Below are 57,671 nucleotides of genomic sequence, written 5' to 3'. Positions count from 1 at the left end.
ACGGCAGACTGGCAATTTGTACAGAGGTCAGCACAGTGCCGATCGGCATCGATCTGAACACTTCGTTGACATGGCTGGCGATATCCACCTGAGGCGGGGCAGGAGGTGTTATTCGAGGTCGGTCGTTCGGCGTGGGTCGACTTGAAGGGACCGAGACTGGAACAGGGATGGAGAGCGGGTGCGGCCACTCTTTGCAGAAGGAATCGGCAAGTCTGACACTCCGCTGCAGAATTTGCTGGGGCCCGAAATCGAGTGGAAGCAGTTGGTTGACTCCAGATGGGGTGGTCTCCAGAATCAATGACCGTCGTTTCTCCCAAGACGCAGTGGAAGCTGTTGCGCCAAGCTTCTTCGGCAATAGCGTTAGGTTGCCTAACGTGTCGAGAATTTCGTCTGGAGCGTCCCGAAGATTGGGTGCTAGAAGGTATTCGATAGCCAGGTCAGAGGTAGCGGACTCTTCCGTGGGTGCCAGCGCTCGATTGCATCCACCCAGCACGAGTCGAATTCGTGCTCGGGTCAGTTGGCGGTAAATCGGTTGCGTAAGGAGTACATCTTGAACGGCCTCGTCGGTCGGCCAAAACCCGGATTCCGCGGACTGGTTTAGCAGGTACTCGCGGATCGTCGTGGTAGGAGGTTCTGTTCGCCGCTTCAGTAGGTGGAGGAGCTCAAGCATCATGCGGTTGTAGTTTTTGCTGGTCAGTCTGGATACCATTCGGCGGACCAGCCATGATTCGAGCAGTTGAAGGGCTGCACTTCTCTCGTGTGATGGATAGCTGTCAAATAAGAACAACAATACTGGTGTGATCACGGTTGTATCAAGCACGCTCAGGCGGGAGAGGAAGAGTGTCTCATCGGAACTTTCACCCTTCGATTCCGTGAGGTTCTCGTAAATGCTGCTGAATCGCTTGATCTCGGACATCAGATCCGGAATTCTTTCGCGACTAAGCGTTGCTGTGAAGGTGCGAAATTGAGTGAAGAGTGCTGGTGCCAGGATCTCCTTGCCCAGCCGCATCGTCAGATAGTGGGCGAAAAAGGCGTCGAGCCGCGATCGGTTCAGTCGGCCTTGCCGGATCTCTGATTTCCATGCCTTCGATTCCAACGGTTGCCAGTAGAGGTTGTAAAGGGTCTCGGGGTCATGGCCGTAAGACTCTGCTAGTTGGAATAGGAGATTCTTGATGAGATCGCTCGGAAGCAGGGGTGTGCCACGGTCATTGAGGCTCTCAAAGATCACTTGTGCATTGTCGTGCTGGCTGAGATTGATGACGACTAGTTGCAGCCCATCGCGGAGGACGTTTACCAGCGAATTGGCAGCGGAATCTTGGGCCTCGGATCCAACGAACTCTTCGAGCCATTGGAGGGCACGTCGAAAGAAGTACCTGTATGCGTCAAGGAGTACCGAATCAGAATCGCTGTCGGTGAGTAGTTCGTCGATCTGGTGCTGAGTGTCCGCCACGATGATGGTTGAAAACGGACCACGATCGGTTAACGTCGGCCAGACTTTGAAGCGTGCATGGCGGTCAGTGGATAGTTCGTCTTGGTTACGTGTGAGCTGGCGCAGTGCATTTATGTATCGGTCGGGAACACCTCGCGTCGTAAATGCATCTCTCACTGCTGCAAGTAGCACTTGCAATGTGGTGAGGCGCTGTTGACCGTCCACAACTTGACGCGACGGAATCGAGCCTTTCGTGGCCTTGAGATGATCCAGAACTACCGCCCCGAGGAAGTGAGGATTGGCGTCGTCGTCATCCGCGAACAGCGTCACCATGCTCGCGACGTCGTTCCATAGAGGTTCCCAGTTACGATCTTCTTTCCATACGTATGGTCTTTGAAAGATCGGGACGATCAGACACTCGTCCGAACCAAATATTTCTCGGATGGTGTGGGGTCGAGCATCCATTGCGCATCCTTGGTGTCGGTGTGTGGTGATATCTCTAGGGAACAAAATGACACGTTAGTCGAGCTGTCTGACATGAGGGAGGGGCGCCAAGTGCTAACCGTGTCGTCGCGCGTGCTGAACTTGCTACGGGAAGTCCCCGAGTCTTCGGTAGAGGAATTGGTAGGCCGGCTCGCGGAATCGAGTTGCACGGCCAGTCTGGTGGAGCGAATATTGTTCGACCACCCGGACGTGTTTGATCATGATGGCGGCATGTCTCGCAAGTGGCATGTGCTGAGCGGGAGGGCGTTCCCGATTGCACGCAACTACCTTGAACAGCCACTAAGAAAGTGGCAGGAACATGCGCTTCAGGAGTGGATTGTGGCGGGGCGAGGTGGCGTTGTAGAAGCTGTCACGGGAACGGGTAAGACGGCCGTCGGCGTGGCTGCGATTGCAGATGCGTATTCGAGAGGGCTCCGGAGCCTGGTTCTAGTGCCTGGAATAGACCTGATGGAGCAATGGCATTCAGTCCTTCAGCGAGCTGTCCCAAACACAAAAATTGGTCGGCGAGGTGACAAGTTCAGGGATACGCTTGACTCGCATCGCATTTTGATCTCGACCGTTCAATCCGCAGTTCGCGGTGAATCGTTCCCTGCTACCTCCGGTTGTCTGCTGGTGGCGGATGAAGTGCACCGTTACGGGGCTTCGGCTTTTGCGCGGGCACTGACCGATGACTTTCAGGAGCGGCTCGGTTTGACGGCGACCTATGAACGCAGTGATGATTCGATCGATACAATACTGAGTCCCTATTTCGGATCGACCATCGACGGTTGTGACTACCGGCGTGGTTACGAAGAGGGGATCCTCGCTCCTGTCCGAGTAGTGAACATAGCGGTTCAGTTCACTCCGAAGGAGCGTCACGATTACGAAGATGCTGACGAGCGGGCAAGGTCCGCGCGCACGAAGTTGATCAACAACTGTGGCATCCCCGCCGAGCCGTTCGGGCTATTCATGAAAGAAGTTGATCGACTATCGAATGACGAAAATGCCGGTCCTGCAACATTTCTGGCGCGAAAGTTCATGAAGGCATTCAATGATCGGCGCTCTATTCTCGCTCAGAGCCATGCAAAGCTGGATCTGCTCAGACAGATTGGCTCCGCAATGCGGGGGCCTGCTCGGTCGATTCTCTTTTCTGAGACAGTGGCGGCCGCTGAAGCGGCGGCAGCGATGATCGCAGACCAAGGTGTTGCTGCGGAAGCGATGACTAGTGGGATGAAACCTGCTGAACGAGCAGCGTTGCTGGGACGATTTAGGGTCGGCGAGGTGGTTGCACTTGCGACGCCGCGGCTTTTGGACGAGGGAATTGACGTACCAGAAGCAGAACTCGGGCTCATTCTCGCGGCAAGTAGAAGCCGGCGTCAGATGGTCCAGCGGATGGGCCGGATCATTCGGCCCAAACATGATGGCCGCCATGCGATCTTTGCAATTGCGTATGTCGAAGGTACCTCGGAGGATCCGGCGTCGGGTGCGCATGAAACATTTCTTAGACAGATCTTGGACATTGCCGACGAGGTACGTTCAGTAAGCGGTGCAGATGCAGCAGCTTTGCTGAGACGTTGGTTGTTGGAGCGTCCAGAAGACGTAGAAATGAACATTGCTGCAGAAGTACTAGATGCGGCTGTGAAAAGCGATCCGACCGAGTTCGATCCGGATCATGCAGCCGTGACTGCGTCGGAGTCCAATAGCTGGACGAAGGAAGCCATCCTCGACGTTTTCGACGATTTTGAGGGGCTTGCAACTTGGGATGAACTGATTGAATTATTGCCTGATGACGAGATCCGAAAAACTCTTATGGCAGGAAACTTGGAAGGACGCATCAGCTGGACCTTGGTTGATGGCGTGTTGGTCGGTGACGGTGGGCAGGACCGGACGAGTCGGAAAGATCGTGTTGCGCGGCTGTGGGCGCTCAGGGATACCCGAGCAGCTATCGCGCCCAATCCCGGACTGAAGCAGCTGCGCTGTGCTGCGAATGGCACTCCGCTCGAGAGTGTTTCTCTTCAAAGGTTGGCAGAACTATGGGAGTCTTTGGCAGGAAGTAGCTCTCAGGTACTCGAATCACGGGTCGACCATTCGGCGCCCGGCGTCGAGGTCGTTGCTGATAAACCTCCTAAGCAAGCAGTCGTGCCCCCAAGTGATCAGGAACTTCGCGCCCTGATCGAAGCAATCGAAGCGCAGGGCGGTGGAGCCACTTTGGTCGAGAACTCACGTCGGACTGCTTTGACTGTCATTGGCTCAGACGGTATCCGTCGCGTTGCGCGAGTGCTGGCCCCCACAGCAGGTGATTGGTTCGCATCGAAAGATGACGGAAATCGATCGCTTGATGACACTCACGCCACGTCGTGGATCTTTGTCGATCCCTCTGAACAGCCCCAGGCCCATTACATATGTTCGGCCTTCGATATTTCACGGTCGGTCCGCAACGAAATCGACGAATGGATGATCGCGAATCCGGGACTGACACGTCAAGTGCATCCGATTCCGCGATCGATTGTGGTGAGCGGCCGCGATCGCTGGGACTACATTGGGTGTGGCACTGGTGGTGTTGCAAAGACAAATATCGCAGTCCCACGAATTGCTCTGACGTCGCCGTTGCCTAAAACTCCGGCGAAGCATGCGACCAACTCGAATTCAGTAGGCCAGAATTCATTGTCGCTGAGAGCAAGCACTCGGAAGGTCGTCGTACGGACGCTGGCGACCAAGAACAGCATTCGCATCTATATGGATGTTGAGGGATACCGTGTCGTGGCGCTCTACGACCAGGTTGGGGGCGGAGTAAAGGTCACACGCGCTGCTGGGTTCCAAGTACTGGAAGGGCGAACGTTCGCAGATCCGGGTGGCGCGGCGACTGCTGCCAAATCGGTAATTGCCGGCGACGACGTCGAATGCAATGGATGGATCGATTGGATAGTTGACGACGGATCTGGAATTTCATTGGCACAATCAGTCGGCAAAGGGCGCTAACGATTAGTAATTTGGCGCCTGGCCCGGGTCGAAAACCGACGTGTCGGCCCCATGCGCGATGATATCCAGGTGAGATTGGTGCCCGCAGTCGAACAGCTGATGGGCGTTATGGGAGGTACCGAATGACTAGTGCGTTGAGCCACGCCGAGACGCTTCGTCTGCCTGCGGACCACCGCTGGGTTGTTCTCGACGTCGAGACGTCGGGGATGCGGTCGGCATCCCATCGTGTGCTCAGTATCGCCGCATTAGTACTGCGTGAGGATGGTTCCGTAGAGCGTCAGTTCTCGACTCTGCTCAATCCAGGATGCGATCCGGGGCCCGTCCACGTTCACAACCTCACTCCCGACCGCTTGGCTGGTGCGCCGCGTTTCGAAGACATTGCTGAGGAATTCGCCGACTTGCTCTCAAGCCGGACCATGGTGGCACACAACGCGTCGTTCGACTACGGCTTCCTCGACGCAGAGTTTCAACGCGCAGGTTTTGGCACCCCGATAGAGAAGCGGCTGTGTACTTTGGCGCTCTCGCGACGCCTGGAGCTGGACGTACCCAATCACAGGCTCGCAACACTGGCCGAGTATTGGAAGATAGAACAGGTCAATGCGCACGACGCCTACGACGATGCGCGGGTACTCGTCGAGGTCTTCGGCAGGAGCGCATCTCTCGCGGAAACGCTGCAACTTCCGCTTCCAGTGGTGGGGTGTAAGGACCGCCGGGCCACGGTCCACTCTCGCGAGATCAAGCGAGTGCCGTCGTCATTCACCAACCCCGGACGCCTCGATCTGACTCACGGCTTGGTCCAAGGAATGAAGATAGCGATCAGTGGTCCGACATCCGCACCCCGGGCTACGCTGGCTGCCCGCCTCACGGACGCGGGATTCGAGTTCACAAATACCGTGAGCCGACAGACGAGTGTTCTGGTGTGTGACAACACTGCATCTCAAAGCTCGAAAGTACGTAAGGCCGAGTCGGATGGAATTCCCGTGATCTCGGAGCAGCAGTTGGAGCACTTGTTGGAACGTGCAGTGCCGGGTGAGATCAAGATTGAGGGCGCTTCCGTGGGAGTGAGCACTGTTGAACCCGTGCCTGACACGATGACAGCGCCGGAAGTCGAGGTCCAGCGCGAGGTGGTTCTGGTGCCGGAGATGATCGTGTCTGCGCAACCTCGTCCCGACGAATCGACCTCCGGGGTACGGCCATCATCGATCGCGACTGCATCCCCGCTCGCGAATCGCAAGGCGAAGGCGTGGCAGGGGCGTCGCGTTCTGATTCTCGGCGGTACCCATCTCGACGGCGTGATCATGCGGTCGCGCATCCTGCAGCTCGGTGCTCGTCCGTCTCTCAACTTCACAACCGCGGTCACCGAGGTTTTGGTGTTGGAAGGCGGTGAATCCGACAAGCGGATGGCGAGGGTCACGGATCGAGGGCTTCCTAAGATCACGGAATCCGACGTCAACGAGGCGTTGGTCTCGGGTGTAGTTCCCGCCCACATGAGGCTCGAATCACGCTTGTCTGCACCGATTTTGATGCGTGGCGAGGTCGTCGATCTTCCTGCCGCTCAGTCGTCGTGGTCGATCAATGTTGCGTGGCGGGCAGAAAACGTTGGAGACGAATTCGACGTCGATGTGGTTGCCTTTCTCCTTGACGGAACCAACAAGGTCGATTCGGATCAAGATTTCGTCTTCTACAACAACACCGTGGATGAGGACGGCGCAGTCGAGCTCTCCGTCGACGGTGACAGTGAGCAGAGTGTCCGTGCAGATCTCGACTCTTTGCCTGCGGAATGTCAACGTGTTGTCATCGCAGCAGCAGTCGATGGTGACAAGACGTTCGGCGACTTAGGAGCAGTCTCGGTCAGCATTGATGGTTCCGACGGAACATTTGCCACATTTGTACTCGATCTCGGAACGGTCGAGCGGACCATGGTTCTCGCCGAGATCTACCGCCGCGGAAATGTTTGGCGGCTTCGGGCGGTAGGTCAGGGGCATAACCACGGACTCGGTGCTATGGCTGTCGGCTACGGTGTCGAAGTGGACGATTGACCTCGATTTGTTTCTCGAGAGGGTGGAGTGAGGTCCAGTCGCATTGCGGCGGCTGCTTCGGCGTCCACATCCCGATGCTGGAGTAGTTCGATCAGGTCTTCTTGTCGAGGTTGCCCAAATGCCAAGCGGTAGAGGGCAACTCCGGCTTTGGATTTCTCCAGTCGAGGCCCGTCGACGCTCAACTCATACGGCATCAGTTCGCGTATCACCTTGTGAGATCCAGAGTAGATCCAATCCGGTACCAGCCCGCCGAGATCTTCGTCCGGGATGGTGTACGCGGCCGTCCAGGGGTGGACGTCGTGAGCACCCAAAATGCTGATCCGGTGACGCTCGACTAGGTTGCGCCGCACAGCATGGCCACGGAACCGGTTGACGCGACCGTCGCGTTGTTCGAAGTCAACGGGGTTCGACGGTGTATTCCAATGCACCACATGGTGACACCAAGGGTGGAAGTCGATTCCCTCTTGGCCGGCGCTGGTAGAGATGACGATGAACGGCCAGAACGGACTGTTGAATGCATGGCGAATACGGGCCGGTCGAAACGAGTCGTCGCTCTCGGATTTACCGCCGTATTGAACGGCAAGGTGAGTTCGGAAGCGGATGTTATCGGTTTCGTCTATGGGGTCGTGCGACAGGCTCTGACCCACTCGAAGTGACATCGCCTCGGCTGCAGAATTAGCGATGGCGTAGATCTGATCGACGTCGAGAGGCTCACTGTCGTGGGTCGGTGTCAATTGCCCGAGATATTCGTCAAGGACTGCTTGGAGATTACCGTCGGCACAGTACTGCAAAACCTGTCGCCAATACGGTAAGTCCGGATAGAGCTGCCGCAGAAGCACTGCGGATTGCCAACGATTGAACATTGATCGGAGTCCTGACGCGATAGTGGCAGCAGCTCCCCAGATGTCGCCTTCTGCAACGCTCGGAGCAATCCGCAATCGTTTCAGCGATCGCCACGCGCAATTCGCCGGAGAGTGCGCCGCCAGTTTGGCAGTTACCTCGACGAGGTCGGGCGGTATCCGACCGTCGGTCAGCGTTGTGGTGCTCTCGGCGAGGGTCAGGAATGGATCGAGACTAGTTGCCTCGTCAGCCGCCTCGGCATCTGAGTCATGGTGCGACTGTAAGACATTGCGGAGCCATCCTTGATCGTCCGAGCTGAAATCGAACACGTCGAATTGCTCTCGATCGATATGCATCGGCCACGACCAATAGAAGTGTTGTGCCCCGGTCGCAGTCGAAGTTTCGCGACCACGCGGAATGGTCGACTGAAGTCGCTCCACCACAGTGGCTTCGAAGGACACGGTATCAACCGGGTCGACGTGGTCTCGAGCAAGGGCGAGTGGATCCGACATTGTTGCGAGATGTGGCATCGGCCAGAAGAGGGCAAGCGTGGTCATCTGCGGATTGGATCCGCGGTATTCGAGCGGTGAACCGATGGCTCGGAGACTATCCGGATCATTTGGAACTATCGAGGAATGTCCTTGCATCAAGCGATGTTCCGCGTGATAGCTCAGAATTGATGCGACGGCGGGAGGAGTTGACGACCAGCTGGAGAACACGAGTCGCTTCGTTGTCTGTGCCAGATTGGGATCAGCAAACGGACCTCCGGGGGCCAGGTACGGAAGGCTGGGCGGGATCCACAGCAGTTTTTCCCAGCCCGTATCGACGGTATCGTCGCGGAAATTTCGAGTCCGAGCGTTGCCCGCTTCGATCTCAGCGAACTGTCTGACAGCAGCGGCGTCGACTCTGCTGATGTCGAGTAAACGCGACTCGCTACTGCCGACGGTTGCAGCGTACTTCCGACCGAACTGATAGTTGCTCATGAAGTTGACGAAGTAGGGAACGGACTTCCAGTAGTCCACGCTGAACTGGGCGTCGAGTTCCCTGGCGAGGCGGCGCAGGGCCGCGTACCCGAGTAATTCTCGAGGTTCGATTCCAGAGATCGTGGACCTGCGTTCCCGAACCATTGTGTTGGCTGAATTGGCCGGGCGTTCCACGCGACACATCAAGGACAAGAGGAGGTTTCGTAGGTCTGACATCGTTTGCGTGGCTTCGCGATCCTCGATGACGGCATTGCGGAACTGCTCTAGCAGCGCCATGACGTCACTGGATTTCACCAGCTTCGAACCATCAGCGAGGAAATCAATCGTCTTGGTGAAATCGGAGTAGTGATCGGCACCGGAATCGTCGGCCTCGGTATAAGGCTTGTATGGCGTTGCAGACAGAAGAAGTACCCGTGTCCCGTGGTGACCGAACAGATGGCGCGCAAGTTCGCCGGCGGATGTCGTCTCGTCCATCAACTCTGTGAACCGCTGAAACTCGTCCATGATCGCAAGATCGGGCGCCAGTGAATTTACGCTGGCATGAGCAAGTTCGTACCGCAAATCTGCAATGAGGGTCGTGATGGCGGAGTTTCGACCGGGATCGTTGATCGGCTTTTTCATCAGGTCGAACAACCTGTCGGCGATGGACGGTTCGCCGGCGTTAATCGTGGCAACAAACGCTTCCAAGATCGACGGATCAATCGAATCGCCGAATTTCTCCTCGAAAACTGCGACGTCCCTTTCGAAGGTATCCAATGATGCGACGGAACCCTGCAGGATCTTCAGCGCAGCCACGCGTTGAGGCTGGGTGAACTGGAACTCGCGATCGAGCAACAGAAACAGCAGTTGCCTCTCATCGGAACGGCCGGTCCTTTGGCCCGTCTTGAATGATGTATCCGGAGTCAGTGAAACAAGATTGACGGGCACACGCAGGTTGTCATCCGCGGAGTCCAATCTGCGGTTGTGGGTAGCAAGTAGCGTCAACCGGCTGGTATGGGTGATGTCTTTGTTTCCGGTGACATTGAGACGTTCAAGATTCTGTCGCGCGAGGTCGATGTTGGAGCAGATGTACACGATGTTGATCTCGGTGCGTAGCGGGTCCTCTTGGAGGTGTTCGATTGTGCGCGCAATGATTCCGCGCGCCACCATCGACTTGCCTAGCCCGGTTTCGTCTGCGACGAGGAAGTGGCGACTGGGATCCGGTTTGTAGAACTGCTCGAATACATGGTCAACGGTGTCCCGCTGAAAGTCGCGTAGTCCGGCAAGAACTGTATCGGCGCGAAATTCCTGGTTCATGCGTTTCTCCGATCCAGAACGGTTGCAGCAGAGTGAATATCCGTCCAGAGCTCGGAGAATCCCGGCGGCAACAGGTCGCGACGTGCGTCGTCACGATGGAGGCGGCGAATGAAGCCGTCCATATCTGTCAGGACCGTCGGCGCCGTCGCAAGGGCGAGTAGAAGTGACTCGAGAATGCCGGGGAGTGGTCCGGATTGGGATCCGTGGTCGCGGATCATCTGGTCGAACGCTCCGCCTGCACTGTCCCCGCCGTTGGAGATGGACAGCATTAGCGCGATAAAGCGCAGAACATCCTCGGGCTTGTTCAGCTGCGAAGCAAGGATCTCGTCGAGGCGCTCGTCGGGGTCGTTGATTAGGTTGGCAACGACTACTGTGCTGCCAGTCGATCCGCCAGGCTCGGTGACACGAACTGCGAGGAACGGCATTATATCGACCAGTTTCAGCCCGGGACTTATGAAGTCGACAGGGTCGTCGGACGTCATAGCTACGGCAAATCCAGGGCGCGTGGTGAGTTCGATCGTGGCGCTGTAACCATCGGGAAGTTGTATGGGAACATCAGTTTCGATCAGTAGGTCGAAGTATTCTCCAGCGGGTTGGACGGTCGCGCTGAACGGCGTTGATGCAATCGCCTGCAAGGCCTTGTCGAGTTCGCGGCGGATGACATCGGTTTCATCCGGTTCCGCGCCGCCTGTGGCTTCGTATGGGCTGATGATTGATCCGAGTCCGCCGTTGCCAAGCATGGCGTCGATTCCGAACTTCTTCTTGGCGCCGACCATTTCAACCAGAATCTCGACATTCCTGTTGAACGCCGCAGCGGTGGCATTGGCTGAACCTATGAAAAGTCTTGCCCAGTGGTTGTATTCAACGATGTACGCCTTGGCGTGCAATCCGCCCAGTACATTCGCCGAGTCTGATTCGGGGTCAGGAATTCCAGCATCAGAGTTCAGTACGTAGGACGCGCTGAACCACTTCAGGGTTTCCGGGCGGAGCTGTTCCAGAGATTCTGCGCGACTAATGACATCCGCGATTACACGATCGCCCGGAATCAGAGTGTCGAATCCGTCATCGCCCAGAAATGGCGAAATCGCGAGGTGTCGGGTGCCTTCGAAGTTTGGCGCTGGTCTATGGCCCGGTACACCGAACACATGAAATTCGATATCTGAGAGGCCCTCGGGTGCAGTCCATTCGGCATACCGGATGTCGTCGGCCAACGTATGCATACGTCGGCGTCGAGTCGACTCCAACTGTGAGACAGTGGCGTCGTCGGCTAAGTATTGCAGCAATGCCCTCAGCGGCTTGTTAGTCTTGTTTCGAGCGTTCCGCATGGTGCCATCGAGTGCCACAACCATGTCCCAGGAACTGTCTCGTGTCAGGTTTCGGCTCTGGACGAGAAGCCGGAAACTGACAACTTCCTCGTCGTCGATGTACTTCGCCAACCAAATTTTAGGGTGAAAGAGAGCGCCTGGGCGGCTGCGGACGGCGTGCACTGCGGGCTCGAGGAAGGCCATGAGCGCATTCGTTTTCTCAGGAACTCGAATGTGTCCGGCTTGGTGGAATATGTCGATGGTGTTGGCACAGATACGGATAGACGCCAGAATTGCCAGAGGATCCGTCGCATGGGACGGTGACGCAAAGGCGAGTGCAGGTACCAGTGCGGACTGTAGATCGAGGGTGAATGTGGTTCCCACCAAGTGATCGAGCCGTGAGCCGGCCGGTGGCCGCAGTTGATCGACCAGAGTGGCTCGTTCGTCAGGCGCCAGCATTGTTCAGTCCTTGGGAAATATCGCTGAGTATTTGTGATGCTTGTGGCCAACGGAATTGGAGTCGGCTTGCCCCGGACGCACCCTGCCAGAGTCGCAGTTGTTTCTCATTTGTCAGACGTGACTGCGCGCCCTTGTTCTGAAACTCGCGATCGCTGACTAGTCTTCGCAGATCGACGGAATCTGCCGGAGTTCCCGCTCCTAGATCGTTGATACCGTCGATCCAGGTTTCGACAAATTGCCGCGTTCGCGGTGATATTGCCGGGAAACGGCTCCACAACCGTGACCGGTCCCATTTCGGTGCAAGCGAATGATTCCAGTACTGCTCGCTCCACTGCGAGAGTTCGCTACGGTATCGCTGCGCGGGTGCCTCCACGCTTGTCAACTCATGACGCTCGTACGCTTCGCTCACCATCAAGTTGTAGAGCAGTGACGCACCGTGCAGGGCCAGCGAGAACAGCTCGGTGTCTTCAACGAGGTCGTGAAGCTCTTGCGGTGCTGATTCCAGATCGAGATCCCAGAGGTAGTCGACGTTGAGGTCAGGCATCGTCGGTTGGCTCAGTAAATGAGCGAGCAAGGAACCGTCGCAGGTCACGACGATCCGCTCGCGAAGCCAGTTGGCCTCCGCCACAGAGAGATCAAACCCCTGGTCTGTCACATCCGCGGGGAATGACTCAGGCAGAGGGAGCGTCGACCACGGCGAGGTGTCGTGCATCTCGTCGTCATTTGCCTCCCCCTTGCGCGACTGTGGCAGGTGCTGTGGGCGGGTGTCGTGGCGAAGGATCCTGTAGGTCTGCAGTGCATTCCAGTAGATCGCGGAGGGGAGTACCCGCACCGCTGCGCCGGCGACCCGTCCGATCAGCCCCTGAGTGTGGCCGGCCTCGCGGAGTGCGAGCAGTACCTCGCGTTGTTCTCGGTCTGCAGCTTTGACCAGCGCTGCACCTGATTTGCGCAGCGCTGCTCGTTGGAATGTCCACGGAATCAGGACCAGATAGCGGGCCCGCGTCTGGACGGTGGAGATCCCGGGGAACAGGCGGTCTGCGAGTCCGTCTCGGATCTGACCGATACCGAGATTGTCGAGGGTTCCGGGTTCGCTGAAGAGCGCAACGAGTTCGCGCATTCGTCGTTCTTCCTCAGCGGACGTGTCGAGCCAGGCGATCAGCGACAAGTGAGCACTCCAAGATCAAGTCGGGACGAGCGAATCACCCGATTTTGATCGGGTGGTAATACAGAGCGTCGTCGGTTTCCTCGACATTGACGGACACTTCATCGCCAATGCTGAGATACACATCAACATCGATCCGTTTTGTCTCACGGACGGCTTCACGAACAGAGCGAGCAGGAATCAATCCACGACGCCCATCGGGACCGACAGCAAGGGCATATTTGGGCCCGGTCTTCGTGACCCGCGCAGATATGGTTGCGGGGCGCTCACTATTCCCATTTGAGACACGGGCCGGCCCACGTTCAGACGGTGCCAATGGAGAAGTCTGCTGATCAAGCTCTTCAGCGAGACTGTCAGCCATTTCGTCAACTTGCGCCAGCAATCCCGCCATTTGTTTGGCGTAGTTATTGTGAAACTCGTTTGGCTTCAGCGCCTCTCCAGGCTTGTACATGTCTTCGTGCGTCAACTCACCCCATGCGTCTTGGAGTCTGGTCTTGATCTGAACTTCGACCTTTACATCGAGATCGCCTTGATGGGTTGGGACCCGAACGAGGAGAACGGCGTGGTACGCGCGGTATCCGCTGTCCTTGGGGCTGGAGACGTAGTCGATTGGTTCTTCTGCAAAACGCATCGAGCATTGAGACGAACGGCAGGACGTCTCGAGTGCTTGACTGAACGCAAGCTGGTCTCTGGGACTTTTGCACAATACCTTGATGCCGACCAGATCGCCGAGGGCGTCAATCACCGCTTCCGGTGTCGTTGGCACCGCAATCTTTGCTTCGGCGATCTTGCGACGAACTTTGTCTGCGGCGCGTTCGGGCGACTTGATACGCGCGTTCTTGGCGTTCATTCGGTCACGGTCGACGTTGTCCAACAGCTCGTCTGCCAGTGTTTCCAGAAACGTCTGAGTGGTTACCAGCGCTGCGTCCCACGCTCGCGAGCGGCCCCGGTAGAGCTCGTCGACGAGCTTCTGAATGTTGTCTTGCTCCATTGAAGCACCTCCCCCAAGATCAGTATCGAGACTGGCGTCGCCGAATCCCGTTCACCGACACCTTATCCGTCACACAGTTATAAATGCCGAGAGAGAAGTGTTCCGATTGCTGATGCGAGCTTGATGGGCACTGCATTTCCGATCTGCTTCGCGATCGCGGTTTTCGAGCCTACCCACTTGTAATCGTCTGGAAATCCCTGCAATCGAGCTGCTTCGAAGTGGGTGATTGCTCGGTTCTCTGTGGGATGGAGGTAGCGACCCTTTTCTGGCTTGAAGAATTCGGTGCGTATGGTCACCGACGGTCGGTCCGAGTGGAGCCGTCCCATGACGTCGCCGGAACCAGTTGTGTGCCTTCGCCAGCACGGCGCCTTCAGCTCATCGGGCAGATCGAATCTGTTTCCGCCGATCGGGATGCTTGCGAATCGATCCAGCGAGAGCTGCTCGAAGTTTCGAGTTAGATGCAGTTCGGTTGTTTTGAACTCACCGGGCAGCATCTTGCCGTCTTCCAATTCTATGAAGCGACCTTCTGGCAGGAGTTGTTCGGTTACATGGGCTTTGATCCCACGGAGAGCTTCACCAACGGTGACATGTGCGTCCACGTGGGTTTTCTGTGGTTCGCCAGGGTCCTCCATGTCGCGATGCCGTCCAATGACCACAACACGTTTCCGTGCTTGTGGCGCGCCGTAATCTGCAGCGTTCAGCGTGTGAGGTGTCAAGACATAGTCGGCGAGTTCGCCGCCTGTCTCGGTGATCTTGCAGAATATTTGAAACTCAGGCGACTTCAGGAACTGCGGGACATTCTCGAGTACAAAGTACTTCGGGGCGGCAAGGGCCACCGTTTTTGCATAGTGACGCCACATCTGGTTTCTGGCGTCGTCAGCATCCTGACGACCAAGTGCAGAGAAACCCTGGCAGGGTGGCCCGCCGACAACAAGATCGACGTCGGGGACCGTGTGGGTTTGGAGCCAATCCTCGATCCGGCCTTGATGCATGACTTCACCGAAGACCTGTTTGTACGTTTCAGCAGCGGCTCGATCCATTTCGACTGCCCCTGCGACTCGGTATCTCGCACTGGATTCGTGGAGGCCCTGCGTCAGCCCGCCGGCGCCTGCGAAGAGGTCGAGTACCTGGATCGTCGATTCGTTCGCGCGCACACGTGAAGGGTACCTGGTAGCGCCGACTGCGAGGGCATGGCTAGGCGTCGGTTGTCTGTTCATCGGGGCTCGGGAGAATTGGCCGAGCAAGGTGATGAGAAATCGTCTGACAGGTGCCAGTGATCGATTTCCTTGGGTCCAGGTGTTTGGCGTTGTTGCAACAGTCAGCGCTTACTGACCGATATAGATTGAAAGCGCTGCCGCGCTGGGAGCATTACTTTGATCGACGAATCGCGCACCGGGTGCGAGGGCGATTCCTTCGAAACATGACAATATTGACGCATTTGAACCCGAGATGACGATCCATCATTTCGGCGGTTGCGAAAGAGGTAGTGATGAGTGGGCCAGAGTGTGCAATGGAATTGAATGCTCCACAGCGCGAGGTTTCAGACGCTCCCATCGGTGAGCGATTGCTCGTCGTTGCCGGGGCCGGTCAAGGCAAGACCGAAGTGGTGGCGTCACGTATCGGCCGTCTGGTTGCCGAAGAGGAGTTGTCTGCTTCTACCGAGATCTTGGTGTTGAGCTTTTCGCGCGCCGCGGTACAAGCTGTCAAGCTGCGCTTAGATGCGCGAGATATAGCTCGAGCAAATGTACGTACATTCGATTCGCTAGCCGGCCGCCTTTTGCTGGACGCAGATATTGAGCCGGTGGGCTCCTTTGAAGCGCGGATTCGCCAGGCAACGAAATTGCTCGTCGACGGTGACGATGTTCCTTATGAGATCGAGACACTCCGACATGTGGTGATGGATGAGGTCCAGGATTTAGTGGGGGACCGTGCGGATTTTGTGCTGGCATTGCTTCGCAAGTTGGATCGTGATGTCGGTATCACTGCGCTAGGCGACCCGCTTCAAGGGATCTACGATTTTCAACTCGAGGATTCCAAGACGAAGACTCCGTCCTCTGCTGTCTTCGAGGCGCTGCGAGATGAATTCGGGCTCAGGCAAGTTGGGCTAGGCGACAACTATCGTGCACGTGGGTTGGACCCCAAGCAGGTTATCGAGCTCGGGGAAGTTCTGCGTGAGGTAGCAAACGCCGACGAAGGGCGAGCCGTCCTCGACGAATTTGAACAGAACCTCATCGACCGCGGAGACATCGAGGATTGGGCTTCCTCGGTTCACCAAGAAGGCTCGCGCACCGCCATCTTGTGTAACACCAATGCTGAGGTCTTTCGTGTGTCGAGGTACCTGCGCGAAGCCGGTGTGGGCCATGTTGTTCGACGGACTGCACAAGAGTTCGGCGCCGCGAGGTGGGTCGCGCAGGCATTGGGTTCATTGGTGGGGCAGCGTATCCCCAGATCGGAGGTCGAGGAGGCGCTGTCCCAGTTCTGTTCAGCGGAAGTGGCCGAGGACCGATGGTACCTACTGAAGTCTGCAGAAGGTGATTCGCGAAACCATAATCAGCTCAATCTTTCTCGACTGCGTACGTTGATTCGGTCGGGCGCGATTCCATTGACCCTGACCGAACCTGACACGGCCGACGTCATCGTCTCGACGGTGCACAAAGCGAAGGGGCTCGAGTTTGAACGTGTCTTCGTTGTAGAACCGAATTTCTCGCGGAAGGACGAAGACCCGTGGGTAGTGATGCGTGGTCGGTACGTTGCGCTGAGTAGGGCGCGCGATGACCTATTTCTGTGCAGGCTTCCGAAGGACTGGGCGAGTTTTAGATCCGAGTTTTGGTTGCGGGATCGGTTGATGGAGCGGGTGCCGGGCAAGAAGCCAAAGACCAAGCGAACAAGATCTGTGGAATTTCGATACAACGATGTCGAAGTTGATGCCCCTGTCGGTAACGGCAAAGTGAGCGCGGCAGCGATTCAGTCTCGACTTAGTGATGACGCATTGGTTGGTCAGAGACTTGAGGCAACACTCGACCTGGATTTGTCTACGTCAGAGCTGCCGATGTACTTGCTGACGACGGAAGACGGTCACACGATCGGACGGACCAGTGAGACCTTCAACGAGGAGTTCAAGAGGGCATTCAACCTGAAAGGCGGGTCGTGGCCTGCTTCGGTAACCGGGTTGTCGGTTGTCTCGGTGGAGACAGTGGCGGGAGATCCGGCGAAGTCGGAAAAGATGGATGTCAGTTTTGCAGGATTCTGGTTGGCTCCGCGAGTTTTTGGTCTGGCACAACCTGATTGGTCGAATATGGAGGACATGCAGTGAGCTCGCCAGTTGATTCTTCGCTTGACGAAAAATATCGGTTCCGCGACGAGATGGTCGAGGAGCTGTCCCGCGATGTGATCGGTCCGGGGGATGGTGCATCTGAGGTGATCAAGGAAGCACCATTGGATCGGTACATCGTCGGGGTCTTGTGGCCGGCTGATGAGGTATTGCAGGAAGAACCTGAGCCGGACGGGACTGAGCCGAGCGATCAGACTGCGACCGAAGACAGCCCGGTCGCTCAGGCTCGTATGCGATTCCCGTCGTCGATGGGGCTCACGTTCTCGGTGAAGTTGGACGCCGCAACGACGGTCAAGATCTCCGCCAAGGCCGCGTACTACCTTCCGTTGGAGTCGCGAGACGACGGCGGGGAGAAGCCGAAACGCCGCCGGGAAAGTGATTGGCAGCGTCATGAGCTCGACATCGAACCCGTCATTCATGCAGTTGACGTGCCAGGAACTTACCGGCCCGAAATGCCGGAAGGGCTGGAGCTTTATGTGTATGTGCGACCAGTCCGCGAAGGTTCAGTAACGGTATCTGTGGCCTTGCGCAACACCCAGGAATCCGTGAAAGGTGAACTGCGCGACGCGAAAGCGTGGTTCCAAGTCGGGTTGATCATTGACACCGATTCGCCGGCGATCGTTGACCGCTCTCGTCAGCGAAATCTTGGTTCTGATCCTGACCTTGACGGCGCAGCTCTCTTGTACCGTAATATGCGGACTTTCGCGATCGGTCACGGCTGTGCGGTCGAATGGGTGGGTGCAAATGCCGTCGGCGAGTGCATCGCGCAAGTTGCGACAACGTTCCTCCCGACACACGAAGTCCCACGTGCGAGGCCGGGCATCCTTGATGATTCGGTCAATCTGCGCATGTCTTTCCTCTCCGACGCGCCCGATGCGGAGGTTCTGGGGAGCCTGCGCGCAATGTCGCGGCAGTATCGACAGTGGATTGAAAACCTCGAGGCGACGCTCGACGACGGTACCGCTGACGTCGAGACGGACCTGGTGGACATCGCACGCAACAATATGAAAGCTGCGAAGCAGGCGGCCGATCGGATCGATGCAGGAATCTCCCGCTTGCAGAACGATGCTGACACCATGCGGGCATTCCGGTTGTCCAACAAGGCGATGCAGTTACAGCGTGCAAGGCAGGTATGGGTTCGTTCGGGAGCGACAGGCACAGCTGATCAGGGTTTGGATCAGCAGTGGTATCCCTTCCAAATTGCGTACATTCTTCTTAACTTGCCTGGCTTGAGTGATCCGAACCATCCCGACCGTGACATCGCAGACCTACTGTGGTTCCCCACAGGCGGAGGAAAAACCGAGGCATACCTCGGCCTGGTTGCATTCTCGATCTTTCATCGACGTCTGAAAGATCCGAAGGCCGTCGGTGTGGCTGTCATCATGCGCTACACGCTGCGGCTCTTGACAATTCAGCAGTTCGAACGCGCAACCATGCTCGTGTGTTCTCTTGAAACTGTGCGGTTGGCAAACTCAGAACTGGGATCGCGCGCATTCTCCATCGGTCTATGGGTTGGTTCAGGTGGCACACCCAATACCCTGGATGAGGCTAAGCGGTCCTTACGTGACTTGAAATCTGGTCGTGAGTTGACCGAGAAGAATCCGGTTCAACTTACGCAGTGTCCATGGTGTGGAAGTGAATTGGACTATCAGAATTACTCGGTGAAAACTGCGCCGGAACGACACTTGCATATTGCATGTGGAACGGCTGGCTGCGACTTCGCGGACGGCCTACCAGTGCATGTTGTAGACGAGGACATCTATCAGGCTCGCCCTGAGCTGATCCTGGGCACTGTCGACAAGTTTGCGGCAATGGCGTGGAATGCGAACGTAGGCAAGTTGTTTGCTCGTGACGGTATCGGATATGCCCCGGATTTGATCATTCAGGATGAGTTGCACCTCATTTCGGGTCCGTTGGGCTCGATGGTCGGGCTGTATGAAACCGCGATTGATGCTGCCTGCGAGGTGAAGAATTTGGCGGAAGGGACTACTCGCGGCAGGGCCAAAGTCATCGCATCGACGGCCACTATCAGGCGTGCTGAGAAGCAGATCAGGTCGGTATTTGCCAGGGAGGCAGCACAGTTCCCGCCGCCAGGAATCGACCCAGATCAGTCTTTCTTTGCGGAACCGGCACCGCGTGACACCCACGGGACACGTCGATACGTGGGCATCATGACGCCGGGCACAAGCCACGCAACGCTGTTGGTGCGTGTCTATTCGGCGCTGCTTCAGGCGGCAAAGGATCTCGAGGGAGACGACGACACGCGCGATCCCTATTGGACCCTGCTAGGTTACTTCAACAGTTTGCGTGTTCTCGGAAGTGCGTATCTCCAGGTCGAAGGAGACGTTAGAGAACGTCTACGGGTCGTAGCTAATAGGAGCGAGGGAGACCCACGAGAGATTCGTCGACTGAATGAGCTCACCAGTCGTGTGTCATCCTCGGAAATTCCAGGTGCGTTGAAGCAGATGGAAAGAACGGTCAGCGACGGAACACCAGACGACGTCGTGTTGGCGACCAACATGATTTCTGTGGGTGTCGACATCGATCGCCTCGGATTGATGGCGGTGATGGGCCAACCACAATCGAGTGCCGAGTACATCCAGTCCACCAGCCGGGTGGGCCGAAAGTATCCGGGGCTGGTAGTCACAATCTTCAACTCCGCGAGATCTCGTGACCGTTCACATTACGAGAGCTTCATTCCTTACCACCAAGCTCTTTACCGGGCAGTGGAGGCGACAAGTGCGACACCTTTCGCGGCGCGTGCCCGAGATCGAGGGCTGCACGGTGTTTTGGTTTCACTTGCGAGACTGCTGGTTCCAGGACTTGCTGCCGACGGTTCTGCGTATCTGGCGGAAGACAACTGGGACGGTCTCCGGCAGGTGGCGGACATCTTGGAGCGGCGGGTCGCAGAAGTGGCTTCGGAAGAATCTGACGATACGCGCGACCAGATCGACAAACTGCTGGAAGTTTGGGCCGAAGCCGGCGAACAAAAGCCTCGTATGAAGTATCGAAATTCCAAGAATCTGGATGCGGCTCTCTTGGTTGATCCCGCGACCGCATTGACCAACGACACGATTGAGTATTCGCAGGACGAGGCTCCCTGGCCAACCCTTCAGAGCATGCGCGACGTTGATGCAGAAACTGGCCTGTACCAGATTCCGATGAGGAGAAAACAATGACAACTGGCGCCAAAGCACGCCGTAGCCAGCTCCTGAGCACTTACGGAATTGGCGGGCTATTCCCCTCAGAGTCAACAAGTTTCATGATCACAGGCTTGGACGACTGGAATGAGAGTCGAGCGCCAATCGTCAGCGAGCCACGCCTTGCGCGTTCGCTGCGGGTTCGGGAGTTGAAGTCACCGCCCGCAGGAACAGCTCGAGATGTCCCTGTCATCAGATTTCCTTACACTCAGGTATGCCCGTCCTGCCGCAGGATCGGATCGATCTTTGACCTCTCGGGGGATTGGAACGTCGCGAAATGTAATAAATGTAAGGACAAGGCTGACCTGGCACCGTTTCGTCTGATCACTGCATGCAACAAGGGGCACATCGACGAATTTCCGTACTATCGCTGGCTTCACAAGGGACAAAGCAGTGAGGGTGAAGACCATGAGATGCGTATGCAGTCCCTTGGTAAGACTTCGTCGCTGGCTGACTTGGTTCTGACGTGCACCTGCGGCGTGAATCCGAAGTCGTTGGACGGAACCTTCGGCCCTAAAGCTCTTGCCGAATACGGTCACTGCAGTGGTGCGCGGCCTTGGCTGGGGTTCGATCACAAGCAGGATTGCGCGGAGATCCCGAGGGTGCTTCAGCGCGGTGCGTCGAACGTCTGGTTGCCTGCCGTGCGATCGGCGATCTCGATTCCGCCATATTCGGAAGCACTTGCGAAATTTGTAGACCGGCATTGGATCGCCCTGGCGGACCCTGAGGCCGTGACTGATAAACTCTTGACGAATATCGCGGCTTCATCGAATGGAAAGTTCTCGGTCGATCAGATCAATGCCGAGGCTGAACGTCGCCGAGGGGACGAGGACGAGGAACTCACGGAAGACGCGCTCCGAAAGCAAGAGTATTCGGCGCTGATCGATGGCCGTGACGAGAGTCAAGGCTCCGACTTTGTCAGTATCAAAATGGATCGTGACTCGTCACTGCCGGACTGTGTCACGGAAGTGCGTAAGGTGACCCGACTTCGGGAAGTTCGTGCCCTGTACGGCTTTTCGCGGCTTAACGGCGTGAATGAACTTGGCGCCGACGGTCTCTGTGAACTGTCGCATGGCCGGAAAAGCTGGCTTCCGGCGATGGAAGTCATCGGCGAGGGTGTGTTTGTAGCGTTTGATCGGGCTCAACTCGATGATTGGGCGAAGGAGCGATTCGCTCAGGATCGTCGCAAGTTGCTGAAGCGAGCCGCAGATCGACAGGCAGTTGAATTTGGGCGAACGGAGGCTGCCGAGGTCGACATCGTGAAGGTGGCGATTCATACGCTCGCGCATGTGTTGATTGATCAGCTGTCGCTTGACGCGGGGTATCCGGCGGCATCGCTGCGCGAACGGCTGTTTGTCGATGACGAGATGGCCGGGCTGCTGATCTACACAGCAAGTTCTGACTCGGCAGGAAGCCTGGGAGGCGTGGCTTCACAGGCAGAGCCCGAGTCCTTCGCAAGTGCACTCCATGAAGGACTAATCCGACTGTCCTGGTGCTCAGCCGACCCAGTCTGTGTCGAAGCAGGTGCATCCGGAACTGACGCGCTTAACCTGGCAGCGTGTCATGCCTGTGTGCTGGCTCCTGAGACATCGTGCGAGCTGAACAACACCTTTTTGGATCGTGCGTTGTTGTTCGGTTCTCCCGAAAACAACCAGGAGAACGAAGGATTGTTCAGCGCCCTTGTCGCTGCCGGCTAGGTCTGGCATCACATGGTGGGGTGGTGAATGGCACCTCACCATGTGATGTGTCTGGCCGTTGCCTGGAGTGCTGCACGGACGGGTTTGTTTCGCGGGCTAATCTGATCTGGCTGTCCGATATGAGGAGTGACACGTGGCTGATATTGCCGCAGGTGAACGCGTAGTTGTTCGTGACGAGGAATGGCTCGTTCGAGCAGTCCGGAACACCGAAAGTGATGGGGCTCGCGTCGAGGTCACCGGTGTCAGTGAGTTGGTTCGTGATCAGGACGCGGTGTTTTTCGGAGCTCTCGACACGATTGATCGACTAGACCCGCGGGACGGCAAGCTCGTGATCGATGAGTCTGCAGGATTCCGACGTTCGAGGCTCTGGCTCGAATCTGTGCGACGCGGCAGTCCAGTTCCTACAAGCGACACCCGTATCGCGGTAGGGGACCGGGCATTGCTCGACCGAATGGACTACCAGCTCCGTCCGGCCGCGCAGGCGCTACAGAATCTCCGGCCCCGGATCCTGATAGGGGATGCAGTGGGACTCGGCAAGACACTTGAGATCGGTATCTTGTTGTCGGAGCTCATCCGGCGTGGTCGTGGCGAGCGCATCCTGGTTGTCACTCCACGAGCGGTGCTTGAACAGTTTCAGCATGAGCTGTGGACGCGGTTCGCAATACCGTTGGTGCGCCTGGACTCGAATGGAATTCAGAAGGTCAAGCAGACTTTGCCGAGTTCGCGAAATCCGTTCAGCTACTACAAGCGTGTCATTGTTTCGATTGACACACTCAAGAATCCTGCGAAGTACAAGCATCACTTGAAGGATCAGCAGTGGGACGCCGTCGTGATCGACGAGTGCCACAACTTGATCAACCGCACATCCCAGAACAACGAACTTGCCAGACTTCTTGCAGCACAGACTGATGCACTAATTCTGGCTAGTGCCACGCCCCATAACGGGGAATCAAAGTCATTTGCAGAACTGATCAATCTCCTCGATCCAACCGCCATTGCGGATCGTGAGGAGTACACCGCCAAGGATATCGAGCACCTCTATGTCCGAAGGCACCGCAATTCACCCGACGTCAAGTTGGATGTCGCGCATCGGTGGAAGCAACGACGTACCCCACGCGTGATTGAGGTTGTTCCCAATGCAGCCGAGGTAGCTCTGTTGCGCGAACTCGAGGACGTATGGCTTCACCCGACGGGCGATCCTGTCGTCACAGGGCAAGGGCGCCAGCTCTTTCCCTGGACGCTGTTCAAGGCATTTCTCTCGTCCCCGAAGGCCCTCCGTGCAAGCGTCGGTCGACGGTTGAAGTCTCTCGACTCCGCATCATCTCCAGAGGCAAAAGCGCTGGTGCGCTTGGATGCTCTCGCCGAAGAAGCTGATCACCAAGGATCGTCGAAGCTCAAATCGCTCGTCGAACATCTGAAGTCCGTCGGCGTGGGGAAGGGATCCACGACCCGCGTCGTCGTGTTCTCGGAGCGAATCGACACCCTGACGTGGCTGGGGGCTGAGGTCTCGAAGGCACTCAAACTTCCGGCCAAGGCAGTTCAGGTGCTGCATGCTGGACTTCCTGACGAGAAGGTTCAGTCGGTAGTGGAGGGCTTCGGCCAGGCCAATTCTGAAATTCGAGTCCTACTCGCTTCCGACATGGCTTCCGAAGGCCTGAACCTGCACAAGGAATGCCATCAGCTCGTGCACTACGACCTCCCTTGGTCATTCATTCGGATTCAGCAGCGCAACGGCCGCATCGACCGATACGGGCAAATGCACGAACCGCAGATTGCGGCACTAGCACTTACCAGCGACTCCGATGACGTGCCGAGCGACTTGCGTGTGGTCACCAAGCTGCTCCAGAAGGAACACGAAGCGAATCTCGCGTTGGGTGACGCCGGAGTGCTCCTTGATGTGCATGACGCTGACATCGAAGAGAAGACCGTTATCCAGGCGATTCGTGAAGGGAAGGATCTGGATGACGTCGTTCCGGAGCCGACGCCTGCAGCCTTGAATCCGTTTGCGCAACTCCAAGTAACGGCTGGCAGCCATACCGGCGACCCGACACCCGAGCGCGCCCCACGGCGTTCGTTGTTCCAGGACGACGACAATTTCCTCGCGGACGCATTGAAGGACGTCGCGTCCGAACCCGGCGGCCACGGCTTGGATATCTCTCGCGACGAAGATACAGACATGATCGCCTTCAACCCGCCGGCAGATCTTGTGCCGCGGTTTCGTGATCTGCCCTCTGAATATCTCGTCGAACAGAAAATTGTTGAACGCCTACGAGTATCGGGGAGTGTTGAATTCGCCGAAGGCAGGCTCGATAAAGCTCGGAAGTCAACTGACAGTGCGTGGCCGGACGTTCATTTCCTTGCCCCAGTTCACCCAGTTCTTGATTGGGCGGCTGACCGATCGGTGTCTCGGTTCGGACGCAACGAGATACCAGTCCTGTCAGGAGCTGTCAGCGAGCCGGTCTTCTTGACTCAAGCAGTCTGGTCGAATGCCAAGGGGCAACCGGCAATTGCGCACTGGGGCGCAGTTCGTGGGTTGCCTGGCAATCCCGAAATAGGCGATTTCGACGAGACCTTGGACCAAGCAGGAATCAGGGAAGGCGCCTCCAATGCTGGTTTCGGCGACGTAGATTTGGAAGTGCTGCAGGCCCTGGTCCCTGCTGCGGTGGATGCTGCGACTGAACACCTTCGCGACCGCCGCGACGACTTCGAAGCGGACTTGCTCCGACGTATCGATGAGTATCGGAAGAGCTTGAAAGGTTGGGAACAAACAGTTCTCGAGATAGTGACGGACTCGGGACGGCGAACCGGATCGAAGCTCGAGATCTCCGAGACGCTCGACGAATCTTCCGCTCTCATTGACTCACTCGCTGCCAGCGGTGACCCCTTTGTTCGCGTCGTTGCTGTGATTGTGCCGAAAGCAGGTCTGTAACCAATGTTCGATTCAGTCTCCAACGTCAACGACTATCTATCCGAGCATTGGCTTGCCGAGGTCTTCCCCAACAAGCTGAAGGACCTTGCGAAAGGCTGGAAGGAACTCGCTTCCCAGGGCAAGGACACTCCCATAAAGGGACTGTCGGCAATCAGCGGCAGCTACCTGACTGCGCTAGGAAAACTTCCCGAACCGAGTCATACGGATTACGTCGAATCGGTGACAGACCTTCATCGAATGCTGCTTAGTGCAGTCGGTTTCGACAGCACCGTAACTGTTCTCGAAACCTTCCAGGGTGAAACGCCGATTGCCGTCTCTTTGCTCGGGCGATTCGCCAGTGTTACTGCGACGGACGCGCTGCACATCCTGCAGGCCGTACCGGCTATCGACGCCGATGGCCTGTTCTCGAACGACGCGGAATTGATTTCGCCTCTGCAACTGTCGATCACGAGCGTAAAGACTGAGCTGCTGGGATCAGTATCGAAAGCTGTCACGCAGCTTTTTGTCAGTGACAATGCTCCGCGCTATCTCCTCGTTGTTGCGGGTAGCGTCGTGCTCCTGACTGATGCGGCTCGCTGGTCTGAGGGCCGGTACCTGGCGTTCGATATTGCAACGGCATTGGACCGACGTGACGAGAAAGCGACTGGCGAGCTCGCACACCATGCGGGTCTTTGGTCGGCTGACGTGTTGCTCCCGAACGATGACGGCAAGACGGCGCTGGATGCCTTTACCGAGGATTCCGAGAAGCATGCGGTGGGTGTCAGCGAAGATCTTCGTGAGGGTCTTCGTATTTCGATTGAGAAGATTGCCAACGAGGTTCTTGATCAGCGTCGCGCCGCTGGCAGACCGGTCAATGGTATTCCTGAGCTGCCGCGGGATTTGACTATCCAGTCGTTGCGTTTTCTGTATCGAATCTTGTTCCTACTCTTCGCTGAAGCGCGCCCAGAGCTTGGAATTCTGCCGGTCGGCGCACCTGAGTACGGATCAGGCTACGGCCTTGACCGCCTGCGTGAAATCACCCAGGTGCCGCTGACAGGGAAGTCGGCTGGTGGGCACCACCTACACGAGTCTCTGAACCTACTGTTCAGGCTCGTCAATGATGGGCATGGCGCTGAGAGTCGAAATAGCGATGGCCTCGTGTTCGAGGCGATGAGGTCGGACCTCTTCGATCCCGCCCGTACGCCGTTGATTGACGACGCGAAGATCAGCAATAAGGTACTGCAGGAAGTGCTGACGCTGCTACTTCTGTCGAAGCCCTCGAAGAACAAGAACAAGCAGCGAGGTTACATCTCTTACGCGCAGCTCGGTATCAACCAGCTTGGCGCGGTATACGAGGGGTTGATGTCCTACTCAGGCTTGATCGCAGATGACGACATGGTCGAGGTAGCGAAAGACGGCAATGCAGACAAGGGCTCATGGCTCGTGCCGTCCACGAAGTCGGGTGATTATGACGCCGAGGATATTGTTTGGCGTGAAGATCGACTGGCAGGTCGCAAGGATATTGTTCGGCACCCGAAGGGCAGCTTCGTCTTTCGACTTTCAGGGCGGGATCGCCAGCGCAGCGCCTCGTATTACACCCCAGAAGTGTTGACCAAAACGGTCGTCAAGCATTCGCTGGCCGAGTTGATCAGTGACGAGACGACTGCCGCCGAGATCCTTGAGTACCGGATCTGTGAGCCAGCGCTCGGCAGTGGCGCCTTCCTGAATGAGGCGATCAACCAGCTTTCTGCTGAGTATCTGACCCGTCGCCAGAATGAACTCGGCGACCGCATTCAGCCGGAGGACTATGCGACTGAGCTCCAGAAGGTCAAGGCATACCTGGCGCTTCATCGCGCCTACGGTGTGGACCTCAATGCCACCGCTGTTGAACTTGCGGAGGTGTCGCTTTGGCTCAATGTCATGCACAGGGGGCTTCAGGCGCCATGGTTTGGTTTGCACCTGCGTCGAGGCAACTCTTTGATCGGTGCCCGTCGAGCAACGTACGATTTCACCGCACTTGGAAGGGCCAAGAGGAACTGGTTGAAGACACCTCCGACGGATCGACCGCTTTCTGAAGGGCCAGTCGGAGACGGTGAGATCCACCACTTTCTGCTTCCATCTGAGGGCTGGGGATGTGTCGGAGCAGACAAGCGGGCAAAGGAACTTGAGCCGGAGGCGGCCGAGGAGTTGCGGACCTGGCGCAAGCTTGCGGTGAAAAAGCCGGACAGGAAGCAGCTAGATCGACTTCGTGCGCTAGGGCGCAGAGTGGAACGGCTGTGGGAACTGTCGTTGCGCCGGCTGCAGATCAGCGAACACGAGATCGCCCGTGACATCGCAGTTTGGGGCGCCCAGCTGAAGCCTGTGAACGCCGCAGTGTCCCGCGAACAAGTCGAGTCCGCACTGCTCGACCCGGAGGGGCCCTACTTGAGGCTGCGGATGGCGATGGACGCGTGGTGCGCGTTGAGCTTTTGGCCCGTTACCGGAACCGTCGAGGACGAGGATATCCGACGTTCGAGTCCGCCTGACTTGGACGAGTGGATCGATACCCTGGAGTCACTGCTCGGTCGCGACGGGGCGCGGCGAGATGATACTGCGCAGGCGATGTTTCACGAGACGATCGAGGACTTCGGCCAGCTCGCAGAGATGGATGATTTGGAGAAGAGCTTCTACGGTATGAGGGACGTGTGGCGCATTGTCACGGAGCATGAGTGGCTGGGCACCGCGCGGGAGATAGCGCAACGGGAAGGTTTCTTTCATTGGGAGCTGGACTTTGCACATGTCTTCCAAGATGGTGGGTTCCACTTACAGGTAGGGAATCCGCCATGGGTGCGGCCGGTTTGGAAGGACGACGTAACGCTGGCCGAATCTGATCCGTACTTCCTACTTCAGGAGAAGATTCCCGAAAAGACGTTCAAATCGCGGAGATCCGCGTTGCTAGAGGATAAGTGGGCGCGCATGCGGTACCTCGGGGACGTGTCGTCATGGGCGGGGACTGTGGAGCACTTGGGGTCGGCGGTGGAGCATCCAGTGTTGGCAGGGGTGCAGACCAACCTCTATACGAATTTCATGGAAAGGGTATGGAGAAGTTCAGGGAGTGGCGGTATTGTTGGCCTATTGCATCCTGAGGGGCACTTCACCGACCCCAAGGCGGGGAATCTTCGGACAGAAACTTATTTCAGGTTGACAAGGTACTTCAATTTCATTGAGGCCAACCGATGGTTCGATGGAGTCGAAAGTCCATCGCAAACATTTGGTATTCATATTTATGCTGCAGCCGGTCCCATCTCATTTACCATGCTTACAAATCTTCAGTCGATTACAACGATCGAAGGAAGTCTCTCCGGTGTAGGATCGGATGAGATTCCCGGCGTGGCATACCCTTGGGGTGAGCGCGATATTCGATCGCACGGATCGCGTGTGATCTACGTGGACGAAGGGGTTCTCCGGGACTGGGCTTTGCTATTCGACCCAGCGGGTTCGCATGCTAGGAAGGCTCGATTAGTTCGTCCGTTGACGCGCGAGCACGTGGAGATATTGTCGGTGTTTGCTCATCAATCGCGGCGCCTTTCTGATATTGGTTACAAATGGTCGAGTTTATGGCATGAGAAGGCGGCCAAAGAAGATGGTTATATCGAATGGCGTACTGAATATCCAAGCGCATGGGATGAAACGATCTATCAAGGCCCGCATTTTTCTGTCTCAAATCCCTTCGCAAAGGAACCAAACCAGTTCTGTAAAAGCAAAAATGACTACACGACTTGGGATCTGGAGAACCTCCCCGAATCGACGATCGCTCGAACGAACTACCAGCGAGCATGTGACAGGGAATCCTACGAAGCGGCGATTCCGCGGTGGGATGGTCGTCCTGCGACAGCCTATTGGCGGGTCGCATGGCGGAGTATGACGCAGTCCGGGCTTGAGCGGTCGTTGCATGCAGCACTAATTCCGCCGGGCGTAACACATGTCCATACCGTGCACACGTGCACGGTATCGACATGTGTTACGCATGTCCATACCGAAAAGAATCTAGCAGTGGAGCCCGGGGAGTCTCTCAACACTGCGCTTGTTGCTGGACTTTGGGCTTCCCTGCCGTTCGACTATCTTGTGAAGGTAAGTGGGATGAGCCATGTTCACGCTGAGCTCGTTGATCGTTTTCCCTCGCCGCTAGATCACCCGGCCTGGTCATTCCTACTATTGCGGACACTCCGGCTCAATTGTCTGACCCGCGATTACGCGCCGCTTTGGGAGGGGCTCTACGCGGACTCGTTCGTTAGTGATTCGTGGACTCCGGCGTCCCGGCAGCTGCAGAATTTGGGTGCCGTCGAACTACCATGGACTGTTGGTACGCCGTTGAGGACGGATCTTGAACGTCGGGCGGCCCTTGTCGAGATCGATGCGTTGGCCGCGTTGATGTTAGGCCTCTCGGCTGAGCATCTGGCATTGATGTTTCGAGCACAGTTCCCAGTTCTGCGTAAGTACGAATACGAGATGTATTTTGATGCTCGGGGCAGGAAGGTCGCGAAGGAGCATCACGCCCAGGGTGTTAGGCAGCAGAAGAACGACTACAAACTCTTGCAGGCATATCTTGAGGGTGAAGACAGTGGAGATCTCCTTAGTCGCTACGAGCCTTTCCCTCCTGACGAGAAACACGATGTGCCGTGGTTCTACAAACCGGATCGTGAGGCCGAAATGCGCGCCGCCTACGCCGAATTCGAGAGGAGGCTTGGGCTAAATGGCTAAGGGCACCTCCCCGACATTTCCCTCGCTCCTGGCAGAGGAAACCCGGGATTCAATTACGGAGTACCTGTCCACCACCTTTTCGCTGGCAGATGCCAACGCGGGCAAGGCACTCAGCGAGTTCCTTCGTGATCCCGAGACCGGGATCTTCCGTGGTCCGTACCTCAAGCTCCGCACGCCTTACCAGCAAGTGGCGACGAGTTGGAAATCGCCGCTGGAATGGATGCCAAAGGGCTTTCAACCTTTTCAGCATCAAGCGCAGGCGTTCGATCGGCTTTCAACGCATGGGCGAGGCGCGCAGCCCACGATCGTGACTACCGGAACTGGCTCGGGTAAGACGGAGTCCTTCCTCGTCCCGCTTCTTGACCACGCTCGGCGATCGGCAGCCCGTGGGGAGCGCGGGATCAAAGCGATCATCTTGTACCCGATGAACGCATTGGTCACTGACCAGGCTCGTCGTCTAGCGAACTACCTCCACGACGATCCTCAGCTCAGTGAGGTCACCGCCGGCGTTTACATCGGTGGCGAAGGCCGACGTAGGACTCGAACCCGCAACCAGCTGGTGGACCACCGCGACGAGCTACGGAAACGCCCGCCTGACATCCTGCTCACCAACTACAAGATGCTCGATCTGCTGCTGCTTCGCTCAGGCGATAAACCTTTGTGGGACAACGCTGCTGCATCACTGCAATATCTCGTGCTCGATGAGTTTCACACTTACGACGGGGCTCAGGGAACCGATGTAGCGATGCTCATCCGTCGGCTCGGCTCGCGAATTGGAGTGGCTGAGGACGGACGGCCACTGGGGCGTATCACTCCCGTCGCAACATCCGCGACACTTGGTGGAGGCACTCGCTCAGATGAATTGCGAGAGTTCGCTGAAACGATCTTCGGCACTGAGTTCGCACCCGAATCGCTGATCACCGAAACGTCACTGTCCGCTGCAGATGTTGTGCCGCACGTCGACTTTGGGCTTGAGATCCCCTCGGTCGACGCGATCCTGGATGCTCCGGAGGTAGATGCTTCAGTCACAGGATCATGGGAACCGTTGGCGCGAGCCGTGCTTCAGCCCTCGGTGGAACCTGGCGCGCACGCGGCTGAGATTGACTATGCCGACCCCGTAGAAATTGGCGAAACTCTGCGGACTCATTTCCTGACTCGCGTCGTGATCGACACTCTTGGTGGTGAGCCCCTCACACCGGCCGATGCGGTCACGAGGATCACTCAGGCCGGTGTTCTCCCCTGGGGGGTGCATAACTCGACGAAACCTCTCGAGGTGCAGCAGGCGTTACTCAAGTTCCTTGCATTGATGTCTGTTGCGAGAATCAAGGATGACAACGGCAACCTGCGGCCGATGATCAACGTCCAGGTTCAGCTCTGGGTACGGGAACTTACCCGCATGCTCCGAAGCCTTAGTCGCGAAACAAGATTCGACTGGTGGCACGACGGGCTACCAACCGAAGGCACATTTCTGCCCGCGGCACATTGCCGTGTGTGCGGACACTCCGGATGGATTGCAACGACAACGGAACTCGGTGACGAGCTCGGTCATGATCCCGTCACAATCTGGCGAGACAGTGCCCGACTGACCACCCGATTCAAAACACGTGCCCTGCTACTCGCAGATGAAAGCGACAAAGGCGTCAGCTATCTCGACCCAGATACGCTTGAAATCGGGTCGGTTCCGAGCGCGAATGCGCTTGCAGTCCATTGCACTCCAGACGAAAAGGCGGCATTCGATCAGACATGCCCCTCGTGCGGCGCGAAGAACGCAATCCGATTCATGGGGTCAAGTGTCGCCACGCTGCTTAGCGTCGGGCTAACCAGTGAGTTCGGATCCACTCTTCTAGCCGATAGTGAGAAGAAGACTCTCGTTTTCACCGATTCGGTGCAGGACGCCGCACACCGTGCGGCGTTCATTGAGGGCCGCGCCTTCCAGTTCAACTTTCGATCCGCTCTGCTGGGTGCGACTCACGGCGAACGGACAACTCTTAAGGAAACGTCCGATCGACTTGTCGCCGACATTCCCGTCGATCAGCTTTACTCGATTACTCCGCCGGATTTTGTACGTCGTACGGGAGTTGACGGCGCGTGGCTGGAGAACGATCCCAGAAGCCGCATGCGCGAACTATTGGGGGTGCGGATCGCATTCCAAGCACAGCTGGAAGCGGGGCTGAATGCCCGCGTGGGTCGCACTCTTGAGCTCGCCGGCGCGATGGCTGTCGATGTTGACGTTGACCTGGCGTTATTTTCGCAGCGAGTTCACGACATTCACCAGAACCTGCCACAACTGAGCCTGAATCTTGGAGGGGGACCCTCGGGCCAGCTCAGTCTCGAGGTGCCTGACCAGAGGCCACAACAGCTCGAGCTTGAATCTGAGTCCGTGGGCGGGCCTCGCTATGACATCTGGATCTTGGGGTTGTTGGAGCATCTTCGGGTGAACGGCGGTGTCTACCACCAATGGCTCACGCGTTACATCCGTGATGAAGGCAGACGCTGGTCGATTTGGGGTGGTAGCGCTGAGGGAATGCCCAAATTCCCGCTTGGGCGACCTGCTCCCGGCTTTTTAACTACCGGTGCGGCTGGTGACACAGACTTCATGGCGGTCAATCCGCGAGGTGAGTCCTGGCTGACCGATTGGACGAGGCGGTGCCTTGGCGTGACGGCGCCTGAAGCTAGAGCGCTACTCGCAGACGTAATCGACTCTCTCGCAAGCGAAGACGGTCCCCTCGAACGACGCAGTGGCGAAAAGGGATCCAAGGTTTACGGCCTCGCGCCAGACCGGATCATTCTGGACCCCAACGACATTGCTCGGTTGCAGTGCCCGATCTGTCATCACGTGCAGCCCAGCTCGAAGCAGCGGCAGTCACTGTGGACCGGGGCTCCCTGCCCACGAATGCGGTGTCCCGGCACTCTGACTTTAGTCGAGATGGAGTCCGAAAACTTCTACCGGAAGATGTATCAGTCGGGGCGCATCCGGCGGATCGTGAGTGCGGAGCACACCGGACTGCTCGACAGGGAAGAGCGAGAGGAAGTGGAGGCGCGCTTCAAGAGTGGTGGCTCGCCTGTTGACCCCAACATCCTCGCGTGTACGCCGACGCTGGAACTCGGTATCGACATCGGTGACCTGAGTACCGTCGCACTAGCCTCGCTCCCACGGTCCACTGCCAGTTACCTTCAGCGGATCGGACGTGCCGGCCGTTCGACAGGTAATGCGTTCGTTCTCGCTGCTGTGCCGAGTTCGCCTCGTGACCTCTACTACTTTGCCCAGCCAGGCCACCTGCTCGCCGGTGAGGTGCTGCCGCCTGGTGCATATCTCAATGCGACGGAGTTGCTCTACCGCCAGTTCTTCGCATTCACGTTGGACCGCCTCGCAACTGGTGGTCTCGGCGTCGTACCTGTGATGCCACCCAAGCTCAGCGCAGCGTTGAGCGGAGGTATGGCGGATGGAGCGTGGTTGCGTGCTGTGGTCGACGCTGCGACTGCGGCCGCTGACTCTCTGAGCTCAGAGTTCCTTGGGCTTTTCGGTAAGAAGCTTGTGCCGGAAGCGGAGTCCTCGGTGAAGGACTTCGCCAGCGGAGGGCTCCGTGAGAGCGCGGCGCGAGTAGCACTGGCGTGGCAAACGGACTCTGACGAAATTCGGAGTCGTCTCAACGATCTCGCTAAAACCGTCGCCGAGATCGACAAGCATGGTCATCTCGACGACAAGCAAAAGGACGATCGGAAGCGCTGTATGGGGGAGTCGCGAGCACTTGGCGATCAACTACGTGAGCGCGGACGTCAAGAAACGCTGACGGGGTTGAGTGGGGTCGGTCTACTGCCGAACTACAACCTGCTCGACGATTCCACCACGCTCGACGTGCACCTCTGGTGGACCGCAAACGAGAATGACTCCCCAGAGCCGCAAGCACTCGACCTCACCTACGAACGAAGCAGCAGTAGCGCACTCACCGAGTTGGCGCCGGGAGCGTACTTCTATGCCAGTGGCAAACGAGTGGAGGTTGATGCCGTCGACGTCGGGCCGCTTTCGCAACCACTCTGGGCGAATACAAGGCTGTGCCCTTCCTGCGGTTGGGGGACAACCAACGCGTCGGCGCCATTGACCGCGTGCCCGCGATGCCATAGCTCAGCAGTGACCGATGCCGGTGCAGTGCACAAGGTTCTGCCGTTGCAGCGGGTATCAGCTGTGCACCGTCTCGACGATGTTCTGATTGATGAGGACGCCGACGACAGAACCAAAACTTACTTCGGCCGTGTCACCGGGGTTGATATCGACCCCGCGGACATCGTCGACGCATGGAAGCTGAAAGAAACGGTCTTCGGCGCCGAGTACGCGAGGTCTGCGGTAATACGTTCGATCAACGTCGGGTTAGGTGATGTGTCTGGCAACGAGACGATCATTGCCGGCGAGACACTGTCGGCAGCAGGATTCACTACATGTTCTCACTGTGGTGTCGTGGCCAAGAAGGCGACCGAAAAGGATAAGGCCCGCCACCGGGGCTACTGCGCGACCAGGCGAGGGACAGCTGAAAAGTGGGAGAAGCTGCTGCTCTCTCATGAGCTGAAAACGCAAGCTGTCCGGCTGTTGCTGCCGGTTTCGTTGTTGCATTTCGAGACGACGATGACGTCCTTCAAGGGAGCGTTGCTACTCGGACTGCGGCGAGATTTCGGTGGCGACCCTCAGCACCTTGCGGTTGTTGCGTCGAGCATGAGCGACGGTATGGGTTCGGTGAGGCGCTTCCTTGTCTTACATGACACTGTCCCTGGCGGCACCGGTTACCTCGACCGCTTCGGGCAGCCTGAACGGTTGCGGCATATTCTCACCCTCGCGCGGGATGTTCTTGCCGCGTGCCCGTGCCGACTCGAAGGTCGGGCCGCGTGCCACCGATGCCTGTATGGAGTCCTTCAGTCGCGTGAAATGCCCAATGCATCACGAGAATCGGCACTGGGGCTGCTCGACAACTTCCTTCAAGATTGGGATGTCGAGAAGATTCCGACCGTCAGCACAGTCGACATAGCCAAAGTTCAACTCAGCGAATTGGAACTGCAGTTCCGCGAGGCACTCAAGGAACGGATAGCAGCCCGAGACGGATGGTCAATCGAAGCCGCAATTGGCTCCAAGGGTGAAGAGCTTGACCTACGACTCGCCAATCCGGACGGAGAGCCTCGGCGGTGGCGAATGCGACCGCTGGTTGACGTCAGAGCGGGATCGATTGCGACGCAACCGGACTTCCTCCTGACACGAAGCGATGCGCAGGGTTGCGACGTTGCGGTGTACCTGGACGGTGCGAAATTCCATGCGAGCGTTGAGCACAACCGAACTGATGACGATGCGGTGAAGCGGGATGCACTCCGTCGCGAAGGCCGGCGAGTGTGGTCGATTTCGTGGGACGATGTTCAGGCCTTTATTTCGAATTCTCTGAAGGCTGCAGTGCCGGACCTTGTTCACCAACAGATTCAGAATGCTGCGAGTGTTGGCATCGACGATCCCCGTTTGAAACTGTTGTGGGGCAACCCGATCGACTTCATGATCGAGTACCTGGCTGACCCCGACGCTGCAGTGTGGGGTGATGGTGCGGAAGGGACCGTATTGGCCATTGTGAATCCGGGAAGACACGGATCTGATGCCCCGATCATGGTGAAACCGGGAAGCTTTGATGCGAGCCTGAATTCATTCCTCGCTGGAACCAAGGCGGATTCGGAATCAGACGGAACCGTAATGCTGGTACCCCGGTCGGGCTTGAGTGGATTGCCGCTGATCGTGGTTGCCGATCCCGCGGACCACGTTCCCACGACGGGAGTGCTCAGCGTGCTGGACGACCGCCACACGGAGGTTGGTGGTCCCGAGCACGCTGCGCGATGGCGCGAATGGCTGCGGTGGGCGAACGTTCTGCAGTTCCTCACTCTTCCGCATTTTGGACATCAGATGCCGATGCGGATGGTGGAGATATGGACTCGACGTTGCGTTGATCCTCTGGCGCAGTCGCACATTCCGTTGTCAGCTCCTGCACAATCCACGATATCCGGCCAGATTGCCGAGTTGGCACCTGAATGGGCGGTTGTCCGGGACTACACAGATCCAGTCCTTGCAAAGCTGATCGAGATCATGGCTGCAGCCGCCATGGATGTGCCAGAAGCCGGTGCAGAAGTGGGCCCAGATCAAAGTATCTGGCAGGTTGAACTTGCGTGGCCCGCTGCAAAGGTTGCCGTCGTCGTTGATATCGACGACGACCGTGACCAATGGCTCGCGAAGGACGGATGGACAGTGCAAACCGTCGAGGACGAGAACGTTCCGGATACGCTTGCCCGCGATCTGGAGAATGCCGTGAATGGGAGTAGCAAGTGAAGACACACGTCCTGATGCATGACCTGTTTCAAGACTCCTATGACAGCCTCGACGGCAGCGTGCGTAGCCGCGTGCTCAGTTTCATGGTGAAGCTGCAGCAAGATCCGGATGCAACCGGGTTGGATTTCAAGATCCCGAAGCTCGCAAAAACGAAGCATGTTCGTACCGCTCGAGTCACTGACAACTATCGTGCTGTTCTCATTGCCGCAGGGGAGGATTCGGAAACCAGCACCTTGTACCTCGTCGCAGTGAAGAAGCATGATGACGCGTACGAGTACGCCAGCAAGCTCACGCTTCAGGTCAATCCGAAGACTGGCGCTGCCGAGCTGTTCGACTCATTGGCCCTTGACGAAGCAGTGGACAAAGCACGACAGGTTCAGCAGGCGACCGACACCGTCAAACCCTTGATGCCTGCGAAGGTCCGTCAGAAGGACCTGGAACGATTTGGCGTCGAATCCGAGATCGCCGAGCAATTGAAGAAGGTGTCCGACGAGGACACCCTGGAATCCATTGTCACTGCACTCCCTTCGTCGCAAGGCAGTGCTGTGCTTGATTTGGTGTACGGCAAGAGTCCGGATGATGTGTGGGCAGATCTCGTGGTTGACGAGCCTGGTGAATTCGACGTCGAGGATCTCTCTGCTGCACTGCAACGACCGCTGTCACGACTCAGCTTCACAAGCTTCGACGGTGAAAATGAAGACGAGCTTCGGGCAGTTCTCGAAGGAGATTTCGCGAAGTGGCGAGTATGGCTGCATCCACTTCAGCGTAAACTTGCGACGCACAAGGGTTGGAACGGCCCATTCCGTGTGACAGGTGGGGCTGGCACCGGCAAGACCGTAACGGCGATTCACCGCGCGAGATTCCTTGCTCGACAGCTCGATTCGCAAGAAGCCTCGACGAAGGTTTTGTTCACTACATTCACCAAGAACCTTGCTCGGACCATTGAATCCCAACTCAAACAGCTGGCCGGACCCAAGGTCCTGGATCGAGTTGATGTAGTCAACATCGACGCCGTGGCCCGACGGGTTGTCACAGCGTCGGATGCGGGACGAATCGCAGTCGCAAACACGAAGTTTGTGTCGTCCGATAGTTCCGAGGTGAGAGAACTGTGGTCTTCCGCGGCACTGGTTGCCACGGGAACCTGGGACGCCACTTTCTTGGCAGATGAATGGTCGCAGGTTGTCTTGGGCAACGCGATTGTCGATGAAGCTGGCTATCTCAGGGTGCCCCGAAGCGGCCGGAGTCAGCGTCTGAGCCGACCTCAGCGCGCTGATGTCTGGAAGGTGATCGAGCAATTCGAGAGCTTGATGCGGTCCCAGGGTTTGACGACCTTCACGCAGCTGGCCTCTCAAGCAGCCGCAACATTGCTGTCTGACTCGACGCTCCGGGACCAACTGGGGTATCGACATGTAGTGGTTGACGAGGCGCAGGATCTTCATCCTGCCCATTGGAAGCTGCTACGAGCGTTGGTGCCTGCGGATAGCGACGACATGTTCATCGTCGGTGACGCCCACCAACGCATCTACGGTCGACCGGCACCGCTCTCTCGCTTCGGAATTGAGACGAGAGGCCGATCGCGCCGCCTCACAATCAACTACCGAACATCGAAAGAAATTCTGCAATGGTGCTTGGGAGTCGCAGACACTGAAGTCGACGACCTCGATCTGGCATCGGACACCCTCGCGGGAGCACGGTCAGTCTTCGGTGGGCCGGCGCCTGAGATCCTCATACGCAAGAACATCGCGGACGAGAATAGGGGTCTTTCTGCTCAAGTACAGAAATGGGCCGGCGAAGGCTTCAATCTGTCCGACATTGCAGTCTTCGCGTTGGACAAAGACAGCGTCAAAGACCTAGCTGAATCGCTCCAATCCTCGGGTATTCAGAGCGTCATCGTGACTGATCGTTCAGACGAGGACAAGAGTGGAGACGCAGTCCGAGTGATGACGATGCACCGGGCGAAGGGGCTGGAGTTTCGTGCTGTCGCAATGTGCAGGCTCGGTGAAGGCGAATTCCCGCCCTTCTATGTCAAGAGGTTGACCGGGGTGGATCGGGTTCAAGGGGAACTGAAGCTACGTCGGATTCTTTATGTGGCAGGCTCGCGCGCCCGGGAGCAACTGGTGCTGTTCGGTATAGGGAAGATCTCTGAAATTGTAGGAGAAGCATTGTAAGAGCAGTGAGTTGGCTAGGTCCCCTGAACGCGATGATCGTCAGGGGCCCAGCTGTGCCACTCAACGACGCCATTGCGGCAGGCGGTGAGGGCTGTCTGGGGCTGGTGGCCTAACGAATTGCTTCTATCGCCGCACATGCGGATTTCAGAAGAGGGCTGTCTTCGCCTAGCTTGGACAATGAAATCCGCTGTGTGGACAGGATATCCCGTGCCGGTACTGCCTCGTTTTGCGAAAGGTTGAAGGTGGTTCGTGCGATCTCGACGAATCGAGCCTTCGATTCCGCTGTGCTCATATCGATCGATGTCCCCTCGGTCTCGCTCAATATGGCGGCCTCAGGAACTTTGCCGTCGAGGTAGAAGACGTTCTCTCTGCTCCACTTCAGAATAGTTTGAAGATTGGTGGATACGCTCGCATCGTCAACCTTTGAGCCCATAGTGTCGGCAAAATGGGTAGGTACACAACCGAGTAGGCTAGTCGCGAGATCTTCCCATTTCTTTCGATTTTCTGGCGTTGCGGGCAACGATTCGATAAGGGACCAGTCTGCATTTTCGAGGCGCTGGTCGCCATCCAGAAGTAGTACCGTCTCTGATGATTTAGACAATGCTAGTGCGGGGATTGAATATTTGATTAGATTTCCTGACCCTCCAGGGAAAATGACGGGTTCGACGGTTCCTAGAAGTTCCTTGCAATTCAACCGAATTGCGCATAGCAGAATTTCCTTTACGAGGGAATCCTCGACCATTACTCGCTTCTTTGTCAGTCCAGTCACGTGGCCAATATGAAAGAAGGCGTTGCTGGGATGCGTTTCATCGGAAATTAAGGACACGTCACCCGTTGCCGGATCAGCCCCTAGCAACTTAATCGCATCAGGTGGAAGTTCCTCCACGATTGATGGTGAATGTGTCGAGATTACAATCTGTGTCCCCTTTTGAAGAACCTGCAATTTCAGGTAGTCGAGGAGGTACTTTTGGGCACCCGGGTGTAGGGATACTTCAGGTTCGTCCAGCAGGAGGAGAGCATTTTCTCCCATGTTTGAAATTTCGTCGACCAATCGAACGATCGCAAATTCTCCGCTGCCGGCATGGGCCTCGGAGTATTCAGACCCTGCGAGGGTGAGCTTGGCTGAGTACCCTATCGACGAGTAAAAAGTGTGCTTCACAATTTTGATTGAGGAAAATTGCTTTCCCAGTATCTTCGATATTTCTTTTACGACTTGAGGTTCAAGCTCACGAACGTCTTCGACTACACGGGAAGAATCCGCCGATGTTTTTGCTTTATTGAAGGTTCGCGCGAGCCCAAGTGCTTGATTCAGTACGCGAAATTTCTTTCCATTTGGAATTCGAGTCCATCGATCGTAGGCCGCGTGATACATATACTTGTCGTAGGCAGACAACTCGGATCGGAAGTCCAAGTACACGACCTCTTTTGTTATTGTATTCCATCGATCTTTAGTGTCCGATAGATGCTGTGCAAGATCCGCGTCATTTACAGGAAGCTCCGCCATTGCGTCGCGTTTCACCCGTTTAGTGGGTTCCCAATAGTCAGGGTCCTTTTTGTTTGAGAAAGCCTTCGGGATATCGGACTGTCGGTAAGGTTTACTTCCCCGCGCTTTGCGGCATTCTGAGATGACTTCGCGAGATCCGATGTGGGTTCTATATTTGTAGATGAATCGCTGAAGTGAATCACTGTCGGCTCGCTTATTTGATCGATCGTCTATGTCATCCATTGCGCTTGAGAACCAAAAATCAGAGAGGCTCTTGCCTCCCGGCGATCCGTACAGTGCATGAAGTATCGAAGATTTATTCGATCCATTAGGTCCAACTAGGGCTGTAATTGGAAAAGTAAAACTGATTGTGAGGTTCGGTGTAAGAGCCTTGTAAAGAGGGAATCTAATTTCGGTGATAACAGGGTCAACCTTCTTATCTCCGAAACGCCTCCGTAATGCGTTATCGTTGGCCCTAGTCATTGCAATCCTCCCGTAACGCACCTCATGACAACTTGTCGTCGAATCTAGCAGGTTCGAGGCCAGCCGTTGGTGCAACGTCAGTCGATTCAACTGCCGATTTGCTCATCTCGTCCGTGCGGCGTCACGTCAACTTTCGGGTAGGTCGTACCCAGATCCCAGGGATTGGCGGAAATATCGAGAAAAGTGGCCCTTAGGTAAGGCGAAGGCCGCTGCATTGAATTGTTCTTGGGTTGGGCGCGTCGGACGCTGTCGTGGGTTAGAACGGACTCCTCTCCGAAGATGTGTACGCGATGTGCGAGACTCAAAACGCGAGGCAACGGTCGGTCGCCGTGGAAGCCCACGGAATCCCGCGGATATGTCGGCACGGATGGCTGGAGGTTTGAGGGCCTTCAAGCAGTAATTCGTGCGTGGACTTGAACATTTGCGATGGATCCTCAAAAGTCGAAACAGGCTTCAAAGATGATTTTCCACCCCAGGTTCGGCCACGTAGGTACATCCCGTTCTCGGAATCGAGCAGGATGGTTTCCGCAAATTGAGGTCGACGCTGGATTCCTCGTCCAAGTTGTGTGAATCCAAGTTCGTAGCCTGGGGCCAGCGAACGCACGCCCTCTGGAGGCTCGAATCCGTCGTAATCCATCGGGCAGGCGACGCCAACAGCAGGTTCGTGACCGTACCGGGAAGCCGCCCATGAATCGCGCGGGATTGACAGTATCCAACCTTCGCCGCGGGAGGTTGGATTCTGTCGCTTCCGTTGGTGTTGAAAGGCACAATAAGCGTGAGCGCGCTCAATAGCAGTCGCGGGTTTAGACCTACTTGTTGGACGTCGAGGTGACCGCCCTGATGGCGAGTTCGCCGTCGACGGCGTCTGCATCATCGCCGCACGCACAGTCACAGTCTCCGCCGCAACCGCCGGGATTGCAGTCTCCGGCGTAGCTGTCGTCATCGGCGTCGCAGTCGAGGTCTCCGCCGAAGGATTCAGCAAAATCGTCGTCGAGTTCGTGAGTGAAGTCGTGAACCTCGTCGATCAGGTTCAGCAGATGCTGCGGAGCGAAGGGATCGGCGTCGAGCATCGTGGAGACCAGTAGGTGGTCGCCGCTGAAGGCGAAGCGCAGGCGTGGCCATTCCTGCGCGAGTTCGATCAGTCGAGTCGCAGCGTGCGAGGGATTGCCGAGGCCCGTCAGGGCCGAGGACCAGACGTTGATCTGGGGGCCGTCATCCGCAACTGTCACGTAGACGACAAATCCGTGAACCGGCACGACAATGTCGCCGTCGTCATCGGTGGCAGGCTCACTGCCCAGTAGTTCGGCGAGGGTCTGGACGCACAGGCGAACCAACTCGTCGCGCTCGTCCGTCACCAAGGCAATTGCGCCGTTGATGTGGAGGGGCTGGTCGGCGGTCGTGTCGTGGTCGCTCATGGATCCTCATGTTCTGTGCCAGTCCGAGCAGGCGCTGGGCACTGTTTTCGTGCGGTAGCTGTCAGGTCTACGGTAATCGGCGCACACTATTGTCCGCGCAGTGGATGATTAAAGATGCCTGGGTGCGTCCGCGTTGATCTGGACTTGACAGCCGACCAGCGACGAGGTGCGAGCCCCGACAAATCGGGCAACCTTGTGGCAGTGAGTATCTCGGCTGTCGGCGGGTAGATCTAGCCTCCATGCATGACGGGTCAGAGAGTTCGGCGAGCTTCACATCTGCGTTTGGTAGCTGCATATCGAGCGGCGCAAAGCCAGATGAAGGTCCTTCCGCCGAGGCAGATGCGGAATCAGCGTCGACGGCCGGAGGTGGCGAACTTTGTCATGCGGATCGAAATCGACTGCATCACGCCGCCTATTTGGAGACGGTTTTCGGTTCCGTCGAATATCGAACTGGACCAACTTCATTCGATTGTGCAGGCGGTGATGGGGTGGGGAGATCAACACGCTCATCAGTGGGTGAGTGTCCATCATTCAACGGACAATGGCCCAGATCGGTATATCGCGCCAGAGGTGATCGAGCGCGACGGATACCAGGAAGACGAGTTTGGTGAGGACGAAGTCCGGATCGACGAGGCAGTAACCGCGGTCGGGGAGTACGTCCGTTATGAGTACAACGCCCGCGCAAGGTGGAGTCACACGTTGGTTCTCGAGCAGATTGTCGAAGACCAGCCGATTTCTGAGCCATCCTGTCTCGACGGCGAGAGAGCGTGCCCGCCGGAGGATTCTGGCGGTCCGATCGGGTATCGCGAGTTCCTGAACGTGCAGGCGAGTACCGGACTGTTCGATCCCGAACGTTTTGTTCCCGCAGAGTCCAATGCAGCAGTCACCATTGCAGTGGCATTGCATAAATCACCGCCCGTGGAAAGCTCGCTGTTCGAGAATTTCTTGCGCCGCCTGTCGGTTCATTCCGCGCCGAAACTGTTTGCCGCAGTTGCCAAATCGGAGCTTCGTGGCGGATATGACAACTATTTCGAGGTGATGCGTGAGGGAGCAACCTGCCAACTGCTGTGGCTGCTGAACTCCGCGCGAGGTGGTGGGATTGTTTTGACGGCATCCGGGTCACTGCCTCCGGACCTTGTTGCGTCTGCCCGAGACGAACTCGATTGGGGCAGTGACTGGATCGATGTCACGGCAGGGAGTGACTCGCAATTAGCAGTACTCGTTGAAGTCGCAAAGACACTGAGATTTGTCCGGAGACTCCGAGGCACATTGATTCTGACTCGACTCGACGCGTCAGTGCTTGCATATGAAGGCGAGCTGTGGCGTCACATCGTGACGGCCATGCCATTGGGAAAGGGCGAGTTGGGGCAGGAAGCCGGCCGAATTCTGTTCCTTACGTTGGCTGCCGGCTTGTCGGAGTCCGAACGTAGTGAAGTGATGATCGAAGGCCTCACGGCATTGGGTTGGTCGACAACAGACGGAACCCGCCTCGGCGACGACGATTGGACGTGGATGGTGCGAGACACTCTCGTGTACCTGCGAATGATCGGGGCGATTGTCTCCAATCCGCTGGACGAGCATGTTTCCGCCGATCCCGAGTGGGGCCGACGGTTTGCCAGGATGGTCCTGTCGAAGTAGCTGAGCGGTCGAATCGAGCATCGATTTCAATCGATGCGGAGTTGTTATATGCGCTGGAAGCGCACGATTTTACTGCGGCGGAAACGTGAATATTTTCGGGTGGGAAAATATCGGAGTTTTTGTTCGAAATTGCCATCATGCTATGGTCGATTCTCAGTTGTTGAATTGCGTGGTCGAGCCAAAAGCTTGCGCAGAAGATTTATTTTGTGGAGGTTGGGTTTCCGAAAAGACGAAGTGCGTGTTGCTAGTCAATTGAATATGTGACCGGTGTTGGTATGGCGGTCGCTCCTAGGGCGTGCAGAAACGAAGCGCAAAGATCCTGAACAGGGGTTTTGTGCTTTGTTCTGCCGATTATGTGCGAAGGATGTGGCATGTGACGGGGTCCGACATGGTCCAGTTCAGTACCTTGGTAATTGTTTCACTGCTTGTTGCTTTTTATGGTGGAACTTTTCTGATTTCTCTTCGTATCGGAAAGAAACAGGAAAATGCCGACGGTTTTATGACCGCCGGAAATAAATTAGGATTTGGTGTTTCGGCCGCGAGTATGACGGCCACCTGGATTTGGGCGTCGTCGATGTATGCATCTGCCACTTCTGGTTACACCTATGGAATCTCCGGCCCCATTCACTACGGTTTATGGGGCGCGTTGATGATTCTCTTCATTTATCCGTTTGGCCAGCGAATTCGCAAAGTAGCGCCGAAAGCCCACACGCTGGCTGAGGTCATGTACGCACGGCACGGACGCTCGAGTCAGCTGATGCTCGCGGGCTCCAATATCGTCGGCAGTCTCATCAGTTTGATGTCGAACTTCCTCGCCGGTGGTCTGCTGATCGCATTGCTTTCGCCGTTCAACTTCATCCAGGGTGTGTTCATCGTTGCGCTGGGCGTTTTGCTGTACACGTTGTGGTCGGGTTTCCGTGCTTCGGTGTTGACCGACTTCGTTCAGTTGATCGGAATGCTCGGTGCGGTAGCGGTTTTGGTGCCGTTCATCTTCTTTGCATCCGGATTCCCCGCTGCTTTCGAGTCGGGCGCAGGCAACCTCACCGCAGAGCAGGGCAACTTCTTCTCGAGCGTTGCCTTCTTCGAACAGGGGGCGCCGTACATCGCGGCAGTTCTTGCCTACGCAATCGGCAACCAGACCATTGCCCAACGTCTGTTCGCGGTCCGCGAAGACCTGATCAAGCCAACCTTCATCACCGCAACCGTCGGATATGGCGCCACTGTCATCGGCGTCGGAATGCTGGGTGTTCTCGCGCTGTACCTCGGAATCGAGCCGATGGATGGTGACGTCAACAACCTGATTCCGCAGATGGCTGCGTCGTACCTGCCCGGAATTTTGCTGGCTGTCTTCTTTGTCATGATCATCGGCGCGCTGTCATCGACGGCGGACTCGGACCTTGCTGCGCTCTCGTCCATCGTGATGACCGACGTTTACGGCCAAGCCGTCGCAGGCAAGGCTTATGCGAACCCTCGACGGATGCTGCTCATCGGCCGAGTAACGATGATTGTTGCCACGGCGGCGGCTATCTCCTTGGCAAGTCTGCAATTGAGCATTCTGGATCTGTTGGTGTTCGTCGGCGCGCTGTGGGGCGCGCTGGTGTTCCCGGTTATCGCGAGCTTCTATTGGGGAAAGGTCACCAACAAGGCCTTCACTGTGTCGGTGCTGGTGGCGCTTGCAGCCTTCTTGCCCGTCCGATTCAGTTGGGTGCCGATGGATGGGATGTTCGGGATCTTCTCCGACATCGTTGCCGTTGTCGGTATCGGAGTGGTGCTGGGGCTCATGGCATTTGGATTCTTCGGCCTGAAGGTTGCGCAGATCGTCGGTGGCCTGGCGATCGTGCTGTCCGCGCCGTTCGCAATCGGCTTCCTCCACGACTACCCAACGCTCAGCGGATCTTTGGTGGCCTATGCCGTCAGTACCGTCGTGTGCTTTGCGATGTCCGTCAATCAGCGTGAGACATTCGATTTCGAACTCATCAAACAGCGGACGGGAGACTTCGACGATGACGAGCTTCCTGCCGTGGGAGCGTCCGGAAAGTAACCGTCGAGACAAGTGGAAGGGATACGGATGAGTACAGCTCTACTGACCATTTACGTTCTGATCTGGCCGGCGTTGGTGCTGGTTGTCTTGGGAGTCATCAGCAAGGGGTTCTTCAAGGATTGGGCAATTGCCCGCCGCAAGGGTGAAGATCTGGTCTAACTTTCACGCCGCCACCGACGGACTTCTTTTCGGTGGCGGCGGTCATATTGCAATCGGGACTGGGGGCAGCGTTATAGTTGCCCAGTGCAACACGACGGAGCAATGGCGCTCACCGGTCCACCAGCCGTTCATGACGAGCTGGTGCACCTGACGCGGCAGTTGATGACGGGGGATCGGCATTCCGATGACCACCCGTCGATCGCCCAGCATTCGTTCCTCTCCTTCATCGGCCGCAATGACGGATGCAAGGCCACGGAGATCTCCGAAGTCTTCGGCGTCAACCGCTCGACCATCTCGCGTCAAGTGCGCGGGTGCATCGAGGCAGGCTGGGTATATGCCGATCCGGGATCCGTTCGTCAGGGCAATCCGCTGCACCTCACGGAGGCTGGCCGCAAATACCTCGACGCCGCCGACGCGCGTCGGCTCGACCAAGTCGCCGGCAGGCTGCACGATTGGACCGAGTCCGAGGTCGCAGACTTCGCCCGCGCACTCCACCGCTTCAGAATCAGCATCGAATCGCAGACCAACGGAGATGACACCCTGTGAGTGAGTACAGCGCCAAAGCCCAGTTCACCATCTCCGACAATGAGTCTGTGGTGCACACCGTCTTCACTCACGCCGAGCGCACGCCCGAACTGACGGTGTTCTCCCGCCCCAAGGGAGAGGGTTGGGTAGACGTCACAGCCAAAGAGTTCGCCGAGCAGGTCACCGGCGTCGCAAACGGTCTCATTGCAGCCGGGGTGCAGGCAGGCGACCGCGTCGCACTCCTCTCCGCGACCCGATACGAGTGGACGCTCTTCGACTTCGCCATCTGGGCTGCCGGCGCCGCTACCGTTCCGATCTACGACTCGTCGTCTCAGGGGCAGGTCAGCTGGATCCTCGAAGACTCCGAGGCCGTCATCGCGATCGTCGAAACCGGCGCGCACGAGCAGCTGTTCCAGGACGCGCCAAGCTCTCTCAAGGCCGTCATGCAGATCGACGACGGAGCAGTCGAAAAGCTGACCGCACAGGGCGCCGACGTTGACGATACCGAGCTGAAGAAGCGACTCGCGGGCATCAAGGCCGACGATCTGGCGTCACTCGTCTACACCTCCGGCACCACAGGCCGTCCCAAGGGATGCATCCTCACGCATCGCAACTTCTTGTCCGAGGTGCGCGGGATTCTCACGGCATCGATCGGCAAGGTGGCGGTTCCGGGAAACCGAGTCCTGACCTTCCTGCCGCTCGCTCACGTACTGGCCCGCGCGGTGTCACTTGCGACGTTCGAAGCTGGCGCTTCGCAGGCGCACTGGTCCGACTTTGCCACCATTACAACTCAATTCGAGCGGTACAAGCCCAACACCATCCTCGGTGTTCCGCGTGTATTCGAAAAAGTTCGTGACGGCGCAGCACGCAAGGCGGAGTCCGGTGGAAAGATTCCGGGCGCGATCTTCGCTTTCGCAGAAGTCACTGCAAAGGAATATAGCCAAGCCCTCGACAAGGGCGGTCCCTCGCTGATCTTGAAGGCGAAGCGCGCAGTGGCAGACAAGCTCGTGTACTCGAAGCTTCGTGAGGCTCTCGGGGGCGAGTGCTGGTTCGCGATCTCCGGCGGCGGCGCCCTCACTCCTGAACTGGGGCACTTCTTCCGTGGGCTCGGAGTTCCGATCTACGAAGGCTATGGCCTCACCGAAACCACAGCAGCGCACTGCGTCAACGTCCCGGGTGCTCAGAAGATCGGAACCGTCGGACAGCCGATGGGCGGCAACGGGGTACGCATCGCCGAGGATGGCGAGATCGAACTCAACGGCGGGGTTGTCTTCAAGGGCTACTGGAAGAACGACAAGGCCACCGAAGAGACATTCGTCAACGGCTGGATGCGAACCGGTGATCTCGGTGAACTCGACAGCGACGGTTACCTTTCCATCACCGGACGCAAGAAGGATCTTCTGGTGACGGCGGGCGGCAAGAACGTCTCGCCCGGCCCGATGGAAGACCGTATCCGTTCGCATTCCATCGTCTCGCAGGCAGTTGTCGTCGGCGACGGGAAGACCTACATCACGGCGCTGTTGACCGTCGACCCTGAGGTGTTCGAGAAGTGGAAGTCGGAGAACGGCAAGCCTTCCGGCGCCACCGTCGCCGAACTACGTGACGACAAGGACCTTCGAGCGGAGCTGCAGAAGGCCGTCGACGACGCCAATGCCGCTGTCTCGCATGCGGAGTCGATCAAGAAGTTCGTCATTCTCGATCGCGATCTGACCGAGGAAGACGGTGAGATGACAGCGACGCTCAAGATCAAGCGCAATGTCGTCGTCGATCGGTTCTCGAAGGAGATCGAAGGAATGTACGCGAAGAGCTAGGCGCGTTTGGGGAACTGCTCGCGGTAAGCCATCACGTCATCGAGGCGGAACCTGCGGTGGGTGCCGCGTAGTTCGATCGGGAGTTTCCCGGCGTCGGCGAGCTTACGTACATATGTGTCCGAAACGCCGAGGATCTCTGCTGCCTGCGAGGTGGTGAGGAGTTCTGCGACGGGCCCGAGGGCGACGCTGTCGCCGGCAGCGAGGTAGGTCAGGAGCTGCACGACGGCGTCGCCGACCGATGGCGGAATCTCGATGCTCACGCCGTCGAACACCAGCGTGGTCGTGTCCGTCGAGGTTGCGGCTCTCTCGGCCAGAGCTGTCTTGATTCGCTCGGCAGCGTCGCCGTCGACTGCGGAAACGATGTGGTCGATGCTCACGCGGTATATCTCCGATCGAAGGCAGTGTTTCGCAAGCATAGACAGCGATAGTGTCCGTCGGCACGCTGGCTAGCGCCGTGTGCGTTGTATTACATGAGTGCCGTGAGTGGAAAACCATTTACCCACGTAGATCGGAATTCGAAGGTTTTGGCGCCCAAAGATATTCGACTCGACGCATATGTAACTCACCAAATTTGGTGTACCCGCAAGTAACATCCTGAGCGTGGCTAGACGATCGGTAACGGTGAGATTCGACGTAGAGGAACTGAGGGCCCTAGAGACCCTCCAAGAGCTCACGGGCGCGGACATTTCCAGCGTCATACGTGAAGCTGTGATCGAACATGCTCGTCGATGTGTTGTGCAGGGAAAGCCCCGCGACATCACCGAGCGACGCAAATCGCTGACCTTGCAGGAAGCCTTCGCCAAGTACTCCGCGTTGTGCACCGACGAGGAGCGGGAAGCGTCGTAGCGCTCTGTCGATGCGGCGGTGACTGGTTGAGTTCACAGTGATTCTGACTGTGGCGCTGGGTAGTTCGTTCGAGGAATATTGCGGCAACAGAAGTGTTGCGTAGACCTCTGACAGGAGCTGGCCAGTGACGGACGTCCTCGAACTCTCCACCGATGTATTGGTGATCGGTGGTGGCCCCGCCGGCGCGTGGGCGGCGTTGCGTGCGGCCAAGGCCGGTGCAGACGTCGTCCTGGTCGACAAGGGCTACTGCGGAACGAGTGGCGCGACGGCCCCATCCGGAACGGGTGTTTGGTACGTCGAGCCGGATACGACTGCCCGTGAGCGGGCAAAGGCCGGTCGTGAGGCGCTCGGCGGATATCTGGCCGACCACCATTGGATGGACCGCGTCCTCGAGCAGACCTACTCCAACATGGATCTCCTCGCGGTGGAGGGTAGATATCCGTTCCCCGTCGACCCCAGCACGGGCAAGCAGATACGTACCGGCTTGCAGGGACCTGAATACATGCGACGGATGCGCACCTGGATTCGTCGAGCCGGGGTGCGGATCCTCGACCATTCGCCGGCGCTGGAGTTGTTGGTGGACGACGCCGGGCGAGTTCGCGGAGCTGCGGGCTACCAACGCCACGAACATCAGGACTACCGCGTCTCGGCAGGCGCGGTAGTGGTCGCCAGCGGAGGTTGTGCGTTTCTCTCCGGTGCTTTGGGCACCAATGTCGATACCGGTGACGGTGCATTGATGGCAGCCGAAGTCGGAGCCGAGTTCTCCGGCATGGAGTTCTCCAACGCGTACGGAATCGCAGCGGCCGGATCGACGATCACCAAAACTGCCTACTACGCGTACGCGACGTTCTTTCACGCAGACGGAAGCGTGCTCGAAGGTGCCGGTTCGGCGAAGGGGAGGTCCGTCATCGCCAGCACGTTGCGGAACGAGCCGGTCTTCGCGCAGATCGATCGGGCCGACGCTGAGGTGCAGCGTCGAATGAGGCTGGGGCAACCCAACTTCTTCCTGCAATTCGATCGCCGCGGAATCGATCCCTTCACCGACAAATTCGAGGTCGGCATGCTCGCAGAAGGCACGGTGCGCGGCACTGGGGGAATCAACGTCGTCGATGACGATTGCGCGTCATCCGTTCCAGGACTGTTTGCCGCCGGGGACGCTGCGACCCGAGAGCGAATCTGCGGAGGTTTTACCGGCGGGGGAAGTCACAACGCCGCGTGGGCGATGTCTTCTGGTTCGTGGGCGGGCACCGGCGCCGCGCGCTATGCGCTGTCGGTCGGACGCGGGGCTACCAGTGGTCTACGCGGAGCCGGAACCGTCGGATTGCGTAATCCGGTACGAACAGGGTTTGCTGCCGACGATGTGGTGAAAGCTGCTCAAGCGCAGCTGATTCCCTTCGACAAGAACTACCTCCGCAGCGGTGATCGAGTATCCGCAGCGCTCGGTGAGCTCGAATCGCTCTGGGGTGCAGTGAGTGCGGATCTGGGCGCGGACCCAGCAGGTCGGATGGCGGCGCGGCAGGCTGCCGCGATCACGGCCGTCGGTCGCTGGATGTACCACTCGACGTTGGCGCGGACCGAGACTCGGGGAATGAGCAAGCGGGACGATTATCCCGAACTCGATGTGACGCAGCACCATCACGTCCTCACCGGCGGTTTGGATTCGGTGTGGACCCGGACTTCTGAATCTGTCGGGTCTGCACTGGTGGCGTCATGATCGAGCTGGTGTCCGCGCCTGACTGCATCGGCTGCGACAAGTGCGTAGATGTTTGTCCTACAGATGTTTTCGATCGGACGCCGTCGGGCGTCCCGGTGATTGCGCGCCAATCGGATTGCCAGACCTGCTTCATGTGTGAGGCATATTGCCCGACGGATGCGCTGTATGTGCATCCGCAATCCACGCCGTTGGAAACGGCCGATGTGATCGAGGACGATCACATCGGCCGCTACCGAGAGAAGATCGGATGGGGCAAAGGGCGGGCACCTGGGTCGCTGACTGCGGTGGGCCCGGAGGTGCCCCGTCCGGTTACGACCTGACGAGAATCTTGACCGCAGTGTCGTTGTGCTCGATCAGAGTGGTGAATCCTTCGGAGATCAACTCTTCGAGCTGAATACGACCGGTGATGAATGGCGCCAGATCGACGACACCGTCCTGGACCATCTTGATGACCGCTTCATGGTCACGTACGTACGCGATGGTTCCGCGTAGGTCGATTTCCTTGAGGACCAGCTTCTGCATGTCGATAGTCGCGGGCTTGCCCCAAATCGACACGTTGACAATAACTCCGGCGGGCCGGACCGTGTCGAGCATGGTGTCGAGGACCGCGTTGACGCCTGCGCACTCGAAGCCGATGTCTGCGCCGATGCCTCCGCTGAGTTCGAGGACGCGCGCTTTGACGTCTTCGGTGGTGGGATCGATGACGTAGTCGGCGACTCCACTGGAGAGGGCCTTGGCCTTGCGGGCTTCGCTGAGTTCGGTGACGATCGTCGTGACACCCAGACCCTTGAGAACTGCCGCAACGAGGAGTCCGATCGGTCCGGCTCCGCCCACAATTGCGACGTTGCCGCTTTCGGCTCCACTGCGCACGACTGCGTGATGGGCGACGCTCAACGGTTCGATGAGAGCTGCCTCGTCGAGCGGGATGTTGCCGATCTTGTGGATCCAGCGACGGTCGACAACAACCTTCTCGCTGAGCCCGCCACCTCCGCCAGCCAAGCCGATGAACCCCATCTTCGTACACAGGTGGTAGTTGCCCGCCTTGCACGGGGCACACTCGTTGCAGACGAAGTACGGCTCGACGACAACATTTTCACCGACCTCGACGTCCGTGACACCTTCGCCGACCTCTTCGACGGTGCCGGAGAACTCGTGGCCCATCGTGACCGGCGCATTCTCGTGTGAGAGTGGATGCGGGTGTCCGGGTGCGGAGATGAAGATCGGTCCCTCGAGGTACTCGTGGAGATCCGTGCCGCAGATTCCGCACCATGCGACCTTCAGCTTGACTGTTCCTGGCCGCAATTCGGGCTCAGGGATCTCTTCGATCCGGATGTCTTTCTGCCCGTGGAACCGTGCTGCCTTCATTGATCCGCACCTCACTTCGTTGTGAATCCCCTGGTAGATCGACGTTAGGCCGATTATCGGCGTGGGTGAAGGGTTGCAACGGAATGCAATGTCGTGGAACCGATCGGTGCTGGGGAGCGTCCAATACTGTGAGCGGGCCGCGAATGAGGGGGAGTGCTGTGGGAGTGAGGGGTGCAGTGGTCTTGGTCGCGGCCGCGTTGTTGGTTGGGGGTTGTTCCTCGACGGTCGAGGGGCATGCGGTTCGCCCAGATGGAGCTGATGGACTCTTCGATCCATGTTCGGCGATCCCGGACGATGTTGTCTCGAGTCTTGGCGTTGATGTCGGGACGGAGGACAATGGAGTGCTCGGCGTACGTCAAGCGGAGTTCGAAATCTGTAGCTGGGAATCCGACTGGTACGCGCTGGGCGTTTGGTCGACATTTCACACGCTTGACGACGTTCGTCGAAATCCCAAGGACACTGACATCCGTGATGCTCCAATGGTTGCTCCCGGCGCTGTCACCTTTCGCGAGGTCACCGACGTCCAAAAAAATCTGTGCATGGTCGCGATTCCAGTTGTTCAGGGTGCGGTGTTCGTAAGAGTGGACGCATTTCTGGGCGAGCGACACCAAGAGGAAGTCTGTGCATTGGCGACCCGCCAGGCGATCGCCCTGCTGGCGTACTTACCAAAGTGATACTTGCGTTGAGAGGGATGGCGGCAATGGTTGAGATGTTTTCACTCGATCCGAAAACTGCGGAACTACTGCGCGATTATTGCGGCGACTGGCTTGCTGAGTTGCGCAACCTCTCCGTTCCCGCTCAGCGATTGGGAACAGTTGACGGCTTCGGGACTCTGGGTTCGGCGCAGGCGTTGCGGGACAAGTTCGCGCAGAAGGCTGTCGGTGGTCCCGATGCGCTCGTCGATGTGTTGGCGAGTCATATCGCGGTCGTGGAGGCGATGCAGGCTCAGTTTCAAGCCTGCATCGACAACGCATTCGATCAGGAGTCGTCGAACGTCTCGACTTTGAGGTCGATCGACCAACCGAACTGAGTCAGTGGATGTGTTGCTGCCAATCGGCTGGGACACGACCCTTAGGCCCTGGGGTCGGCTGATCTACGGGATGTGAAGTGGGTGCCGCCAATTCAGGTCCGTCGTACGCCTCGTTGGTTTCGAAGCTCCAGAACCAATCCTCACCAGGTTCGTAGCTCTGCATGAACGGATGCTTTGTCGAGGCCGCATGCTTGCTCGCGTGCTGCGACGGTGACGAGTCGCAACAACCGACGTGCCCGCACTGCGCGCATCGACGCAGGTGCACCCACCAACCGCCGCTAGCATCGCATTCGACGCATCCCGCGCCACTGGGCGGCACACTCGGATCGATCCCCGCTGGAAGTCCGTCGGTCATGGTCCACCCTCTCGCTGACTGAAGTCGGTCATTTCATCGTGCGCTTTGCCTACCGGCCGTGCAAGGGCGACTAGTCGTCGCGCGTATCCCGCGGTGGGCCCGCGATGGGCAGCAAAACTCTGAACCGGGTGTTACCGGGCTCCGACGTGACCCGAAGCTCACCACGATGCTTGCCGACCACAATTCGCCACGAAATATCAAGGCCGAGACCGGTTCCCTCACCAACAGGCTTAGTCGTGAAGAACGGTTCGAAGATCCTGTCGATGACGTCATCGGGAATCCCGGCGCCGGTGTCGCAGATCTCGATGCACACGCGGTCGCCATCGCGGCTTGTCCGAACGGTGAGTGTTCCCGATCCGTCCATGGCAGACACCGCATTGTCGATCAGGTTGGTCCACACCTGATTGAGTTCGGCGGCGTAGGCGTCGATCGGAGGCAACGCAAGGTCGTACTCCTTGACGACTTCGATTCCGCTTCCGATCTTTTGCCCCAACATGATCAACGTGCTGTCGAGCAATTCGTGGACATCGATGGTCTGGAAGGGAGCGCGGTCCATCTGAGAATACTGTTTGGCCGCACCGACGAGCGTCGAGATCCTCGTTGTGGAGTCGGCGATCTCGTTCATCAGGAGTTCGGATTCGATGGTGTAATTCAGCCAGCGAATTGCGCCTTCGAGTACGGACTCGTCAACGGCTGCAGCAACATTCTCGAGCCAAGCGGTGTCGAGACCAGCCTGCACGAAGGTCGGAGCCAGATCCCAACCCTCTCGAATCGAATGATCCTCGAACCATTCCCCCAACGAATCCTCTCGATCCGAGGCTTCGAGGGGAGTGAGCGTCGGCGCCTTGGCGACAACCTCTGCAACTTCCTCTTGAAGTCGCATGAGAGTGACGAGGGCATCGCGGTCGTAGGTGCCCGATGCAACCATCCCCAGTTTGTGACGCATGCCTGCGACACGCTCGCGCAAAGAGGCTGTCGCTCGAACCGCTGCGGCTGCAGGGTTATTGAGCTCGTGAGTCAACCCGGCCGACAGTGATCCGAGTGCAAGGAGTCGCTCTCGCTGATCGATGATCTGCTGAGTGTTCTTCTTGCCGAAGAAAACACCTTCGAGTAGATGAACCGCCATTGGAAACCACTCGCGCATCGCGTTGCCGAACTTGTCGGCGTCCAGGACGAAAAACGTCGAAGGAGTCGTCACTCGCATCGACCCCGCGTAGACCTGCGGTACACGATCGCCGAGATACGCCGTCCAGCCTCCCGAGTAAACGCCGCGCTGGGTGGTCCTGTTGATCTCGATGTCTTCGCCGCCCGACAGCTTGGACAGCACCACCTCGCCCTCGATGAGGACGTAGAAGCAGGTGGCAGGCTCACCTTCGAGGTAGACCTGACCTCGATCGATCTCGGTGATATGGCCTGCCTGGCACAGTGATTCGAGCTGATCGTCGGTGAGCTTCTCGAACAGGAACAGGGTGCGGAGCAGGTCGGGGCTGCATTCAGGAATGGACATCGAATCTCCCTATTGTTGAGCGAGATAGCGGTGGACGAACATCACGGCCATCGCGCCCTCTCCGACGGCCGACGCGACGCGCTTGGCCGATTCGGCGTGTACGTCCCCGGCGACAAACACTCCGGGGACACTGGTTTCGAGATGATGTGGTGCGCGGTCGAGCGGCCACCCGTCCGGTGTGACGCCTTCGGACGGAAGGTCCGGGCCGGCAAGAACGAAGCCATTTCCGTCGCGGACCACCACGTCTCCGAGCCAGTCGGTCAGGGGAGCGGCACCGATGAAGATGAACAACCACTGAGCATCGACGGTGTCTTCTTCTCCGGTGGCTCTGTTACGCAGTGTGATTCGTTCGAGGTGATCGTCACCCTCAGCGCCGACTACCTCCGTGCACGTGCGCACGGTGATCTTCGGATTCTTTTCGATCTGCTGAATCAGGTAGTAGGACATCGAGGCTTCGAGCGAGTTGCCGCGAATGAGAATGGTGACGGACCTAGCTCCGCGGGAGAGATAGACCGCAGCTTGGCCTGCCGAATTGGCGCCGCCGACTATGTACACATCCTGCTCGCTGCACCGAGCGGCTTCGGTGACAGCTGACCCGTAGTAGACTCCTCGCCCGGTGTATGTATCGAGCCCCGGCGCCGAAAGTTGGCGATAGGAAACACCTGTCGCCAAGATGACCGAATGAGCGTCGACCGACGAACCGTCGTCGAAACGCACTGTGCGGGCCGAGCCGTTGATTTCCAAACCGGTGACGTCTCGCGCGGTGATGACCTCGGCGCCGAACTTGGTTGCCTGGCGTCTTGCGCGATCGGCCAACTGTGCGCCGGAAACTCCGTCGGGGAAGCCGAGGTAGTTCTCGATTCGAGAGCTCTGGCCGGCCTGGCCGCCTGTCGCTCGCCGTTCGATGAGAACCGTCCGAAGTCCCTCCGAAGCGCCGTACAGAGCAGCGCCCAGACCCGCAGGGCCGCCGCCGATGACAACGAGATCGTAAAAGTCTTCGGAGAGAGTGGTACTCAACCCGAGTTTGTCGGCGAGTTCGGCGTCAGTGGGCTCGACGAGGACATCCCCATTGGATGCGATGACGACGGGAAGCCGCAGTTCGTCGGTACCGGCAGCCGAGAGCAGTCGTTGGCCTTCCGGCTCGTCCGACATGTACCAGCGATAGGCAAGTTGGTTGCGTGCCAAGAATTCTCGGACGTCGGATGATCGCTCGGACCAACGATGGCCGATCACCTTGGTTTCCTCGGCGGGGTGATGACTCGAGCTTGCCCAGGCATCGAGCAGCGCATCGATGACGGGGTACAGCTTCTCTTCCGGCGGATCCCAAGGCTTGAGGAGGTAGTGGTCGAGGTCGACTACGTTGATGGCGTCGATCGCAGCATCAGTATCGGCGTACGCGGTGAGGAGAACGCGCCGAGCTACGGGATACAGGTCCATTGCCTGTTCGAGGAACTCGATTCCACTCAAACCGGGCATGCGGTAATCGGCGACGATCACAGCGACTGCATCGCCGCGAAGTTTCATTTCGCGCAAGGTTTCGAGAGCCTGGTCGCCGGACTCCGCACGAATGATTCGGTACTTCTCGCCGTACCGCTTGCGGAGGTCTCGAACGACGGCACGCGAAACACCAGGATCGTCGTCGACGCTGAGGATCGCTGGTTTGGCCGGGGCTTTCGGTGCGCTCACTCGGTGCCTTCCCGAAGTTGTAGTCAACCTCTCCAGTATGCGACTGCTGAGCTGAGCGTCAATCGCTGGAGATGCGCTCTGAGTGAACCAGCGATCGTGACCTGGGAATTTCAAGATTGCGGGAACCGATCGAGCCTCCGATGCATCCAATAGAGTGGGTCCACATCAACAGGGGGTGCCATGCGGGGGTCGGTGGGGGTTGGGCGACTGCTCATGGCTGGGATGTTGGTGTGGGCTGCGGCAGGATGCAGCTCAGTCGTGGAGGGGGCGGCTGAGCCTGCATCCGGCCAAGAGGGTTTGTTCGATCCATGCAAGGAAATTCCGGACTCAGTTCTGGAAGAAGTGGGGCTTGATCCGGCTACCGAGGAAGCTGGTGCGGCGGGCGTGGAGCAGCCAGGATGGAAGATCTGTGGGTGGAGCGGGTCCTGGTATTTCTTGACCGTGTATTCATCGTCGTACACCGTCGACGATGTTCGACGGAATCCTGATTTCCGAGGGTTCGAGGAACTTAATGTCGGTGGGCGGCGTGGTATCGAGTATCAGCGCGTCGACGACGAGGACAACAATGGTTGCTACCTTGCTTTCTCGGTCGAACACGGCTCAATCTGGTTCAACGTAGAACGAAAGCTGTCTGAGGCTCGGCAAGAGTCCAGTTGTGTTGTTGTGCAGCGTCTGTCGGTCAATCTTGAACCGACGCTACCGAAATGAGGTCTCGGTGAGTGGGTCTGATCGAAGCAATGGGTCTGACGACTCGCGACTGGAAGTTGAGCCAGACATCGCACGTGATGTGGTTGCGGCATGCGAAGGGTTTCTTGGCGAACTCGATCAAATGCGCAGAAATCTGTTCGTGATTGCGAATGTTTCTGGAATGGGAACGCTCCAATCTGGAATCAACCTGGCCGAGAAGTTCTCCAAGAAAGCTAAGGATGGTGAAGATTCGTTGGAGAAGTCGTTGACCAGCCACATCCAGGTGGTCACCGAGATGCGGGACTTCTTCCAGCAATGCGTCGACCGCTACGGCGAAGTCGACGACTCGAATGCCTCTGCACTGGTGAGCGTCGACACCCCTCGATAGACACAAAAAATCTCGCTGAGCCGATGGCATTCGACTCAGCGAGACTTGGGTAACGACTAGCTGGTGGGCAGGGCCTTCAACGACTTGACGGTGGCGTCGACCGCGCGAGCAGCCTCGGCGCCCTTCTTCACGAAATGCGTGCTGAAGTAGTCGACGTGCTCGGCGTGCTCGTGGAAGTGATGCGGC

General features: G+C 57.7%; 35 protein-coding genes (2 of these 35 cut by a window edge). 21 read left to right on the top strand and 14 right to left on the bottom strand.

The genetic code is table 11. From position 1 onward, the window contains the following. On the bottom strand, positions 1–1,894 hold the 5' portion of the coding sequence (locus tag ABX74_RS16395; protein ID WP_047889237.1) for a DUF262 domain-containing protein. It extends 449 nt beyond the left edge of the window; only the first 1,894 of its 2,343 coding nucleotides appear in the window; the start codon lies at positions 1,892–1,894; its stop codon lies off the left edge, out of view. A gap of 90 nt (positions 1,895–1,984) precedes the next feature. Here ABX74_RS16395 and ABX74_RS29715 point away from each other — a divergent pair, with 90 nt between their 5' ends. Next, the gene (locus tag ABX74_RS29715; RefSeq protein WP_189637340.1) at positions 1,985–4,891 is read left to right on the top strand and encodes a DEAD/DEAH box helicase; all 2,907 of its coding nucleotides are present in this window, start codon (positions 1,985–1,987) and stop codon (positions 4,889–4,891) included. Between the two features lie 122 nt (positions 4,892–5,013). Beyond that, a complete protein-coding gene (locus tag ABX74_RS16385; protein ID WP_047889236.1) occupies positions 5,014–6,930 on the top strand; it encodes a TerD family protein in 1,917 nt (638 codons plus the stop codon). On the opposite strand, the gene ABX74_RS16380 is transcribed toward ABX74_RS16385, so the two are convergent. The 5 genes from ABX74_RS16380 to ABX74_RS16360 all read right to left on the bottom strand — a co-directional run bounded on the left by ABX74_RS16380 (position 6,906) and on the right by ABX74_RS16360 (position 15,182). Beyond that, entirely contained in the window at positions 6,906–10,049 is a 3,144-nt protein-coding gene (locus ABX74_RS16380; protein ID WP_047889235.1) for a helicase-related protein, read from the bottom strand. The two genes, ABX74_RS16385 and ABX74_RS16380, sit on opposite strands and share 25 nt — an antisense overlap. Then, positions 10,046–11,812, bottom strand: coding sequence for a phospholipase D family protein (locus tag ABX74_RS16375; RefSeq protein ID WP_047889234.1), 1,767 nt, complete (start codon positions 11,810–11,812; stop codon positions 10,046–10,048). The genes ABX74_RS16380 and ABX74_RS16375 overlap by 4 nt, the downstream gene beginning before the upstream one ends. After that, entirely contained in the window at positions 11,799–12,977 is a 1,179-nt protein-coding gene (locus tag ABX74_RS16370) for a DUF6361 family protein (protein WP_047889233.1), read from the bottom strand. The genes ABX74_RS16375 and ABX74_RS16370 overlap by 14 nt, the downstream gene beginning before the upstream one ends. Positions 12,978–13,011: 34 nt before the next feature. Next, the gene (locus ABX74_RS16365) at positions 13,012–13,965 is read right to left on the bottom strand and encodes a GTP pyrophosphokinase family protein (protein WP_047889232.1); all 954 of its coding nucleotides are present in this window, start codon (positions 13,963–13,965) and stop codon (positions 13,012–13,014) included. A 77-nt stretch (positions 13,966–14,042) separates the two neighbouring features. Further along, complete coding sequence (locus ABX74_RS16360) at positions 14,043–15,182, bottom strand: DNA cytosine methyltransferase (protein ID WP_082148514.1); 1,140 nt, start codon at positions 15,180–15,182, stop codon at positions 14,043–14,045. 293 nt (positions 15,183–15,475) lie between these two features. On the opposite strand from ABX74_RS16360, the gene ABX74_RS16355 reads away from it, so the two are divergent. The 7 genes from ABX74_RS16355 to ABX74_RS16325 all read left to right on the top strand — a co-directional run bounded on the left by ABX74_RS16355 (position 15,476) and on the right by ABX74_RS16325 (position 38,352). Next, complete coding sequence (locus ABX74_RS16355) at positions 15,476–17,278, top strand: UvrD-helicase domain-containing protein (RefSeq protein WP_223257941.1); 1,803 nt, start codon at positions 15,476–15,478, stop codon at positions 17,276–17,278. Beyond that, on the top strand, positions 17,275–20,475 hold the full coding sequence (locus ABX74_RS16350; protein WP_223257940.1) for a helicase-related protein: 3,201 nt from the start codon (positions 17,275–17,277) through the stop codon (positions 20,473–20,475). The genes ABX74_RS16355 and ABX74_RS16350 overlap by 4 nt, the downstream gene beginning before the upstream one ends. Further along, positions 20,472–22,193 (top strand): DUF1998 domain-containing protein, encoded by a 1,722-nt coding sequence (gene drmB / locus ABX74_RS16345; protein WP_047889229.1) that lies wholly within the window; start codon positions 20,472–20,474, stop codon positions 22,191–22,193. Before ABX74_RS16350 ends, drmB begins: the two co-directional genes overlap by 4 nt. A gap of 133 nt (positions 22,194–22,326) precedes the next feature. Beyond that, on the top strand, positions 22,327–25,122 hold the full coding sequence (locus ABX74_RS16340; protein WP_047889228.1) for a DEAD/DEAH box helicase: 2,796 nt from the start codon (positions 22,327–22,329) through the stop codon (positions 25,120–25,122). A 3-nt stretch (positions 25,123–25,125) separates the two neighbouring features. Then, positions 25,126–29,841, top strand: a complete 4,716-nt coding sequence (locus ABX74_RS16335) for an Eco57I restriction-modification methylase domain-containing protein (protein WP_047889227.1) — start codon at positions 25,126–25,128, stop codon at positions 29,839–29,841. After that, positions 29,834–36,184, top strand: coding sequence for a DEAD/DEAH box helicase (locus ABX74_RS16330; RefSeq protein WP_047889226.1), 6,351 nt, complete (start codon positions 29,834–29,836; stop codon positions 36,182–36,184). The genes ABX74_RS16335 and ABX74_RS16330 overlap by 8 nt, the downstream gene beginning before the upstream one ends. Continuing rightward, on the top strand, positions 36,181–38,352 hold the full coding sequence (locus tag ABX74_RS16325) for a UvrD-helicase domain-containing protein (RefSeq protein ID WP_189637339.1): 2,172 nt from the start codon (positions 36,181–36,183) through the stop codon (positions 38,350–38,352). Before ABX74_RS16330 ends, ABX74_RS16325 begins: the two co-directional genes overlap by 4 nt. A gap of 109 nt (positions 38,353–38,461) precedes the next feature. On the opposite strand, the gene ABX74_RS16320 is transcribed toward ABX74_RS16325, so the two are convergent. Next, a complete protein-coding gene (locus ABX74_RS16320) occupies positions 38,462–40,318 on the bottom strand; it encodes an AAA family ATPase (RefSeq protein WP_144419585.1) in 1,857 nt (618 codons plus the stop codon). Between the two features lie 809 nt (positions 40,319–41,127). Continuing rightward, positions 41,128–41,733, bottom strand: a complete 606-nt coding sequence (locus tag ABX74_RS16315; RefSeq protein ID WP_047889224.1) for a T3SS (YopN, CesT) and YbjN peptide-binding chaperone 1 — start codon at positions 41,731–41,733, stop codon at positions 41,128–41,130. Between the two features lie 339 nt (positions 41,734–42,072). Between ABX74_RS16315 and ABX74_RS16310 the strand changes: the two genes are divergently transcribed. The 5 genes from ABX74_RS16310 (at position 42,073) to ABX74_RS16290 (ending at position 47,907) form a co-directional block, all read left to right on the top strand. After that, positions 42,073–43,371: a plasmid pRiA4b ORF-3 family protein gene (locus ABX74_RS16310; protein WP_223257944.1), complete on the top strand. Its 1,299-nt coding sequence runs from the start codon at positions 42,073–42,075 to the stop codon at positions 43,369–43,371. 388 nt (positions 43,372–43,759) lie between these two features. Next, positions 43,760–45,412 carry a sodium:solute symporter family protein gene (locus ABX74_RS16305; protein ID WP_189637341.1) on the top strand — a complete coding sequence of 551 codons (1,653 nt, stop codon included), beginning with the start codon at positions 43,760–43,762 and terminating at the stop codon, positions 45,410–45,412. Between the two features lie 27 nt (positions 45,413–45,439). Further along, positions 45,440–45,571: a putative transporter small subunit gene (locus ABX74_RS30640; protein ID WP_047889221.1), complete on the top strand. Its 132-nt coding sequence runs from the start codon at positions 45,440–45,442 to the stop codon at positions 45,569–45,571. An 84-nt stretch (positions 45,572–45,655) separates the two neighbouring features. Next, positions 45,656–46,117, top strand: a complete 462-nt coding sequence (locus ABX74_RS16295) for a MarR family winged helix-turn-helix transcriptional regulator (RefSeq protein ID WP_003941330.1) — start codon at positions 45,656–45,658, stop codon at positions 46,115–46,117. Then, positions 46,114–47,907, top strand: a complete 1,794-nt coding sequence (locus ABX74_RS16290) for an AMP-dependent synthetase/ligase (protein WP_047889220.1) — start codon at positions 46,114–46,116, stop codon at positions 47,905–47,907. Before ABX74_RS16295 ends, ABX74_RS16290 begins: the two co-directional genes overlap by 4 nt. Here ABX74_RS16290 and ABX74_RS16285 read toward each other — a convergent pair. Next, on the bottom strand, positions 47,904–48,284 hold the full coding sequence (locus tag ABX74_RS16285; RefSeq protein ID WP_003941392.1) for a helix-turn-helix domain-containing protein: 381 nt from the start codon (positions 48,282–48,284) through the stop codon (positions 47,904–47,906). The genes ABX74_RS16290 and ABX74_RS16285 overlap by 4 nt on opposite strands. Positions 48,285–48,507: 223 nt before the next feature. Here ABX74_RS16285 and ABX74_RS16280 point away from each other — a divergent pair, with 223 nt between their 5' ends. The 3 genes from ABX74_RS16280 (at position 48,508) to ABX74_RS16270 (ending at position 50,787) form a co-directional block, all read left to right on the top strand. Further along, positions 48,508–48,753, top strand: coding sequence for a hypothetical protein (locus ABX74_RS16280; protein ID WP_223257939.1), 246 nt, complete (start codon positions 48,508–48,510; stop codon positions 48,751–48,753). 124 nt (positions 48,754–48,877) lie between these two features. Further along, positions 48,878–50,467 (top strand): FAD-dependent oxidoreductase, encoded by a 1,590-nt coding sequence (locus ABX74_RS16275; protein ID WP_047889219.1) that lies wholly within the window; start codon positions 48,878–48,880, stop codon positions 50,465–50,467. Continuing rightward, positions 50,464–50,787 (top strand): ferredoxin family protein, encoded by a 324-nt coding sequence (locus ABX74_RS16270; protein WP_007726052.1) that lies wholly within the window; start codon positions 50,464–50,466, stop codon positions 50,785–50,787. Before ABX74_RS16275 ends, ABX74_RS16270 begins: the two co-directional genes overlap by 4 nt. Here the strand turns inward: ABX74_RS16270 and ABX74_RS16265 are convergent. Beyond that, entirely contained in the window at positions 50,777–51,832 is a 1,056-nt protein-coding gene (locus ABX74_RS16265) for a 2,3-butanediol dehydrogenase (RefSeq protein ID WP_047889218.1), read from the bottom strand. The genes ABX74_RS16270 and ABX74_RS16265 overlap by 11 nt on opposite strands. Positions 51,833–52,008: 176 nt before the next feature. On the opposite strand from ABX74_RS16265, the gene ABX74_RS16260 reads away from it, so the two are divergent. Both ABX74_RS16260 and ABX74_RS16255 read left to right on the top strand, forming a co-directional pair. Beyond that, positions 52,009–52,506 carry a DUF3558 domain-containing protein gene (locus ABX74_RS16260; RefSeq protein ID WP_167333750.1) on the top strand — a complete coding sequence of 166 codons (498 nt, stop codon included), beginning with the start codon at positions 52,009–52,011 and terminating at the stop codon, positions 52,504–52,506. Between the two features lie 26 nt (positions 52,507–52,532). Next, complete coding sequence (locus ABX74_RS16255) at positions 52,533–52,862, top strand: hypothetical protein (RefSeq protein WP_047889249.1); 330 nt, start codon at positions 52,533–52,535, stop codon at positions 52,860–52,862. Position 52,863: 1 nt separating this feature from the next. On the opposite strand, the gene ABX74_RS29965 is transcribed toward ABX74_RS16255, so the two are convergent. From ABX74_RS29965 to ABX74_RS16245, 3 genes are all read right to left on the bottom strand, one after another. After that, positions 52,864–53,217 (bottom strand): UBP-type zinc finger domain-containing protein, encoded by a 354-nt coding sequence (locus ABX74_RS29965; RefSeq protein ID WP_003941317.1) that lies wholly within the window; start codon positions 53,215–53,217, stop codon positions 52,864–52,866. 70 nt (positions 53,218–53,287) lie between these two features. Further along, positions 53,288–54,724 carry an ATP-binding protein gene (locus tag ABX74_RS16250; RefSeq protein ID WP_003941311.1) on the bottom strand — a complete coding sequence of 479 codons (1,437 nt, stop codon included), beginning with the start codon at positions 54,722–54,724 and terminating at the stop codon, positions 53,288–53,290. Positions 54,725–54,733: 9 nt separating this feature from the next. Beyond that, complete coding sequence (locus tag ABX74_RS16245) at positions 54,734–56,410, bottom strand: FAD-dependent oxidoreductase (protein WP_019749255.1); 1,677 nt, start codon at positions 56,408–56,410, stop codon at positions 54,734–54,736. Positions 56,411–56,623: 213 nt separating this feature from the next. Between ABX74_RS16245 and ABX74_RS29960 the strand changes: the two genes are divergently transcribed. Together ABX74_RS29960 and ABX74_RS16240 are read left to right on the top strand one after the other, a co-directional pair. Further along, complete coding sequence (locus ABX74_RS29960) at positions 56,624–57,118, top strand: DUF3558 domain-containing protein (protein WP_080910625.1); 495 nt, start codon at positions 56,624–56,626, stop codon at positions 57,116–57,118. Between the two features lie 160 nt (positions 57,119–57,278). Further along, a complete protein-coding gene (locus ABX74_RS16240; RefSeq protein ID WP_223257938.1) occupies positions 57,279–57,485 on the top strand; it encodes a hypothetical protein in 207 nt (68 codons plus the stop codon). Positions 57,486–57,541: 56 nt separating this feature from the next. Here the strand turns inward: ABX74_RS16240 and ABX74_RS16235 are convergent, their stop codons facing one another. Continuing rightward, a protein-coding gene (locus tag ABX74_RS16235) for a 6,7-dimethyl-8-ribityllumazine synthase (protein ID WP_003941401.1) crosses the window boundary here: on the bottom strand, positions 57,542–57,671 show its 3' end. It continues 332 nt past the right edge of the window; 130 of the gene's 462 nt are visible here — the last part of the coding sequence; the start codon falls outside the window, past its right edge; it ends in the stop codon at positions 57,542–57,544.

The organism is Rhodococcus sp. ARP2 (genome assembly GCF_001029585.1).
GTDB lineage: Bacteria > Actinomycetota > Actinomycetes > Mycobacteriales > Mycobacteriaceae > Rhodococcus_F > Rhodococcus_F erythropolis.
The sequence above is the reverse complement of the archived record's forward strand: the minus strand, read 5'-3'. Positions and strand labels throughout refer to the sequence as shown.

Excerpts from the sequence above, each read along its gene's own strand:
- ABX74_RS16385 (WP_047889236.1), top strand. The coding sequence starts at position 5,014 with ATGACTAGTGCGTTGAGCCACGCCGAGACGCTTCGTCTGCCTGCGGAC.
- ABX74_RS16380 (WP_047889235.1), bottom strand. The coding sequence starts at position 10,049 with ATGAACCAGGAATTTCGCGCCGATACAGTTCTTGCCGGACTACGCGAC.
- ABX74_RS16375 (WP_047889234.1), bottom strand. The coding sequence starts at position 11,812 with ATGCTGGCGCCTGACGAACGAGCCACTCTGGTCGATCAACTGCGGCCA.
- ABX74_RS16365 (WP_047889232.1), bottom strand. The coding sequence starts at position 13,965 with ATGGAGCAAGACAACATTCAGAAGCTCGTCGACGAGCTCTACCGGGGC.
- ABX74_RS16360 (WP_082148514.1), bottom strand. The coding sequence starts at position 15,182 with ATGAACAGACAACCGACGCCTAGCCATGCCCTCGCAGTCGGCGCTACC.
- ABX74_RS16355 (WP_223257941.1), top strand. The coding sequence starts at position 15,476 with ATGGAATTGAATGCTCCACAGCGCGAGGTTTCAGACGCTCCCATCGGT.
- drmB (WP_047889229.1), top strand. The coding sequence starts at position 20,472 with ATGACAACTGGCGCCAAAGCACGCCGTAGCCAGCTCCTGAGCACTTAC.
- ABX74_RS16335 (WP_047889227.1), top strand. The coding sequence starts at position 25,126 with ATGTTCGATTCAGTCTCCAACGTCAACGACTATCTATCCGAGCATTGG.
- ABX74_RS16330 (WP_047889226.1), top strand. The coding sequence starts at position 29,834 with ATGGCTAAGGGCACCTCCCCGACATTTCCCTCGCTCCTGGCAGAGGAA.
- ABX74_RS16320 (WP_144419585.1), bottom strand. The coding sequence starts at position 40,318 with ATGACTAGGGCCAACGATAACGCATTACGGAGGCGTTTCGGAGATAAG.
- ABX74_RS16315 (WP_047889224.1), bottom strand. The coding sequence starts at position 41,733 with ATGAGCGACCACGACACGACCGCCGACCAGCCCCTCCACATCAACGGC.
- ABX74_RS16310 (WP_223257944.1), top strand. The coding sequence starts at position 42,073 with ATGCGGAATCAGCGTCGACGGCCGGAGGTGGCGAACTTTGTCATGCGG.
- ABX74_RS16305 (WP_189637341.1), top strand. The coding sequence starts at position 43,760 with ATGGTCCAGTTCAGTACCTTGGTAATTGTTTCACTGCTTGTTGCTTTT.
- ABX74_RS30640 (WP_047889221.1), top strand. The coding sequence starts at position 45,440 with ATGAGTACAGCTCTACTGACCATTTACGTTCTGATCTGGCCGGCGTTG.
- ABX74_RS16270 (WP_007726052.1), top strand. The coding sequence starts at position 50,464 with ATGATCGAGCTGGTGTCCGCGCCTGACTGCATCGGCTGCGACAAGTGC.
- ABX74_RS16265 (WP_047889218.1), bottom strand. The coding sequence starts at position 51,832 with ATGAAGGCAGCACGGTTCCACGGGCAGAAAGACATCCGGATCGAAGAG.
- ABX74_RS16255 (WP_047889249.1), top strand. The coding sequence starts at position 52,533 with ATGGTTGAGATGTTTTCACTCGATCCGAAAACTGCGGAACTACTGCGC.
- ABX74_RS29965 (WP_003941317.1), bottom strand. The coding sequence starts at position 53,217 with ATGACCGACGGACTTCCAGCGGGGATCGATCCGAGTGTGCCGCCCAGT.
- ABX74_RS16250 (WP_003941311.1), bottom strand. The coding sequence starts at position 54,724 with ATGTCCATTCCTGAATGCAGCCCCGACCTGCTCCGCACCCTGTTCCTG.
- ABX74_RS29960 (WP_080910625.1), top strand. The coding sequence starts at position 56,624 with ATGGCTGGGATGTTGGTGTGGGCTGCGGCAGGATGCAGCTCAGTCGTG.
- ABX74_RS16240 (WP_223257938.1), top strand. The coding sequence starts at position 57,279 with ATGGGAACGCTCCAATCTGGAATCAACCTGGCCGAGAAGTTCTCCAAG.